Annotated in this window: 52 protein-coding genes and 1 pseudogene (1 of these 53 running past the window's edge); 32 read left to right on the forward strand and 21 right to left on the reverse strand. The window is 73.3% G+C overall.

The annotated features are described in order from the left end of the window. Together ACIQFU_RS26485 and ACIQFU_RS26490 are read left to right on the forward strand one after the other, a co-directional pair. On the forward strand, positions 1-110 hold the 3' portion of the coding sequence (locus ACIQFU_RS26485; RefSeq protein WP_179235596.1) for a hypothetical protein. 76 nt of this gene lie to the left of the window's left edge; the window shows 110 of its 186 coding nt (coding positions 77-186); its start codon lies beyond the left edge, outside the window; the stop codon is at positions 108-110. 99 nt (positions 111-209) lie between these two features. Beyond that, positions 210-587, forward strand: coding sequence for a hypothetical protein (locus tag ACIQFU_RS26490; RefSeq protein ID WP_402554670.1), 378 nt, complete (start codon positions 210-212; stop codon positions 585-587). Between the two features lie 16 nt (positions 588-603). Here the strand turns inward: ACIQFU_RS26490 and ACIQFU_RS26495 are convergent, their stop codons facing one another. After that, on the reverse strand, positions 604-2,250 hold the full coding sequence (locus ACIQFU_RS26495) for a DNA repair helicase XPB (RefSeq protein WP_402554671.1): 1,647 nt from the start codon (positions 2,248-2,250) through the stop codon (positions 604-606). 297 nt (positions 2,251-2,547) lie between these two features. After that, positions 2,548-5,136 carry a helicase-associated domain-containing protein gene (locus ACIQFU_RS26500; protein ID WP_402554672.1) on the reverse strand — a complete coding sequence of 863 codons (2,589 nt, stop codon included), beginning with the start codon at positions 5,134-5,136 and terminating at the stop codon, positions 2,548-2,550. A gap of 139 nt (positions 5,137-5,275) precedes the next feature. On the opposite strand from ACIQFU_RS26500, the gene ACIQFU_RS26505 reads away from it, so the two are divergent. Both ACIQFU_RS26505 and ACIQFU_RS26510 read left to right on the forward strand, forming a co-directional pair. Beyond that, a complete protein-coding gene (locus tag ACIQFU_RS26505) occupies positions 5,276-6,283 on the forward strand; it encodes a hypothetical protein (RefSeq protein ID WP_402554673.1) in 1,008 nt (335 codons plus the stop codon). Between the two features lie 97 nt (positions 6,284-6,380). Next, positions 6,381-7,043: an HAD family hydrolase gene (locus ACIQFU_RS26510; protein WP_402554674.1), complete on the forward strand. Its 663-nt coding sequence runs from the start codon at positions 6,381-6,383 to the stop codon at positions 7,041-7,043. On the opposite strand, the gene ACIQFU_RS26515 is transcribed toward ACIQFU_RS26510, so the two are convergent. Further along, positions 6,992-7,270 carry a hypothetical protein gene (locus ACIQFU_RS26515; RefSeq protein ID WP_402554675.1) on the reverse strand — a complete coding sequence of 93 codons (279 nt, stop codon included), beginning with the start codon at positions 7,268-7,270 and terminating at the stop codon, positions 6,992-6,994. The genes ACIQFU_RS26510 and ACIQFU_RS26515 overlap by 52 nt on opposite strands. Positions 7,271-7,433: 163 nt before the next feature. On the opposite strand from ACIQFU_RS26515, the gene ACIQFU_RS26520 reads away from it, so the two are divergent. Next, positions 7,434-7,817: a cold-shock protein gene (locus tag ACIQFU_RS26520; protein ID WP_003974650.1), complete on the forward strand. Its 384-nt coding sequence runs from the start codon at positions 7,434-7,436 to the stop codon at positions 7,815-7,817. A gap of 19 nt (positions 7,818-7,836) precedes the next feature. On the opposite strand, the gene ACIQFU_RS26525 is transcribed toward ACIQFU_RS26520, so the two are convergent. The 4 genes from ACIQFU_RS26525 to ACIQFU_RS26540 are packed head-to-tail and all read right to left on the reverse strand — an operon-like array spanning position 7,837 to position 11,357. Then, the gene (locus tag ACIQFU_RS26525) at positions 7,837-8,685 is read right to left on the reverse strand and encodes a 1,4-dihydroxy-6-naphthoate synthase (RefSeq protein ID WP_402554676.1); all 849 of its coding nucleotides are present in this window, start codon (positions 8,683-8,685) and stop codon (positions 7,837-7,839) included. Next, positions 8,675-9,382: a futalosine hydrolase gene (locus ACIQFU_RS26530; protein WP_402554677.1), complete on the reverse strand. Its 708-nt coding sequence runs from the start codon at positions 9,380-9,382 to the stop codon at positions 8,675-8,677. Before ACIQFU_RS26530 ends, ACIQFU_RS26525 begins: the two co-directional genes overlap by 11 nt. Before the next feature lie 15 nt (positions 9,383-9,397). After that, the gene (locus tag ACIQFU_RS26535; protein ID WP_402554678.1) at positions 9,398-9,907 is read right to left on the reverse strand and encodes a DUF2771 domain-containing protein; all 510 of its coding nucleotides are present in this window, start codon (positions 9,905-9,907) and stop codon (positions 9,398-9,400) included. 58 nt (positions 9,908-9,965) lie between these two features. Beyond that, on the reverse strand, positions 9,966-11,357 hold the full coding sequence (locus ACIQFU_RS26540) for an MFS transporter (RefSeq protein ID WP_402554679.1): 1,392 nt from the start codon (positions 11,355-11,357) through the stop codon (positions 9,966-9,968). A 344-nt stretch (positions 11,358-11,701) separates the two neighbouring features. Here ACIQFU_RS26540 and ACIQFU_RS26545 point away from each other — a divergent pair, with 344 nt between their 5' ends. Together ACIQFU_RS26545 and ACIQFU_RS26550 are read left to right on the forward strand one after the other, a co-directional pair. Then, complete coding sequence (locus ACIQFU_RS26545) at positions 11,702-12,628, forward strand: DUF3027 domain-containing protein (protein ID WP_402554680.1); 927 nt, start codon at positions 11,702-11,704, stop codon at positions 12,626-12,628. A gap of 175 nt (positions 12,629-12,803) precedes the next feature. Continuing rightward, positions 12,804-15,932, forward strand: a complete 3,129-nt coding sequence (locus tag ACIQFU_RS26550) for a sacsin N-terminal ATP-binding-like domain-containing protein (protein ID WP_402554681.1) — start codon at positions 12,804-12,806, stop codon at positions 15,930-15,932. Between the two features lie 16 nt (positions 15,933-15,948). Here ACIQFU_RS26550 and nhaA read toward each other — a convergent pair whose 3' ends face one another. The 3 genes from nhaA to ACIQFU_RS26565 form a co-directional block, all read right to left on the reverse strand. Further along, the gene (gene nhaA / locus ACIQFU_RS26555; protein ID WP_402554682.1) at positions 15,949-17,850 is read right to left on the reverse strand and encodes a Na+/H+ antiporter NhaA; all 1,902 of its coding nucleotides are present in this window, start codon (positions 17,848-17,850) and stop codon (positions 15,949-15,951) included. An 88-nt stretch (positions 17,851-17,938) separates the two neighbouring features. Beyond that, the gene (locus ACIQFU_RS26560; RefSeq protein ID WP_402554683.1) at positions 17,939-20,347 is read right to left on the reverse strand and encodes a cation-translocating P-type ATPase; all 2,409 of its coding nucleotides are present in this window, start codon (positions 20,345-20,347) and stop codon (positions 17,939-17,941) included. A 118-nt stretch (positions 20,348-20,465) separates the two neighbouring features. Next, a complete protein-coding gene (locus ACIQFU_RS26565) occupies positions 20,466-20,762 on the reverse strand; it encodes a DUF2530 domain-containing protein (RefSeq protein WP_402554684.1) in 297 nt (98 codons plus the stop codon). A gap of 203 nt (positions 20,763-20,965) precedes the next feature. Here ACIQFU_RS26565 and ACIQFU_RS26570 point away from each other — a divergent pair, with 203 nt between their 5' ends. Further along, a complete protein-coding gene (locus tag ACIQFU_RS26570) occupies positions 20,966-22,423 on the forward strand; it encodes an NCS2 family permease (RefSeq protein WP_402554776.1) in 1,458 nt (485 codons plus the stop codon). Positions 22,424-22,433: 10 nt separating this feature from the next. Here ACIQFU_RS26570 and ACIQFU_RS26575 read toward each other — a convergent pair whose 3' ends face one another. Next, on the reverse strand, positions 22,434-22,622 hold the full coding sequence (locus ACIQFU_RS26575; RefSeq protein ID WP_102929817.1) for a ribbon-helix-helix protein, CopG family: 189 nt from the start codon (positions 22,620-22,622) through the stop codon (positions 22,434-22,436). Between the two features lie 150 nt (positions 22,623-22,772). Here ACIQFU_RS26575 and ACIQFU_RS26580 point away from each other — a divergent pair, with 150 nt between their 5' ends. Genes ACIQFU_RS26580 through thpR form a run of 3 tightly spaced genes read left to right on the forward strand, consistent with a single transcriptional unit; the run spans position 22,773 to position 25,235 of the window. Next, positions 22,773-23,210, forward strand: coding sequence for a MarR family winged helix-turn-helix transcriptional regulator (locus ACIQFU_RS26580; RefSeq protein WP_003974639.1), 438 nt, complete (start codon positions 22,773-22,775; stop codon positions 23,208-23,210). Between the two features lie 27 nt (positions 23,211-23,237). Beyond that, the gene (locus ACIQFU_RS26585) at positions 23,238-24,611 is read left to right on the forward strand and encodes an MFS transporter (RefSeq protein ID WP_402554685.1); all 1,374 of its coding nucleotides are present in this window, start codon (positions 23,238-23,240) and stop codon (positions 24,609-24,611) included. A 51-nt stretch (positions 24,612-24,662) separates the two neighbouring features. Beyond that, complete coding sequence (thpR, locus tag ACIQFU_RS26590) at positions 24,663-25,235, forward strand: RNA 2',3'-cyclic phosphodiesterase (RefSeq protein WP_402554686.1); 573 nt, start codon at positions 24,663-24,665, stop codon at positions 25,233-25,235. A gap of 136 nt (positions 25,236-25,371) precedes the next feature. On the opposite strand, the gene ACIQFU_RS26595 is transcribed toward thpR, so the two are convergent. The 3 genes from ACIQFU_RS26595 to ACIQFU_RS26605 form a co-directional block, all read right to left on the reverse strand. After that, entirely contained in the window at positions 25,372-26,364 is a 993-nt protein-coding gene (locus tag ACIQFU_RS26595) for an aldo/keto reductase (protein ID WP_402554687.1), read from the reverse strand. 52 nt (positions 26,365-26,416) lie between these two features. Beyond that, positions 26,417-27,010: a Uma2 family endonuclease gene (locus ACIQFU_RS26600; RefSeq protein ID WP_402554688.1), complete on the reverse strand. Its 594-nt coding sequence runs from the start codon at positions 27,008-27,010 to the stop codon at positions 26,417-26,419. A gap of 108 nt (positions 27,011-27,118) precedes the next feature. Continuing rightward, complete coding sequence (locus tag ACIQFU_RS26605) at positions 27,119-27,799, reverse strand: GDSL-type esterase/lipase family protein (RefSeq protein ID WP_402554689.1); 681 nt, start codon at positions 27,797-27,799, stop codon at positions 27,119-27,121. A gap of 100 nt (positions 27,800-27,899) precedes the next feature. On the opposite strand from ACIQFU_RS26605, the gene ACIQFU_RS26610 reads away from it, so the two are divergent. The 3 genes and pseudogenes from ACIQFU_RS26610 (at position 27,900) to ACIQFU_RS26620 (ending at position 30,161) form a co-directional block, all read left to right on the forward strand. After that, on the forward strand, positions 27,900-28,889 hold the full coding sequence (locus tag ACIQFU_RS26610) for a WD40 repeat domain-containing protein (protein ID WP_402554690.1): 990 nt from the start codon (positions 27,900-27,902) through the stop codon (positions 28,887-28,889). A gap of 88 nt (positions 28,890-28,977) precedes the next feature. Beyond that, positions 28,978-29,091 (forward strand): annotated as a pseudogene (locus ACIQFU_RS26615) (LuxR C-terminal-related transcriptional regulator); the annotation flags it as partial. Positions 29,092-29,234: 143 nt separating this feature from the next. Beyond that, positions 29,235-30,161, forward strand: a complete 927-nt coding sequence (locus tag ACIQFU_RS26620; protein WP_402554691.1) for a hypothetical protein — start codon at positions 29,235-29,237, stop codon at positions 30,159-30,161. A 76-nt stretch (positions 30,162-30,237) separates the two neighbouring features. Here ACIQFU_RS26620 and serC read toward each other — a convergent pair whose 3' ends face one another. After that, entirely contained in the window at positions 30,238-31,356 is a 1,119-nt protein-coding gene (gene serC, locus ACIQFU_RS26625; protein ID WP_402554692.1) for a phosphoserine transaminase, read from the reverse strand. Positions 31,357-31,466: 110 nt separating this feature from the next. On the opposite strand from serC, the gene ACIQFU_RS26630 reads away from it, so the two are divergent. Then, positions 31,467-34,319 carry an FAD-binding and (Fe-S)-binding domain-containing protein gene (locus tag ACIQFU_RS26630; protein ID WP_402554693.1) on the forward strand — a complete coding sequence of 951 codons (2,853 nt, stop codon included), beginning with the start codon at positions 31,467-31,469 and terminating at the stop codon, positions 34,317-34,319. 85 nt (positions 34,320-34,404) lie between these two features. Here the strand turns inward: ACIQFU_RS26630 and ACIQFU_RS26635 are convergent, their stop codons facing one another. Together ACIQFU_RS26635 and ACIQFU_RS26640 are read right to left on the reverse strand one after the other, a co-directional pair. Beyond that, complete coding sequence (locus tag ACIQFU_RS26635; RefSeq protein WP_402554694.1) at positions 34,405-34,689, reverse strand: hypothetical protein; 285 nt, start codon at positions 34,687-34,689, stop codon at positions 34,405-34,407. Continuing rightward, positions 34,686-34,895, reverse strand: coding sequence for a hypothetical protein (locus ACIQFU_RS26640; protein WP_402554695.1), 210 nt, complete (start codon positions 34,893-34,895; stop codon positions 34,686-34,688). Before ACIQFU_RS26640 ends, ACIQFU_RS26635 begins: the two co-directional genes overlap by 4 nt. A gap of 184 nt (positions 34,896-35,079) precedes the next feature. Between ACIQFU_RS26640 and ACIQFU_RS26645 the strand changes: the two genes are divergently transcribed. Continuing rightward, the gene (locus tag ACIQFU_RS26645; protein ID WP_402554696.1) at positions 35,080-35,352 is read left to right on the forward strand and encodes a GntR family transcriptional regulator; all 273 of its coding nucleotides are present in this window, start codon (positions 35,080-35,082) and stop codon (positions 35,350-35,352) included. A 68-nt stretch (positions 35,353-35,420) separates the two neighbouring features. Next, positions 35,421-36,956 (forward strand): FG-GAP repeat protein, encoded by a 1,536-nt coding sequence (locus tag ACIQFU_RS26650; protein WP_402554697.1) that lies wholly within the window; start codon positions 35,421-35,423, stop codon positions 36,954-36,956. A gap of 82 nt (positions 36,957-37,038) precedes the next feature. On the opposite strand, the gene ACIQFU_RS26655 is transcribed toward ACIQFU_RS26650, so the two are convergent. Next, a complete protein-coding gene (locus tag ACIQFU_RS26655; protein ID WP_402554698.1) occupies positions 37,039-37,683 on the reverse strand; it encodes a dihydrofolate reductase family protein in 645 nt (214 codons plus the stop codon). A 246-nt stretch (positions 37,684-37,929) separates the two neighbouring features. Between ACIQFU_RS26655 and ACIQFU_RS26660 the strand changes: the two genes are divergently transcribed. After that, positions 37,930-38,457, forward strand: coding sequence for a DinB family protein (locus tag ACIQFU_RS26660; protein WP_402554699.1), 528 nt, complete (start codon positions 37,930-37,932; stop codon positions 38,455-38,457). Positions 38,458-38,480: 23 nt separating this feature from the next. Here ACIQFU_RS26660 and ACIQFU_RS26665 read toward each other — a convergent pair whose 3' ends face one another. Both ACIQFU_RS26665 and ACIQFU_RS26670 read right to left on the reverse strand, forming a co-directional pair. After that, positions 38,481-39,095, reverse strand: coding sequence for a dihydrofolate reductase family protein (locus tag ACIQFU_RS26665; RefSeq protein WP_402554700.1), 615 nt, complete (start codon positions 39,093-39,095; stop codon positions 38,481-38,483). A gap of 101 nt (positions 39,096-39,196) precedes the next feature. Continuing rightward, positions 39,197-39,649, reverse strand: coding sequence for an NUDIX hydrolase (locus tag ACIQFU_RS26670; protein ID WP_402554701.1), 453 nt, complete (start codon positions 39,647-39,649; stop codon positions 39,197-39,199). Positions 39,650-39,844: 195 nt separating this feature from the next. On the opposite strand from ACIQFU_RS26670, the gene ACIQFU_RS26675 reads away from it, so the two are divergent. The 13 genes from ACIQFU_RS26675 (at position 39,845) to ACIQFU_RS26735 (ending at position 54,601) form a co-directional block, all read left to right on the forward strand. Beyond that, positions 39,845-40,825, forward strand: coding sequence for an EamA family transporter (locus ACIQFU_RS26675; protein WP_402554702.1), 981 nt, complete (start codon positions 39,845-39,847; stop codon positions 40,823-40,825). Between the two features lie 124 nt (positions 40,826-40,949). Next, positions 40,950-41,444, forward strand: coding sequence for a MarR family winged helix-turn-helix transcriptional regulator (locus tag ACIQFU_RS26680; RefSeq protein ID WP_402554703.1), 495 nt, complete (start codon positions 40,950-40,952; stop codon positions 41,442-41,444). Beyond that, positions 41,441-41,917, forward strand: a complete 477-nt coding sequence (locus ACIQFU_RS26685) for a hypothetical protein (RefSeq protein ID WP_402554704.1) — start codon at positions 41,441-41,443, stop codon at positions 41,915-41,917. Before ACIQFU_RS26680 ends, ACIQFU_RS26685 begins: the two co-directional genes overlap by 4 nt. Before the next feature lie 100 nt (positions 41,918-42,017). Continuing rightward, complete coding sequence (locus ACIQFU_RS26690; protein ID WP_402554705.1) at positions 42,018-43,760, forward strand: serine/threonine-protein kinase; 1,743 nt, start codon at positions 42,018-42,020, stop codon at positions 43,758-43,760. A 129-nt stretch (positions 43,761-43,889) separates the two neighbouring features. Next, positions 43,890-44,702 carry a TIGR03084 family metal-binding protein gene (locus ACIQFU_RS26695; RefSeq protein ID WP_402554706.1) on the forward strand — a complete coding sequence of 271 codons (813 nt, stop codon included), beginning with the start codon at positions 43,890-43,892 and terminating at the stop codon, positions 44,700-44,702. Then, a complete protein-coding gene (locus tag ACIQFU_RS26700; RefSeq protein WP_402554707.1) occupies positions 44,699-46,369 on the forward strand; it encodes an acyclic terpene utilization AtuA family protein in 1,671 nt (556 codons plus the stop codon). Before ACIQFU_RS26695 ends, ACIQFU_RS26700 begins: the two co-directional genes overlap by 4 nt. Before the next feature lie 31 nt (positions 46,370-46,400). After that, positions 46,401-47,999, forward strand: coding sequence for an acyl-CoA carboxylase subunit beta (locus ACIQFU_RS26705; RefSeq protein WP_402554708.1), 1,599 nt, complete (start codon positions 46,401-46,403; stop codon positions 47,997-47,999). A gap of 8 nt (positions 48,000-48,007) precedes the next feature. Beyond that, positions 48,008-49,852: an acetyl/propionyl/methylcrotonyl-CoA carboxylase subunit alpha gene (locus ACIQFU_RS26710; protein WP_402554709.1), complete on the forward strand. Its 1,845-nt coding sequence runs from the start codon at positions 48,008-48,010 to the stop codon at positions 49,850-49,852. A gap of 70 nt (positions 49,853-49,922) precedes the next feature. Beyond that, positions 49,923-51,071: an acyl-CoA dehydrogenase family protein gene (locus tag ACIQFU_RS26715; RefSeq protein WP_402554710.1), complete on the forward strand. Its 1,149-nt coding sequence runs from the start codon at positions 49,923-49,925 to the stop codon at positions 51,069-51,071. A 39-nt stretch (positions 51,072-51,110) separates the two neighbouring features. Further along, positions 51,111-52,679, forward strand: coding sequence for a 4-coumarate--CoA ligase family protein (locus ACIQFU_RS26720; protein ID WP_402554711.1), 1,569 nt, complete (start codon positions 51,111-51,113; stop codon positions 52,677-52,679). After that, complete coding sequence (locus ACIQFU_RS26725; protein WP_402554712.1) at positions 52,676-53,410, forward strand: enoyl-CoA hydratase family protein; 735 nt, start codon at positions 52,676-52,678, stop codon at positions 53,408-53,410. Before ACIQFU_RS26720 ends, ACIQFU_RS26725 begins: the two co-directional genes overlap by 4 nt. Further along, positions 53,398-54,036 carry a TetR/AcrR family transcriptional regulator gene (locus ACIQFU_RS26730; protein ID WP_402554713.1) on the forward strand — a complete coding sequence of 213 codons (639 nt, stop codon included), beginning with the start codon at positions 53,398-53,400 and terminating at the stop codon, positions 54,034-54,036. Before ACIQFU_RS26725 ends, ACIQFU_RS26730 begins: the two co-directional genes overlap by 13 nt. 4 nt (positions 54,037-54,040) lie before the next feature. Beyond that, positions 54,041-54,601, forward strand: a complete 561-nt coding sequence (locus tag ACIQFU_RS26735; protein WP_402554714.1) for a hypothetical protein — start codon at positions 54,041-54,043, stop codon at positions 54,599-54,601. Positions 54,602-54,619: 18 nt separating this feature from the next. Here ACIQFU_RS26735 and pdxH read toward each other — a convergent pair whose 3' ends face one another. Next, the gene (gene pdxH, locus ACIQFU_RS26740; protein WP_402554715.1) at positions 54,620-55,324 is read right to left on the reverse strand and encodes a pyridoxamine 5'-phosphate oxidase; all 705 of its coding nucleotides are present in this window, start codon (positions 55,322-55,324) and stop codon (positions 54,620-54,622) included. Positions 55,325-55,564: 240 nt separating this feature from the next. Between pdxH and ACIQFU_RS26745 the strand changes: the two genes are divergently transcribed. Further along, a complete protein-coding gene (locus ACIQFU_RS26745) occupies positions 55,565-56,665 on the forward strand; it encodes a citrate synthase 2 (protein WP_402554716.1) in 1,101 nt (366 codons plus the stop codon). Positions 56,666-56,958: the final 293 nt, after the last annotated feature.

The following is a 56,958-nucleotide window of genomic DNA, read 5'->3' on the forward strand; positions in this document are numbered from 1 at the left end:
GGCACCGGCTCGGTGACACCCTGCGCGCCGTCAGGGTGTTCGCGGGCGCCGCCTTCGACGTGGTCGTCCTCGGCGAGTACGGCGAGGAGGCCGGCGTCCGGCGCCGGTGACCCTCGCGCCCGCCCGGCGCCCGGTCTGAGTAGCCGGCCGGCACCGGTTGAGTACCCGCACCGGTGTGCGAGCACCGGCCGCGCGGCTTGACTGGCCGCATGACCCCGCAGCCCCCTGCCACGAAGCGGCCCCGGCCCGCCCCGACCGACCGGGACCGGCGCGCCTGGGTGGCGCCGACGGCCGCCACGGCGGCCCTGGTGCTCCTCGCACCGCCGGCACTCATCTTCGGCATGCTGTCGCCGATGGCCACCGACGCTTGCGGGCCCGACCACTGCTCCAAGACGCTGACGACCTCGCTCGCCCTGATCATGGTCTTCCTGATCCCCGGCGGGTTCGTCGCCTTCGTCAGCTGGTGCACCGCCTGGCTGCTCCCGAGGATCCGGCGCTGGTCAGTGCTGCGCGCCCTGCTGGCGGCCGTCTCGGTGCTGCCGCCGCTGTGCGTGCTGCTGCTGGTGTTCACGCTCCCCGGGGGATGACCGGTGTCCGCCCGGCTCAGCTTCCCTCCGCCAGGACCTCGTCCGCGTCCATGATCCGGTAGGCGTAGCCCTGTTCCGCCAGGAAGCGCTGGCGGTGGGCGGCGAAGTCCTGGTCCAGGGTGTCGCGGGCGACGACCGAGTAGAAGTGCGCCTGGTGGCCGTCGGCCTTCGGACGCAGCACCCGGCCCAGGCGCTGGGCCTCCTCCTGCCGCGAGCCGAAGGTGCCCGACACCTGGATCGCGACCGTCGCCTCCGGCAGGTCGATCGAGAAGTTCGCGACCTTCGACACCACCAGCACACTGATCTCGCCCTGCCGGAAGGACTCGAAGAGCTTCTCCCGCTGGGCGTTGGACGTCTCGCCCTTGATGACCGGCGCGCCCAGGTGCTCGCCCAACTCGTCGAGCTGGTCGATGTACTGGCCGATGACGAGGATCTGCTGCCCGGCGAAGCGCCGCACGATCGCCTCCGTCACCTTGCGCTTGGTGTCGGTCGTCGCGCAGAAGCGGTACTTCTCCTCCGTCTCGGCGGTGGCGTACGCGAGCCGCTCGGAGTCGGTGAGATTGACCCGGACCTCGACGCAGTCGGCGGGCGCGATGTAGCCCTGCGCCTCGATCTCCTTCCACGGCGCGTCGAAACGCTTCGGCCCGATCAGCGAGAACACGTCCGACTCGCGGCCGTCCTCCCGGACCAGCGTCGCGGTCAGACCGAGCCGCCGCCGCGCCTGGAGGTCGGCGGTGAACTTGAAGACCGGCGCGGGCAGCAGGTGCACCTCGTCGTAGACGATCAGGCCCCAGTCCCGGGAGTCGAACAGCTCCAGGTGCGGGTAGACGCCCTTCCGCCGGGTCGTCAGCACCTGGTACGTGGCGATGGTGACCGGCCGGATCTCCTTGCGGGTGCCGCTGTACTCGCCGATCTCGTCCTCGGTCAGCGACGTGCGCCTGACCAGCTCGTGCTTCCACTGCCGGGCGGAGACGGTGTTGGTGACCAGGATCAGCGTCGTCGACCTGGCCTGCGCCATGGCGCCCGCGCCGACCAGTGTCTTGCCCGCGCCGCAGGGGAGTACGACGACCCCGCTGCCGCCGTGCCAGAAGTTCTCCACCGCCTGCTTCTGGTACGGGCGCAGCGTCCAGCCGTCCTCGGCCAGCTCGATCGGGTGCGCCTCGCCGTCGACGTACCCGGCGAGGTCCTCGGCCGGCCAGCCGAGCTTCAGCAGCGTCTGCTTGATCTGCCCCCGCTCGGAGGGGTGCACCGCCACCGTGTCGGGGTCGATGCGGGTACCGACCAGCGGCGCGATCCGCTTCGACTTCAGCACCTCCTCCAGCACCGGCCGGTCGGTGGTCGTCAGGACCAGTCCGTGCGCCGGGTGCTTGGAGAGGGTGAGGCGGCCGTAGCGGTCCATCGTCTCGGCGATGTCGACCAGCAGCGCGTGCGGCACGGGGTAGCGGCTGTACTCGACGAGCGCGTCCACGACCTGCTCGGCGTCGTGGCCCGCCGCCCGCGCGTTCCACAGGCCCAGCGGGGTCACCCGGTAGGTGTGGATGTGCTCCGGGGCCCGCTCCAGTTCGGCGAAGGGCGCGATGGCCCGACGGCACGCGCCGGCCTGCTCGTGGTCGACTTCGAGGAGCAGGGTTTTGTCGGACTGGACGATCAGCGGACCACTCACGGGCGGCACCCTTTCGCGTGCGTACGGCCGGACGGCGGCTCGGCCAAACGTCCAGTGTGCCTGATCGCGGGGCGGGGCCCGCCGGAAACCGACGCCGATGCCGTCGACGAGCGGCCCTCCAGCGCGGTGGCCCCCGGGGCGAGAGCGCCGGACGGTGCCGTCGCGGTGGACGTCCGGACGGTGGCGGCACGGCGAACGGCGGTACGCGTCGGGTTCTCCCCTCCGGTCGGTACGCGGGGCACCCGGTGGCTGTCCCACCGCCTGCGAACCACCCGGCGTGACGCGTCCTCGGCCGGTTCAGCCCGCCTCGTCCGCCAGCTCCGCCACACCCGTGACCCGGTGCAGCGGATAGGTGCGCACCTCGTCCGCCGTGTGGTCGTACGCCGTGACGAAGCCGCCCTCGACCCGGATCGGCGCGATCACGCGCTGGCTGGCGGCGCCCTCGGCGTTCACGTAGCCGATCCACAGCGCCTCGCCGGTCAGGACGGCCGCCTGCATCGTGGCCAGCGTCTCGGCGGCGCCCGTACGGGGCAGTTCGCCGCCCGGCGCACCGCCCTCGCCGCCGCCGTCCCCGGGGCCCGGTCTGCGCGGAGCCGTCGAGGCCAGGTCACCGGCGCGCACGGCCCGGACCGCCGCCGCAAGCAGTGTGTCGTCGGGAGCCGGCGGACCGTCCGGGACCGGCTCCGGCGCCGCCCGCGGCGGGGTGCGGTGGGAGTCCGCGCGGGCGATCAGCACATCACCCGCGGCGGACTCGGCGGCCGGCGCGAACCCGATCGCGCGCAGTCCCTCCAGCAGCGCCGCCGGGTCGGCCTGCGCGGCCAGCACGGTGGGCGCCAGACGGCGCAGGCCCAGGCCGGCGGCCCGCCTGTCGGCGAGGATCTCGTCCAGCGTCGCGTCGTCGTCGCAGCGCACGTACGCCGAGGCGGCGCCCACCCGCAGCCGCCCGTGCCGCCGGGCCACGTCGTCGATCAGGTACGTCAGGGGCTGCGGCACCGGCGTACGGGAGTGCCGGGCGAGGAACGCGTGCAGGTCGGCGGCGCTCTGCCCGGCGTCCAGGGCGCGGCGCACCGACCCCGGCGTGAACCGGTAGACGGTCGCCCCGCCCTTGGACTCCACGTCCGCGAGCACCCCCAGCACGTCGGCCAGCCCGCGCTCCAGCGGCCCCGGCGCCACCGCCGTCAGGTCGGCCTGGAGCAGCACGTGGTCCAGCGGCTCCGGGAAGAGCGGTGCCAGCAGCCGGGCGGCGGTCGCGGTGGCGGCGGCCCGTTCGGCGGCGGTCGGGGGAGCGGCCACCGGGGGCGTGCGGTGGTGGTGGACGGGGAGTTTGTCGCCCGGACCCTCGGGTTCCGCCTCCGCCGCCGGACGGGGTGCTTCGGGGGCGCCGATCAGGGCCCGCCCCGGCGCCGCCAGCGCACCGCGCCCGGTGACGCCCAGCAGCTCGGCCTCGGACAGCGTCCACCGGGCGATCCGGCTGCGCAGGTCGTCGTCGCGGGCCTGTCCCGTCTCCCGCGTCCGTCCGCCCTGCGGACCCCGCAGGGGGCGCTCCCAGCGCAGCCGGGCCAGCACCGACTCCTCGACGGGCGACGCCCCCTCCGGCAGCCCCGCCAGCAGGGCAAGCACCCGGTGCCGCACCTCCGGCGCCGCCGAACGGTCCAGGTTCGGCCCCAGCGCCGACAGCGTGCGGTCCTTCGCGTCCCGCCCGCCGACCACACCCGGCGTCCGGGTGGCCGTCAGCCACGCCCCCACCAGCCGCGCCCAGCGCTCGGCCGGCGGCAGCTCGCGCCACTCGTCGTACGCCGGGGTCGCCGCGTACCGCTCGTCGGCCTCGCCGTCCGAGGCGATCAGCCCGGCCCCGTAGGCCAGTTCGACCCAGAACGCGGCGACCGGCTCGGGCACGTCCAGGGCGACCGCGGTCCGCTTCAGGTCGCGCACGCTCAGACCGCCCGCCCGCAGCACCGCCGGGCCGCCCTCGTCCCACTCCTTCAGCAGCTCGTCGACCGTCGCCAGCGCCGCGAGGGCCTGCCCGGCCGCGGTGGCGTCCACAACCTGTGGACGGTGCGACGCGGCGGTCTCCACCGGCGGCGGCACCGGCTCCGGCGCCCGGTGCGCCCGGCCCGCGCGCAGGTGCAGGGCGACCTCGCGGGGCAGCACGACCGTGCCGGGCGCCGTCGGCAGCAGCAGGCCCCGGTCGAGCAGGGCGCGCAGGTGCGCCGCGGGATCGTGGGTGACCTGGCCGTACGGCGGCCCCCACACCAGCCGGGCCAGCACCTCCCGCGACTCCTCGGACAGCTCGGCGAGGAGCGCGGCCATCCGCCGCCGGTCGGAGAACAGGGCGCCGAGCGCGGACACAGCGGAGACCGAGTCGTGGGTCGAGGGCAGACCGACGGCGCCGAGGATCTCCTGGATCCGGCCCGGCGACATCCCCGCCGTCGCCTCCCGCACCGTCGGGCCCAGCCCCGTCGGGGACGGGTGCTGCGCGGAGGGCGCCAGCAGCTCACGGGCGGTGCGCACCAGCCGCAGCCGGTCGTCGGCGCCCCACACCAGCGCCTGTTCGCGCAGCAGGGCCGCGGCCCTGGGCAGCGCCGCCGCGACGGCCGGGTCCTGCTCGTCGCCGCCCATCAGGGCCAGCAGCTCGCCGTACGACGCCGGGTCCGGCGCCACGGCCAGCGCCTCCGCCGTCTGCAGCGCGAACCGGTCCAGCCGCTCCAGCGCCCGTACGACCGAGGCGCGGGTACCGGCGCGGGTGGCGAGCTGGGTCAGGTCGGTCGGCACGGGAGTGATGAGGTCGGGACGGCTGCGCAGGAGGGCGGCCAGCGAGACGTCGTCCCGCACGCGGAGCGCCTCCGCGAGGGACCGGGGGGCCGCGGACTTCTCCTCGGTGCTCATCCCGCTCACGTTAGCGGGTGGGTGCGACGGCGGAGGTGTGTGTGCGCGGGCGCGGTGCCGTCGGCCGGACGGGGAAGATTCGGTACCTTCGTCCGACGGGGTACGACGGATACCGCAACGCACCGCCCCGGAGGGGAACGTGGGGATCGAGAGCGACCAGGTCGTCTTCGAGTATCTGAGCCGTGTCGGCGACGTGGCCCAGCAGCGGCAGCTGCCGTCGGCCACCCGCATGCGGCTGGTGTCGGAGCTGCGCAACGAGATCGACCGGCACCGTGCGAAGACCACCGTGGACAGCCCCGCCGCCGTCCGCCGCATCCTGGACCGGCTCGGCGACCCCGACGACGTCGTCACCGCGGCGGGCGGCACGGGCGGCGTACCGGCCCGGGCGCCGGCCCCGACGGCGGTGCCCGAGCAGCGGGACCCCGAGCCCCGCGACACCGGGCGGCGCAAAGACCGGCGGCGCCCCGCCGCCGAGCCCCCGGCCGGGCCTCCCGCTCCCGCTCCTCCCCACCTGGCGGGTGCACGGGAAGCGGGCGCCGCCGGCGACGGGCATCCGGACTGGTGGCGGGTCGACGACGGCCCCTTCGCCGGTACGGGCCTCGGCGACAGCGTCCCCGGGTTCGTCGGCGGCGTCGAGATCCCGGAACTGCTCAGGAAGCCGCCGCTCGCGGAGGACGGGGCGGGGAGGGAGGACGCGCCCGCCGCGAAGCCCCCCGGGGCCGCGGCGCTGGTGGAGGCCGACGACCCGGCAGCCGGGACGGCGCCGGGGACCGGGAACCGCCGCCTGCCCCGCCTGTGGCCCGAGGGCGGCTGGAACAACCCCCTGCTGCTGATCGCCGCGGCCCTGCTGATCGCCGGCGCCGTGCTCGGCAGCCTCGTCCCGCTCGGCCTTGGCTGGCTGATCGCCTACCTCTCCCGCCGGCTGACCCCGGCCCAGTCGAAGTGGGCGGTCCTGGGCCTGCCCGGCACGGTCGCCGCGGCCGGTGCCGTCTGGCTGTGGGGCCGTACCGAGGGCCGCTGGGGCGACCCCGTCACCGAGGGCCACCTGAACGAGGCCGTCGCCGACACCTGGCCCTGGGTCCTGCGCACCGCCGCCGTGGCCACGGCCCTCTACCTCCTGTGGCGAGCCCGCCGCCCCCGCACCTGACCGTGCCTGCACCTGTCCGGCCCTGTGCCTGACCGGGGTCCGCCCGACCGGCCCCGTGCACGACCCGCTCCGCCGAGGGCCCGGCACAATGGGAGCCATGTCCACCTCGACCCGCCCCGCGCCCACCGTCGGTTTCGATCTCGACATGACGCTGATCGACTCACGGCCCGGCATCCGCGCCTGCTACCTGGAGCTGAGCGCGCGCACGGGGACGTACGTCGACGCCGACCTGGCCGTCACCCGGCTGGGGCCGCCACTGGCCGAGGAGCTGGCCCACTGGTTCCCCGCCGGGGAGATCGAGGCCGTCGCCGACCTGTACCGGGAGATGTACCCGGTGTACGCGATCGAGCCCACGCTCGCGCTGCCCGGCGCCCGCGAGGCCGTCGCCGCCGTGCGCGAGGCCGGCGGGCGGGCGGTCGTCGTCACCGCCAAGTACGAGCCGAACGCGAAGCTGCACCTGGCGCACCTCGGCATCGAGCCCGACGCCGTCGTCGGCGGCCTGTGGGCCGAGCAGAAGGCCGTCGCGCTGCGCGAGCACGACGCGGACGTCTACGTCGGCGACCACGTCGGCGACGTACGCGGAGCCCGCGCCGCGGGCGCCCGCTCGGTGGCCGTGGCCAGCGGGCCGTGCGACGCGGCGGAGCTGCGCGCGGCCGGCGCGGACGTGGTCCTCGCCGGTCTCACGGACTTCCCGCGGTGGCTCGCGGCCTACCGGGACGGCGAGGGCGACGCTGGGGGACTCGACGCGGCCCGCGCCTGACGCCGCCCGGCGGCGACCGACCGGAGCACCCCGGCACCGGCGACCAGGAAGCCCACCCCCATCAGCATGCTCAGCCCGAACATGTAGGTGGGGAAGGGCGTCGTGCCCAGCAGCATCGGGGCCACCGTGACCAGAGTGGCCACGGCGCCGGCGAAGAAGACGATCGCACCGGCGCGGATCAGCCGGTCACCGGGCGCGGCGGAATTCGTTTGGGTTTGTTCACGCACCCGACCAGGGTAGTTCCCAGGTCTGGAGAACAGCCGGGGGACGTCTTGTCACCCGCCCGATCACCATTAGCCTGGGTACCGGCGGGTCAGGACGACCCGCCCGAGTGCTATCAAGAGCCGTTTCCGAGCAGTTTTCCCGACGAGCACGAGGACGAGGACAGACGTGCCTACCGGCAAGGTCAAGTGGTTCAACAGTGAGAAGGGCTTCGGCTTTCTCTCCCGTGACGACGGCGGTGACGTCTTCGTCCATTCCTCGGTCCTCCCCGCCGGAGTCGAGAGCCTGAAGCCCGGGCAGCGCGTCGAGTTCGGTGTCGTCGCCGGACAGCGTGGCGACCAGGCGCTGTCGCTCGCCCTGCTCGACCCGGCCCCCTCGGTCGCGGCCGCGCAGCGCAAGAAGCCGGACGAGCTGGCCTCCATCGTGCAGGACCTGACGACCCTCCTGGAGAACATCACGCCGATGCTGGAGCGCGGCCGCTACCCCGAGAAGACGGCCGGCAAGAAGATCGCCGGGCTGCTCCGCGCGGTCGCGGACCAGCTCGACGTCTGATCCTTCCGCCCCGGTCGTCCTAGGGGAACGCCAGCGCGTCCGGGCCGAGGGCGGGTACGAGTCCCTCGGCCGCCGCGCGGGTCAGCAGGCCGCGGATCGCCGCGTAGCCGTCCTCGCCGAGGTCGGCGGTGAACTCGTTGACGTACAGCCCGATGTGCTGGTCGGCGACGGCCGGGTCCATCTCCTGCGCGTGCTCCATGACGTACGGCCGGGACGCCTCCGGGTCGTCCCAGGCCGCGCGGACGGAGGCGCGGACGGCGTCGGCGAGGCGCGTCAGCGTCTCGGCGCCCAGCGAGCGCTTCGCGACGATCGCGCCGAGCGGGATCGGCAGCCCGGTGGTGTGCTCCCAGTGCTCGCCCATGTCGGCGAGCTTGTGCAGCCCGTAGTTCTGGTACGTGAAGCGCGCCTCGTGGATCACCAGGCCCGCGTCGACCTTGCCGTCCCGCACGGCCGGCATGATCTCGTGGAAGGGCATGACCACGATCTCGCCGACCCCCCCGGGCACCGTGTCCGCCGCCCACAGGCGAAAGAGCAGATAGGCGGTGGAGGTCTCGCTGGGCACCGCGACCGTGCGGCCCCGCAGGTCGGCGTCGGCGTCCCGGGTCAGCACCAGCGGGCCGCAGCCCCGGCCCAGCGCGCCGCCGCAGGGCAGCAGGGCCCAGTCGTCCAGGACGTAGGGCAGCACGGCGTAGGACACCTTCAGTACGTCGTACTCGCCGCGCTCGGCCATGCCGTTGGTGACGTCGATGTCCGCGAACGTCACGTCGAGGGCGGGGGCGTCCGGGACGCGGCCGTGGGCCAGGGCGTCGAAGACGAAGGTGTCGTTCGGGCAGGGGGAGTACGCGATCCGCAAAGTGTCAGCGCTCATGTGGGTTCCAACTCGTGAGGACGGGGGCGAGCTTCCCGAAGGCGTCCGTCAGTGCCGCGAGGGCCTCGCCGATGCGCCAGGCGGCGCGGTCGCGCGGGCCGACCGGGTTGGAGACCGCGCGCAGTTCCAGCACCGGTACGCCGTGCGCGGCGGCGGCCTCGGCGACGCCGAAGCCCTCCATCGCCTCGGCCAGCACGCCCGGGTGGCGTTCGCGCAGCAGCGCGGCGCGTTCCGCGGTGCCGGTGACGGTGGACCCGGTCAGGACGGTGCCGGGGCGGGCGCCGGTCGCGCCGGCGACGGCGGCGACGAGGCCGGCGGGCGGGTGGTGGGTGACGGTGCCGAAGCCGAGGTCGGTGACCGGCAGGAAGCCGTCGGCGGTCTCGGCGCCCAGGTCGGCCGCGGTGATCGTGTCGGCGACGACGAGCGAGCCGACGGGCGCGTGCGGGGCGAAGCCGCCGCCGATGCCGGCCGAGACGACCAGGTCGTAGGGTGCGGCGTCGAGGGCCGCGGCGGTCAGGGCGGCGGCCGCGGAGGCGGCGGCGCGGGCCGGACCGACGCCGGCGGCCAGCAGGTCCCAGCCGTCGGGCAGCCGGTGCAGGGCGATCCCGGGACGGGACACCTCGGTTCCCGGCGCCGGGAACGCCCGGGCCACCGCGTCCCGTTCGGCGGGGACCGCGGTGGCCACGAGGAGGTGCACGGAGGACGTGGGCGGTCAGTCCTTCTTCAGTTCGAAGACCCACACACCGGTGATGTTCTGGCTCTCGTCCTTGCCGTCCCGGGCCGCGACGGCGACGTTCGTCGAGTCGCCCTGGGCGCCGTACTGGGCGTTGAAGAACACGCTGCCGGGCACGGTGCGGTAGGTCTTGTCGCTGTCCTCGACCAGCTGCTGACCGTTCATCAGGATCGTCCAGTGCTTGTCGGCGATGTCCGGGTCGACGCCGAACCGGACGGTCTCGTCCTGGTCGACGGTGATGGACTTCGCGTCCTTGTCCTTCAGGCACTTGGTGATCTCGTCGGGCGAAAGAGTCTTGCCCTCTCCGCCGCAGGTGGCCTCGGAGCTGACCGAGTCACTGCCGACCGTGATCGTCGAGATCGGGGTCGGGTCGTCACAGGCGGACAGCAGGAGAAGTCCGGCGGACACGGCGCCTGCGGCGGCGACGGCGCGGCGGCGTCGCACAACGCGGTGTCCGAGAGCGGCGGTGCCGCGGGGCAACGTGGTCATGGCGGAAGGCTATACGGCGCTCCCGTCCCGCCCCCCACCTGGGTACGGCGTGGCGTGGTCACGCCACTCTCGGCCGAGTCCTGCCTCCGTGCCGCGCCGAGTCGAGCAGTCCCCGTACGGTCGTCAGCCACCCGGCGGCGATGATCGCGGCGGCCACCGAAAGGCCCAGCGTGCCGTTGAGCGGCAGGACGATGCCGACGGCGCCGCCGAGCACCCAGGAGACCTGGAGCAGCGTCTCCGAGCGCGCGAACGCCGATGTGCGCACCGGCTCCGGCACGTCCCGCTGGATCAGCGCGTCCAGCGACAGCTTGGCCAGGGCCTGCGCGAACCCGGCCACCGCCGCCAGGCACGCCACCAGGAAGGCGCTGAAGAACACCGCGGCCACCACCGCCGTGCCGAGCACGATCACGACGACCGTCACGATGATGATCTCCGGTGCCCGGGAGCGCAGCCAGGCGCCGACCGCCGTGCCCAGCGCGTTGCCCGCGCCGGCCGCGACGCCCACTGTCCCGAGCGAGACGGCCGCGCTCTGGCCGGTCATCGGGTGCACCCGCAGCAGGAACGCCAGGAAGAAGATCAGGAAGCCGGTCAGGCAGCGGATGGCCGCGTTGGCGGCGAGCGCGTGGGTCACCGCCGGGCCCACCGTGCGCAGCCCGGGACGCCTGCCCCGCTTGCGCAGCGGCCCCGGCAGGTGTCCCTCGTCGGCGGCGAGCAGGGCCCGGTCCTCGCCGCGCGCCGAGTCCACCTTGCGCGGCAGCGTGAAGGACAGCACGGTGCCCGCCACGAAGATCACGAAGGCGCCGTACAGCGGCCAGCGGGGCCCCACCTGCTGGAGCCCCGCGCCGATCGGCGCCGCGACACCGGTGGCCAGCAGTCCGCAGAGCGTGACCCGCGAGTTCGCCTTGACCAGGGAGACCTTGGGCGGCAGCAGCCGCGGCACCACGGCGCTTCTGACCACGCCGTACGCCTTGGAGGCGACCAGGACGCCCAGCGCGGCCGGGTACAGCTCGATGCCGCCGGTGACGACCGCGCCGGACAGCACCAGCGCGAGCACCGCGCGGGCGCCCATCGCGGTCGCCATCGCCGCGCGGCGGCCGTGCGGCAGCCGGTCCAGGAGCGGGCCGATCACCGGTGCGAGGAGCGTGAACGGCGCCATGGTGATGGCGAGGTACAGCGCGACCCGCCCGCGCGCCTCGTCGGTGGGCACGGAGAAGAAGACGGTGGAGGCGAGCGCGACGGTGATCATCACGTCGCCGGCGCCGTTCACCCCGTGCAGCTCGATCAGCTTGCCGAGGCCCGACTCGCCGGCGCCGTGCGCGTGCGTCGCCCGGCGGATGCCGCGCGCGGCCCCGGTCACCGGCAGGCGCAGCACCCGGCCGACCGCACGGAACCGGGAGCCGGGGCCGCGCCCACGGCTCCCGCGCTTGAACTCCGTCCGTGCGGCTGCCACCCCGTCATAGTGCCCCGTGAACGGCGGCTGTAGCGTCGATACGGCACGTATGGCGGTGATCGGGTCGGGTGACACCGGCCACGGCACCACCCGGGAACGCCGGACCGTACCCCGCCGAAACTCCCGTCGGTGTAGGCCCAGCGCACATGAACAGGTAGCGTGCGTAGCGCGCCGTGGCGAACGTTCTCGGCCGCGCGCCTTACGGCCATCCCGCAGAATGGATGACGTAGGTGCGCCCGAGCGCGATCGGGCGCGGACGTCGACGCGGTCCACAGGTCCGCTCCGTCCGCCCCTCGCAGGCAGCGGCGCACTCGTGAGACGGCGTATGGAGAGAAGCGATACCTGTGAGCGCAGCGACAACGCGAAGCCGCACCCCTGACCGTCTGTGCGCCGAGGCCGTCGACCTCGCCCGCGCCGCAGCCGAGGAGGCCGCCGCACCCGGCGTCGTCGGCGAGCACGAGGGCATGGTCTCGGAGGGCGACCGGGTCGTCACGCACTTCTTCGCCTCCAAGGAGATGGGCTATCGGGGCTGGCGCTGGGCCGTGACGGTGGCCCGTGCCTCCCGCGCGAAGATCGTCACGGTGGACGAGGCGGTGCTGCTGCCCGGCCCCGACGCGCTGCTGGCCCCCGAGTGGGTGCCGTGGAGCGAGCGGCTGCGCCCCGGCGACATGGGGCCGGGCGATCTGCTGCCCACCGACGCGGAGGACCTGCGCCTGGAGCCCGGCTGGACCGGCGAGGACGAGCCGCCGCCGAACTCGGCCGTCTCCCACGAGATGGCCGACCTGGTCGAGGCCGAGGACGCGGAGGTGACCGCCGGGCCGCCCGCCGAGCTGTCCACCGTCCCGGCGCGCGGCACGATCTCGGCGGTCGCCGAGGAGCTGGGCCTGCGCCGTACCCGGGTGCTGTCCCGGTACGGGCTGCACGTGGCCGCGGACCGCTGGGAGGAGGGCTACGGCCCGAAGACCGCGATGGCCCAGGCGGCGCCCGCCTCCTGCGTCAGCTGCGGCTTCCTCGCCCGCATCGGAGGCTCGCTCGGACAGGCCTTCGGGGTGTGCGCCAACGAGTTCTCCCCGGCCGACGGCCACGTGGTGTCGCTGGCCTACGGGTGCGGCGGGCACTCCGAGGCGGCGGTCATGCCGAAGCCGCCGCGGGTGGCTCCGCCGGTGATCGACGAGACGCGGGTGGATCCGTTTCCGCTGCGGCCGGCGTCGGACTCCGGGTCGGTTCCGGTGGCGGAGGACCAGGCGTCGGCGGAGCTGGGGCATTCGTAGGGTGCGGGTGCGTGGTGGCTCGCCTCCCCGGGGGCTGTGCCCCCGGACCCCCCTTCGGCCTTGACGGCCTCGTCCTCGAACGCCGGACGGGCCGGATGATGCCGGCCGGGGCCACACAGCATCGGACGGGCTGAGTGGGCGGTACCTTCGTGGTCCGTCGATGAGGAGAGTCACCGTGAGCATGTTCGTACGGCCTGCCGCCGAGGACGCGGACCCGTTCGGTACGGCACGTCTGCGGCGCGGGGTGCTGGACGCCTGGGCGACGAGCCCGGCCCGGTTCCGTGAGGACGCCAACGCGGAGGAGGACCTCGTCCTCGGCGGCTACCGCGACCGGCTGGTCGTCGAGCTCGCGCAGAACGCCGCCGACGCCGCCGCGCGCGCCGGTGTGCCCGGCCGGCTCCGGCTGACCCTGCGCGACGGTGTCCTCGTCGCGGCCAACACCGGTGCGCCGCTGGACGCGGCCGGCGTCGAGTCGCTGTCCACGCTGCGCGCCTCCGCCAAGCGGGACGCGGTGGACGGCTCGGTCGGCCGGTTCGGGGTCGGCTTCGCCGCCGTCCTGGCCGTCACCGACGAGCCCGCCGTCGTCGGCCGGCACGGCGGGGTGCGCTGGTCGCTGGCCGAGGCCCGCGACCTGGCCGCCGACACCGCCCGGCACAGCCCCGGCCTGGGTGACGAGATCCGGCGGCGCGACGGACACGTCCCGCTGCTGCGGCTGCCGTTCCCCGCCGAGGGCAGCGCCCCCGACCCGTACGACACGGCCGTCATCCTCCCGCTGCGCGACACGGCCGCCGCCGACCTCGCTGAACGGCTCCTGCACGCGGTGGACGACGCCCTGCTCCTCGCCCTGCCGGGCCTGGAGGAGGTGGTGATCGAGGCCGGGGACGAGGCACGCACCCTCTCCCGCCGTACCGAGGACGCCCTGACCGTGGTGGAGGACTCCGCGCACGGCGTCACCCGCTGGCGCACCGCCGCCGCGCACGGCCCCCTCACCCCCGACCTTCTCGCCGACCGGCCGGTGGAGGAGCGGCTGCGCCCGCACTGGTCGGTGACCTGGGCGGTGCCCGTGGACGCCGACGGCGCTCCCGTCCGCCCCCGCACCAGCCCCGTGGTCCACGCGCCCACCCCCAGCGACGAGCCGCTCGGCGTGCCCGCGCTGCTCATCGCGTCCTTCCCGCTGGACGCCACCCGCCGGCACACCGCGCCGGGACCGCTGACCGACTTTCTGACGGAACGGGCCGCCGACGCCTACGCCGGGCTGCTCGCCGACTGGCGGCCGGTCGGCGCCGGTCTCATCGACCTGGTGCCCGGCGCGCTGGGCCGGGGCGAACTGGACGGCGCGCTGCGGCAGGCGGTCCTCGGCCGGCTGCCCCGCACCTCCTTCCTGCCGCCCGCGCTTCCCTCCGGCGGCCGGGACGAGGAGGACGACCTCCCGGAGTCCCTGCGCCCCCGTGACGCCGAGGTGGTGGAGGGCGCGGGCGCCGACACCGTGCGGGTGCTGGCCGAGGTGCTGCCGACGCTGCTGCCCGCCGGTCTCGAACGCCGCGCCGAACTGCGCACGCTGGGCGTGGCCCGGGTGCCGCTGACGGACGCGATCGACCGGCTGGCGGGCCTGGAGAAGGCCCCCGCCTGGTGGCGCGGTCTCTACGACAGCCTCGCCGGGGTCGACCCCGACCGGCTCTCCGGACTGCCGGTGCCGCTGGCCGACGGCCGTACGACCATCGGTCCCCGGCAGGTGCTGCTGCCCTCCCCGGAGGCCGCCTCCCTCGACCCGGAGGTCCTGACCCGCCTCGGCCTCAAGGTCGCCCACCCGGACGCCGCGCATCCGCTCCTGGAGAAGCTGGGCGCCCTCCCGGCCACCCCGCGCGCCGTGCTCACCACCCCGCAGGTCCGGGCCGCCGTCGCCGCCTCACTGGACGACGAGGGCGCCGCCAACTGGGAGGACGACGCTCTCGACGCCGAGGAACTGGCCGACACCGTCCTCGGCCTGGTCCGCGACGCCGGACTCGACCCCGGCGACGAGCCCTGGCTGGGCGCCCTCGCCCTGCCCGACGAGGACGGCGAACTCTCCCCGGCGGGCGAGCTGGTCTTCCCCGGCGGGCCGTTCGCCCAGGTCATGCGCGAGGACGAACTCGCCGCCGTGGACACCGAACTCGCCGAGAAGTGGGGGTCCGAGCCGCTGGCCGCCTGCGGGGTGCTCGTCACCTTCGCCCTCGTCCGGGCCACCGACGTCGTCCTCGACCCCGACGAACTGGAGCCCCGCGAGGGGGACTTCGCCGACCCCGATGACGCGGGACTCCTCGACGCCGTGGACGTGTGGAGCGAGGACGTCCTCGACCGCTTCCCGGACAGTCCCGTCCCGCCGGTCGCCACCGAGATCGTCGCCGTGCGCGACCTCGACCTCGTGGACGACGACCGCTGGCCCGAGGCGCTCGCCCTGCTGTCCCGGCCGCCCCTGCGCGACGCGCTGGTCCAGCCGGTGCGGATCCTGCTGCACGACGGCACCCACGAGGTCGTACGGCCGTACACCGCGTGGTGGCTGCGCGGGCACCCTGTGCTCGGCGGACGCCGCCCGGCCGGTCTGCGCGCGGCGGGCGGCGACCCGCTGCTGCGGGGCCTGTACGAGGAGGCCGACGCGACCGGCTTCGAGGACGAACAGGTGCTGCGGGCCCTCGGCGTGCGCACCTCGGTCGCCGCCCTCCTCGGCGAGCCCGGCGGCGCGGCCGAACTCCTCGACCGCCTCGCCGATCCCGACCGCCCGGTCACCGCCGCCCAACTGCACGCCCTGTACGGCGCGCTGGCCGACCTGGACCCGGATCAGGTCACCCTGCCGGACGAGGTACGGGCCGTGGTCGACGGGCGGGTGGCGGTGGTGGACGCCGCCGACGCCGTGGTGGTCGACTCGCCCGACCTGCTGCCCTTCACCTCCGGCGTCCCGCTGCTGCCGGTCCGCCCGGCCCGCGCCGCCGAACTGGCGGAACTCTTCCAGGTGCGGCGGCTGAGCGAGTCCGTCACCGGCCGCGTCGACTCCGAGGGCACGGAGCACGGCGTACCGGAGCCGGTACGGGTGCTGCTCGGGTCGCGGACCCCCGCGTCGTACGTGGAGCACGAGGAGCTGGTCGTCGACGGCGTGGAGATCGACTGGCGGCTGACCGACGACGGTGTGCTCCACGCGGCCACGCTGGAGGGCGTGGCCGCGGGTCTCGCCTGGGCGGCGGGGCAGTGGCCGCGCCGCTTCGAGGTGGCGGCGCTCCTGGAGGACGAGTCGCGCACCGACGAACTGGCCCGGGACCGCTGGTTCGACTGACCCGGGCCGCGGCCGGTCAGCCCGAGGACTCCCGCGTGGCCCCGGAGGGCGCGTCGGTGAGCGCCTCCAGTTCGCGGGCGAGGGACTGCGCGTCGTAGGGGCCGGTGTGTCTGCGGTCGCCGACGAAGAACGTCGGTGCGCCGCGGACACCGCTCGCCTCGGCGCCGGCGGCGTCCTCGCGGACCCGGACGGCCGTCTCCTCGGCGGCGAGGTCGCGCAGGAACCGCTCGACGTCGAGCCCGAGGTCGGCGGCGTAACCGGCGGTGTCCTCGTACTCGAGTTCGTCCTGGTGCTGGTAGAGCAGGTCGTGCATCTCCCAGAAGCGCCCCTGGGCCTCGGCGGCGACGGCGGCCCGTGCGGCGAGTTCGGCGTGCGGGTGGACGTCGGTCAGCGGCAGGTGGCGGAACACGTAGCGGAACCGGTCGCCGAAGCGCTGCCGCAGTTCCTTGGTGACGCCGGTGGCGTGCGCGCAGAAGGGGCACTCGAAGTCGCCGTACTCCACCAGGGTCAGGGGTGCGTCGGCGGGACCGAGGATGTGGTCCCGCTTCGGATCCACCGGGCGGTCCAGGTACCGGGGCAGGTCGGCGTCGGTCTGGCCCTTCAGCCTGGCGGCCAGACGGAACACCACCCAGCCGGCGAGGGTCGCGAACACCGCCGCGAGCAGTACGCCGACGGTCGCCCGGGCGCGGGCGTCCGGGTCCTGGAAGGCGAGCCCGACGATCAGCAGGGACACGGTGAACCCGAGTCCGGACAGCGCGCCACCGCCCAGGACGTGACCCGGCGCCACCCCGGTCGGAAGCCTGCCGATGCCGAACCTGGTGCCGAGGGCGGCGCCGCCCCAGATGCCGAGGAGCTTGCCGCCGACGAGACCGACGACCACCGCCCAGGTGAGGGAGGAGCCCAGCGCGTCGGTCAGGACGCCGTCGCGCAGGTCGACTCCGGCGTTGGCCAGGGCGAACACGGGGACGATGAGATAGCTGGACCAGGGGTGGAGGACCGTCTGGAGCCGTTCGTTGACGGAGACGGCCTGCTGGAGTCCCCTGCGTGCCGTCTTGCCGACGTCGGCGAGGGGCGACTGGCGGAAGGCGCGGAAGAGCCGTGCCGCCTGCTCCACCCCCTCCCGGGAGGGCTTGCGGGCGGGGATGAGGAGACCGCCGAGCATGCCGGCGATGGAGGCGTGCAGGCCGGCGTGGAGGGTGGCCAGCCACATGACGAGGACGATCAGCACGTACGGGGCCGCCCGCCAGACGCCGAAGCGGGTCAGCGCCGACAGGACGACGCCGAGGACGAGCGCGGCGATCAGCTCCGGCACGTTGATGCTGCCGGAGTAGACCACGCCGATCACCGTGACGGCCACGATGTCGTCGATGACGGTGATGGCGAGCAGGAAGACCCGCAACTGGGTGACGAACCGCGGGCCCACCACGGCGAGCGCGCCCAGCATGAACGCCGTGTCGGTGCCGATGACGACGCCCCAGGCCCGCGCGGCCTCGCCCCCGGGTGCGATCGCCAGGTACAGCACGACGGGGACGAGCATGCCGCCGATGCCCGCCAGGCCCGGGATCACGATCCGGCGCCGGTCGTTCAGCGAGCCCACGGAGACCTCGTAGCGCACCTCCAGACCGATGACGAAGAAGAACAGGGCCATCAGTCCGTCGTTGACCCAGTGGCTCAGGTCCATCGACAGCCGGGCGTCGCCGACGGTGACGGACGCGTCCGTTCCCCAGAGGGCGGTGTACGCCTCCGACCAGGGAGAGTTCGCCCATACCAGGGCAACCGCCACGGCGGCGAGGAGCAGTCCGGCGCTGCCCGCCTCGGTCGCCATGAAGGCCCGCACCGGAGCCGACAACTGGGCCGCCAGCTCTCCTTTGCGTGACTGTGACTGCGAGTCGGCGGTCTTCTTTCCGCGAAGGTTCATCAGGAGCATGTCTCCGATCACATGGGTCGGCGGACTCCATACTCCTTGAATTCCGAACGAAACCACGAATGACCGGCCGGCTCCGGCGTCACACCGGAAGCCTCCGGTCCACCCACCGCCACGCCAGCTCCAGCACGCCCGCACCGGCCACCGCGATGCCGACGGCAGTCCACGGCATCGTCACCCCCACCAGCTTCAGTGCGAAGAAGTTCTGCAGCCACGGCACCGCCAGGACCACCACGAAGGCCAGGCCCATCGCCGCGACCAGGGCCACGCGCCACCACGTGTAGGGGCGGGCGATGATCGCCAGGACCCACATCGAGATCAGGAACAGGGTCAGCGTCGCCGCGCTGGTCTCCGCGTCCAGCGCGTCCGGGCCGGTGTAGTGCTGCCGGGCGACGAGGTAGGTCACGAAGGTCGCCGCCCCGGCCACCACCCCGCCCGGGATCGCGTACCGCATCACGCGCCGTACGAAGTGGGGCCTGGCCCGCTCCTTGTTCGGGGCGAGGGCCAGGAAGAAGGCGGGGACGCCGATGGTGAGCGTCGAGAGCAGGGTGAGGTGGCGGGGCAGGAACGGATACTCGACCTGCGAGCAGACCACCAGGATCGCGAGGAGCACCGAGTACACGGTCTTCACCAGGAACAGGGTCGCCACGCGCGTGATGTTGCCGATGACGCGGCGGCCCTCGGCCACCACCGACGGCAGCGTGGCGAAGCTGTTGTCGAGCAGCACGATCTGCGCGACCGCGCGGGTCGCCTCCGAGCCGGATCCCATCGCCACGCCGATGTCGGCGTCCTTGAGCGCGAGGACGTCGTTGACACCGTCGCCGGTCATGGCGACCGTGTGGCCCCGTGACTGGAGGGCGCCGACCATGTCCCGCTTCTGCTGCGGGGTGACCCGGCCGAACACCGTGGCCTCGTCCAGGGCGCCCGCCATCTCCTCCCGCTCGGCGGGCAGCCGGCGCGCGTCGACGGCGGACCCGGACAGCCCGAGCTTCGCGGCCACCGCGCCGACCGACACCGCGTTGTCGCCGGAGATGACCTTGGCGCTCACGTCCTGGTCGGCGAAGTAGCGCAGGGTGTCGGCGGCGTCCGGGCGCAGCCGCTGCTCCAGGACGACCAGGGCGGTGGGCTCGGCCCCCTCGGCGGCCCCGGACTCGTCCAGTGCGCGTCCGGCGCGGGCCAGCAGCAGGACGCGCAGGCCCTGCTCGTTGAGCCGTCCGGTCTCGGCCAGCGCCGGGTCGTCCTCGGCCAGCAGCACGTCCGGGGCGCCCAGCAGCCACGTGCTGGACGTGCCCTCGCCCTCGTCGAACGTGGCGCCGCTGTACTTGCGGGCGGAGGAGAAGGGCAGCGAGCCCGTGCACCGCCAGGTACCGGCGGAATCGGCCACCGGATAGGCGTCGACGATCGCCTGGAGGGAGGCGTTGGGCCGCGGGTCGGACTGGCCGAGGGCGCCCAGCACGGTGCGGACGTACGCCTCGTCGGCGCCGCCGAGCAGGCGCAGGCCGGTGACGTCCATGCCGCCCTCGGTGAGGGTGCCGGTCTTGTCCAGGCAGACGGTGTCGACGCGGGCCAGTCCCTCGATGGCGGGCAGCTCCTGGACGAGGCACTGCTTGCGGCCCAGGCGGACGACGCCGATCGCGAAGGCGACGGAGGTGAGCAGGACCAGGCCCTCGGGGACCATGGGCACGATGCCGCCGACGGTGCGCGCGACCGAGTCGTCCAGCTCGTTGTCCTTGGCGAGCAGCTGGCTGAGTATCAGGCCGATCGCGGTCGGGACCATCATCCACGTGACGTACTTGAGGATCGTGGAGATGCCCGAGCGCAGCTCGGACTGGACCAGTGTGAAGCGGGAGGCCTCCTCGGCGAGCTGGGCGGCGTAGGCCTCGCGGCCGACCTTGGTGGCCCGGAAGGCGCCGCCGCCCGCGACCACGAAGCTGCCGGACATCACCTGGTCGCCGGGCTGCTTGACCACCGGGTCCGCCTCGCCGGTCAGCAGGGACTCGTCGATCTCCAGCCCGTCCGCCTCGACGCACACCCCGTCGACGACGGCCTTGTCGCCGGGCCCGATCTCGATGACGTCGTCCAGCACGATCTCGGAGGTGGAGACCTCGGCGGGCTTCCCGTCCCGGCGCACCGTCGGCCGGACCTCGCCGATCAGGGCCAGCGAGTCGAGGGTCTTCTTGGCCCGCCACTCCTGGACGATGCCGATGCCGGTGTTGGCGAGGATCACGAAACCGAACAGGCTGTCCTGGATCGGCGCGACGAACAGCATGATCACCCAGAGCACGCCGATGATCGCGTTGAACCGGGTGAAGACGTTGGCGCGGACGATCTCGGCCAGGGAGCGGCTGCTGCGCACCGGCACGTCGTTGACCTGGCCGCGCGCGATCCGTTCGGCGACCCCGGCCGCCGTGAGGCCGGTCACGGGCGAAGACGTGTCAACGGCGTGCGCGGGGTGCGCGGGGTCGCGTCTGTCCGCGTCGAGGTGCGTCATGCATTCGACGGTACGTGCGGTTTTACGGCTTCACCCATCGAGTGCGGAGAAGATCCACCCTGGGTACGAGGCGTACCGGCGCGGTGTGCTGCCCTGGTACTACTTCCGGCTCCAGGCGCTATGCGGTGGGCCGGTCCGCCTGCGCGCCCTCGGCGTCCCGCGGTCCCTGTGCGGTGGCGTCCCTTTTGATCGCGGCGTCGCGCCCCCGGACGTACCAGATGCCGATCAGGCCGAGGCCGGCCCCGGCCAGGCAGGTCCACACCCACCAGGTGTGCCCGTGGTCGTCGAACCAGCCGTAGAAGGGCAGCTGCACCAGGAAGAGGACGAACCAGAGGATGGTGCCGCCGACGATGGTCGGAACCACGGGGCCCTCCAGGGGCTCCGGCGCCTCGTGCGTGGGTGTCCACTTCGTCATGCGTACAGCTTACGAGGAGCGTGCGAACGGGTTGACGGCGCGGCGCCACACTGCGGCTGCGCGGGTCTACGCGCGGAGATAGCGATCAGTGGCTCATACGTTCATACTGAACCCGTTTGTCTCTGACCGCTTTCATTCGTAGAAAACACCAATAGGAACACCGACAAGGCCGTGGGGGAACCTGTTGGTGCATGAGGTCCCGCATGTCCACCTCGGCCACCGCCAAGGTCCCCCCGTCCCCCGAGCCGCCGGAGGACCGGCGGCCCCCGCAGAACGGCCTCGACCGTTACTTCAAGATCTCCGAGCGCGGCAGCACCCTGCCCCGTGAGATCCGCGGCGGCTTCGCCACCTTCTTCGCGATGGCCTACATCATCGTGCTGAACCCGATCATCCTGGGCAGCGCGAAGGACATGTACGGCAACCAGCTGGACAACGGTCAGCTGGTCACCGCGACCGCGCTGACGGCCGCGTTCACCACCCTGCTGATGGGCGTCATCGGCAATGTCCCGATCGCGCTCGCCGCCGGCCTCGGCGTGAACTCCGTCGTCGCCCTCCAGCTCGCCCCGCGGATGTCCTGGCCGGACGCCATGGGCATGGTGGTGCTGGCCGGTTTCGTCGTCATGCTGCTGGTCGCCACCGGTCTGCGGGAGCGCGTGATGAACGCCGTGCCCTACAGCCTGCGCAAGGCCATCGCGATCGGTATCGGCCTCTTCATCATGATCATCGGGCTCGTCGACTCCGGCTTCATCACCCGGATTCCGGACGCCGCCCAGACCACGGTCCCGATCCAGCTCGGCACCGGCGGGCACCTGCACGGCTGGCCCGTCCTGGTCTTCGTGCTCGGCGTGCTGCTGACCCTCGCGCTGATCGTCCGCAAGACCCCGGGCGCCATCCTCATCTCCATCGTGGTGATGACCGGCGTCGCGATGATCATCAACGCCGTCACCGACATCCCGTCCTGGGGCCTGACCACCCCCGAGTGGCCTGGCAACCCGGTCGCCACGCCCGACTTCGGGCTGGTGGGCGAGGTCAGCCTGTTCGGCGGGTTCGGCAAGGTCGGCGTGCTGACCGGCGTGCTGTTCGTCTTCACCGTGCTGCTGTCGTGCTTCTTCGACGCGATGGGCACGATCATGGGCGTCAGCGACGAGGCGAAGCTGACCGACGGCGAGGGCCAGATGCCCGGCATCAACAGGGTCCTGTTCGTCGACGGCGTCGCGGTCGCCGCGGGCGGTGCCAGCTCCGCCTCCGCCACCACCTGCTTCGTGGAGTCCACGGCCGGCGTCGGCGAGGGCGCCCGCACCGGCTTCGCCAACATCGTCACCGGCACGCTGTTCGCCCTGGCGCTGTTCCTCACGCCGGTCGCCACCATGGTCCCGTCCCAGGCGGCCACCCCCGCGCTGATCGCGGTCGGCTTCCTGATCCTGGCCGGGTCGATCAGGGAGATCGACTGGTCGGACTTCACGGTCGCCATCCCGGCCTTCGTGACGATGCTGATGATGCCGTTCACCTACTCGATCACCAACGGCATCGGCATGGGCTTCATCACCTTCTCGGTGCTGCGCCTGGCGGCCGGACGCGGCCGCGAGGTGCCGGTGGCGATGCACGTGGTGTCGGTGGTCTTCGCCTTCTACTACCTGATGCCGGCCCTCGGCCTGACCTGATCCCGCGGGGTCAGGGCACCCCGTAGAACCGTTCCGTCTCCTCCACGGCGGACTGGAACCGCTCGTCGAAGTCATCCCGAATGAGCGTCCGGACGACATAGTCCTGGACGCTCATTCCTCTTTTCGCCGCATGGTCCCGGAGCCGGTCGAGCAGCTCCCTGTCCATCCGCAGGCTGAGCACGCTGGTCCCCATGAGCACGAGGGTCGCCCCGGTCCGCCGGGTGATGCTCCGATTTCCGGAATCGACTCACTCGTACGGGTGAACTGTGGGTTTCAGTGGCGGGCGTCACGGGCAAACGGGCGGTTGAGCGGTGGTATTTCGCGAGACTAATGAGTTACGCTAAGGAACATGCCGGACCTCAAGCATGGCGACGACGCCGCCGCCGTGAACTCCCTGCGCTCCGCCGTGATGCGGTTGTCCCGTCGGCTCAAGCACCAGCGGGTCGACGAGTCGCTCAGCCCGACCGAGATGTCGGTGCTGGGCACCCTGTCCAACTGCGGCAGCGCGACCCCGGGCGAGCTGGCCCGCAAGGAACACGTCCAGCCGCCCTCGATGACCCGCATCGTGGCGCTGCTCGAGGCCAAGGGTCTGGTCCGGCTGGAGCCGCACCCCGAGGACCGGCGCCAGAAGGTCGTGACGCAGACCGAGCAGGCCGTGGTGATGCTCGAGGAGAGCCGCCGCAAGCGGAACGCTTTCCTGGCCACGCTGGTCGAGGGCCTCGACGAGGACGAGTGGGCGAAACTGCGCGCCGCCGCCCCCGTGCTGGAGAAGCTCGCACACAAGTAGGCAGTTCTCGCGAGGAGGCGAACCTTTTTGAGTACGGGATCCGGAGCAGCTTCCGCCCCCGCACCTGACGGCCAGGACGACCCGACCACCCGCACGCCCGACGCCTCTCGCGCGACCAAGGGCTCGATGTTCTCCTCCCTGAGGGTCAGGAACTACCGCCTGTTCTTCCTGGGCCAGGTCGTCTCCAACATCGGCACCTGGATGCAGCGCATCGCCCAGGACTGGCTGGTGCTCAGCCTCACCGGCTCCTCGGCCGCCGTCGGCATCACCACCGCCCTGCAGTTCCTGCCGATGCTGCTCTTCGGCCTCTACGGCGGCGTCCTCGTCGACCGCTGGCGCAAGCGGACCACGCTGCTGTTCACCCAGTCCGCGATGGCCCTGTCCGCGCTCGCCCTCGCCGTCCTCACCCTCAGCGGCCAGGTCCAGGTCTGGCACGTCTACGTCGCCGCCTTCGCGATGGGCCTGGCCACCGTGCTCGACAATCCGGCCCGTCAGTCCTTCGTCTCCGAGCTGGTCGGCCGGGACCAGCTGCAGAACGCGGTCAGTCTGAACTCGGCCAACTTCCAGTCCGCCCGCCTGGTCGGTCCCGCCGTCGCCGGTGTGATGATCACCGGCGTGGGCACCGGCTGGGCATTCCTCGCCAACGGCCTGTCCTTCGTCGCGCCGCTCAGCTGCCTGCTGCTGATGCGCGCCCGCGAGCTGCACGTCGTGCGGCGCACCCCGCGCGGCAAGGGCCAGCTGCGCGAGGGCCTGCACTACGTCGCCGGCCGCCCCGAGCTGATCTGGACCATCGTGCTGGTCGGTTTCATCGGCACCTTCGGCTTCAACTTCCCGGTCTTCCTGTCCGCCTTCGCCGACGACGTCTTCGACGCGGGCGCCGGGGCGTACAGCCTCTTCAACACCCTCATGGCCGTCGGCTCGCTGGCCGGCGCCCTGCTCGCCGCCCGCCGCGGCACGGCCCGGCTGCGCGTGCTGATCGCGGCGGCGCTCGGTTTCGGCGCCCTGGAGATCGTGGCGTCGGCCGCGCCCGAGCTGTGGCTCTTCGCGCTGCTGATGGTCCCGATCGGTGTCTTCAGCATGACGGTCAACGTCACCGCCAACACCAGCATCCAGATGTCCACCGACCCGGCCATGCGGGGCCGCGTGATGGCGCTGTACATGATGGTCTTCCTCGGCGGCTCCCCCGTGGGCGCCCCGATCGTCGGCTGGGTCACCGACACCTACGGCGCCCGGGCGGGCTTCGCCGCGGGCGGCGCGGTGGCGGCGAGCGCCGCACTCGTCATCGGCCTGGTCCTGGCCCGGGTCGGCAACCTGCGCCTGTCCGTCGGCTGGCACCGCGGCCACCCGCAGGTCCGGTTCGTGCCGCGCAAGCGGCAGGAGGCGCTGGCACCGGTGGCTTAGGGGCTCGGGAATCCCGCGGCCCGGGCGGCGGGGCTCTGCGAGGCTGGCGGCATGAGACTGTTCGCCGCCGTGCTGCCGCCCGAGGACGTCACCGCCGCGCTCGCCGACGAGGTGGCCGCGCTGCGCCGGCTGCCCGGCGCGGACGGACTGCGCTGGACCGGCCGCCCGGGATGGCACCTCACCCTCGCCTTCTACGGCGAGGTCGACGACGACCTCGTACCCGGCCTGTCGGCCCGGCTGGAGCGGGCGGCCCACCGCACCCCGCCCTTCGAGCTGGCGCTGCGCGGCGGCGGCCAGTTCGGGCGGGGCCGGGCGCTGTGGGCGGGCGCGGAGGGCGGCCTGGCGACCCTGCGGCTGCTGGCCGAGCGCGCCGAGTCGGCGGGGCGCAGGGCGGGCGTCGCGACGGGGGAGCACCGGCGCTACAAGCCGCACCTGACACTGGCCCGCAGCAGGCAGCCCTTCGACGTACGCCCCTGCGTCGAGGCGCTGGCCGGCTTCACCGGCCCCACCTGGACCGTGACCGACCTGGCACTGGTGCGCAGCACCCTGCCGGACTCCGGCGTGCCGGGCGAGCAGCCCCGCTACGAGGCGGTCGCCCGCAGTCCGCTCGGCGCCTCCGGTTAGGCTCGGGGGCGTGGACCCGAAGACCCGAAACCGGATCATGGCCGGTGTGCTCGTGCTGATGCTCGTGGTGGTGGCGTTGGCGGCGGCCCTCGGCTGACCCGCCTGCGGGCGGCCGCCCCCGCTCACCCCACCGCCGCTACCAGGCGAAGGCCTCCGGCGAGGGCCCCGGGCCCGGGAAGATTTCGTCGAGCCCGGCCAGCAGCTCCTGCGACAGCTCCAGCTCCACGGCCCGCAGCGCCGACGCGAGCTGTTCGGCGGTGCGCGGACCCACGATCGGACCCGTCACGCCGGGCCGGGTCAGCAGCCAGGCCAGCGCGGCCTCGCCGGGCTCCACCCCGTGCTTGTCGAGCAGGTCCTCGTACGCCTGGATCTGCGCCCGCTTCGCCGGGTCGGCCAGGGTGTCGGCCGCGCGCCCCGAGGCCCGGCGCCCGCCCTGGACCTCCTTCCTGATGATCCCGCCGAGCACCCCGCCGTGCAGCGGCGACCACGGGATGACGCCCAGTCCGTAGTCCCGCGCGGCCGGGATCACCTCCATCTCGGCGCGGCGCTCGGCCAGGTTGTACAGGCACTGCTCGCTGACCAGCCCGATGGTCCCGCCGCGCCGGGCGGCGGTCTCGTTGGCCTGCGCGATCTTGTACCCGGGGAAGTTGGACGACCCGGCGTAGAGCACCTTGCCCTGCTGGACCAGTGTGTCGATCGCCTGCCAGATCTCGTCGAAGCCGGTGGCACGGTCGATGTGGTGGAACTGGTACAGGTCGATGTGGTCGGTCCGCAGCCGCTTCAGGCTGGCGTCCACCGCCCGCCGGATGTTCACCGCGGACAGCTTGTCGTGGTTGGGCCACGCCTCGCCGTCGGCGCCCATGTTGCCGTACACCTTGGTGGCGACGACGGTCCGGTCGCGCCGGTCGCCGCCCTGGGCGAACCAGTTGCCGATGATCTCCTCGGTACGGCCCTTGTTCTCGCCCCAGCCGTACACGTTGGCGGTGTCGAAGAGGTTGATGCCGGCGTCCAGCGCCGCGTCCATGATCGCGTGGCTGTCGGCCTCGTCCGTCTGCGGACCGAAGTTCATCGTCCCGAGGACGAGCCGGCCGACCTTGAGTCCTGTGCGTCCCAGCTGCGTGTACTTCATGGTCCCCAAGCCAACGACTTGGAGTGCGCTCCAGGCAAGCGGGCGCGGGCGGTCAGTCGCGGGGGAAGTCGGCTGTCTCGAGAGTGAGTCCCAGGTACGTGTTTGTCATGTCTACGACTCCGCCGTACTCGATGGAGGTGTCGGTCACGTAGGTGCCGTCCTTGGGCTCGGTGAACAGGCGGCACCTGCGTGCATAAGGGTCGGCGATGAGATAGACCGGTACCTCCGCGAGGGCGTAGGCGGTCTTCTTGGCTTCGTAGTCGTTCCGCGCCGTGCCTCTGGAAATGACCTCGGCCACGAACTCGACATCCTCGTAGCGCCACTTGCCGTTGTCGTCCTTCTTCGCCCCAGCTTTGATCTTGGCGACGTCCGGACAGAACCCGTTCTCGTGGCCGGGGAAGTCGATGCGGACGTCCGAGAAGATCCTCGCCTGCCGCCGTCCGAAGTGATCTACCAGAGCCCAAAGGATTTCGCGGATGGTTTCCCAGTGGATGTCCCGCTGCGGTGCCATGTAGACAACCCCCCCGACGATCTCGACCTTGTAACCCTCGGGGACGGGCATCCTCTCGAGTCGCTCGAACATCTCGTCGAGTCGACGCGTGTTGTCGCTCTCGGCCATCGCGATCCTGTCGTCAAGGACGGTCATCGTGGCGCTCCTCCCGGACGCCCCAACGACGAGTACAGCCGCGCGGTACAACGATACGCACGGCGACCGGGACACGGGAGGACGCGCATATGCCAGAGGTGCGGGCTCCTACGAGGAGGCGGTGTACGGCCCGCCCAGCCCCCACTCCTCGTCCATCGCCGTCGCGAACGCGCCCGCGATCCGGTGCTCGCCGCTCTCGTTGGGATGCGTGCCGTCGTAGGTGTCCGTGTGGAAGTCCCACGGCACCGGCGGCGGCACGAGCAGCAGCGGGGAGCGCGGGTCGTCGAGGTCGGTGACGGTCTTCGCGAGGAGTGCGTTGAAGTCGGTGACCTGCTCGGCGAAGGAGTCGTCGGCCTCCACCCGGATGTTGTGCAGCACCGGCATCACGGCCACGCGGACGCGCGGGTTCGCCGAGCGGGCGTTCGCCACGAAGGCGCGGGCGTTGGCGGCGGTCTGTTCGGCGTTGGTGTAGAAGCCGAGGTCGATCAGGCCGAGGGAGACCAGGAGCACGTCCGCGCGGCAGGACCGTACCGTCCCGGCGATCAGCGGGGTCATGTGGTGCCAGCCCTCGCCCCAGCCGGCCAGGTGGGCGCGGGGGAAGCCGGGTTCGGCGTAGGCGTACGAGGTGGGGGCGTCCGTCACCTGGTCGTGGAGGGTCTCGCGCGGGCCGACGAAGGTGAAGGGGCGGCCGTAGGAGTCGCGCAGGTGCTGCCACAGCCGGTAGCGCCACGTGTGTTCGCCGGCGCTCCCGATCGTCATGGAGTCACCGACGAACATGAACCTGAGCATCCGCTCATCATGGACGATCGGCCTGGCCGGCGCGATGTGAGCCCGACCACGCAGGGTGACCGCCGACGTGAACGCCCGCGCGGGATGGCAGGCTTGGCGCATGCGCCGACCCTTCGCCCTCCTCGCCTCGGCCCTCCTCGTGGGGGCGTTCGCCGTGCCCGCCTCAGCGGCGGACGGGGAGGACGGGCCTGCGGGCAGCGACGGGTTCACGATCAAGGACCCGCGCATCACCGAGTCCAGCGGCCTCGCCGCCTCCCGCCAGCACCCCGGCATCTACTGGACGCACAACGACCAGGACACCGGCCCGTACATCTACGCCGTGGACGGCGCGACCGGCGAGACCGTCGCCCGCGTCGCGCTGTCCGGCGTCGGCACGCCGCGTGACGTCGAGGCGATCGGCATCGGCCCCGGCAACAAGATCTTCGTCGGCGACATCGGCGACAACGACGGCGTCACCTGGCCGTACGTGTGGATCTACGAGCTGCCCGAGCCGAAGGAGCTGAAGGACCAGACCGTCAAGGCGACGCAGTACGTCGTGAAGTACTCCGACGGTTCCCGCGACGCGGAGTCGATGCTGGTCCACCCGAAGACCGGGCGGGTCTACATCATCGACAAGCACGAGGACGGCGGGCACCTGTACGAGGGCCCGGCGAAGCTGTCGTCCTCCGGCACCAACGTCTTCAGGCCCACCGTCCCCGTGGACCTCTGGGCCACGGACGCGGCGTTCTCCCCGGACGGCGAGCAGTTCGCCGTGCGCGGCTACCTCGGGGGCATCTGGTACGACTGGAACGGCGGGAAGATCAAGCGCGAGGGGCGGATCAGCGTGCCCCTGGGGCAGGGCGAGTCCGCCACCTACACGACCGACGGCAGGAAGCTGCTGCTCGGCATGGAGGGGGCCAACAGCCCCGTCAAGGCCGAGGACGTGCCCGGCAGCGGTGGCGACTCGGGCGGCGGATCGGGTTCCGGTTCCCACGCCTCGGGTGCGGACGCCGACGGACCGGGCGGGAACACGCTCAAGGTCGGAGCGGTCGGGCTGCTCGTCGCGCTCGCCGCCCTGTTCGGCCTACGCCGGGTCTTCCGGCGCCGCTGACCCGTTCGCCGCGGCCGGGGCCTCCGCCGCGCGGCGTGCGGCCACCAGCACCTCCAGCCCGTCCAGGATGCGCTGGAGCCCGAACTCGCTCTTCACCAGCGAGGCCACGGTCAAGACGCACATCGACAACCTGTTCGCCAAAGCGCACATCCGCGACCGGGCAGCCGCAGTACGCCGTGCCATCGGGGCGGGGCTGGTCTGATCCCGCAGGGCCCAGGGCAGGGTGTGTCGTGCTTCCGACCAGACGGCCGGGCAGGGCATAGGCCACTGGCATGTTCACTCGTACGGCTGAGGCCGATCTGAATCCCCCGCGCCTGATGTGCTCATCCGATTACGTTCCGTCGCGTGGTCAGTTCACCGCATGAAGCCCTGCACCGGATCTTCCGGGTGGATCCGGGGCTGTTCGCCCGGCTGTTGCCGCGGGCGGGCGTCGTGTTTCCGGAGCACACCGCCATCGAGCCCCTGGACACCGATCTCACCGAGATCAGGCCGCTTGAGCGCCGAGTGGACAGCGTGTTCCGGGTGCGGGTGCCCGGCGAGGAGGGCGGCTTCGTGCTCGCCGTCGAGTCGCAGGGCAAGCCGGACCCGGACAAGCACAGCAGTTGGACCTACTACTTGGCCCACATGTACGCCAAGTACCGGTTGCCGCCGTTCCTCCTGGTGGTGTGCAAGGACAAGGCGACCGCGGCCTGGGCGGCCGAACCGATCCGTGTCGGTCGCGGTTTCCACACGAGCATGGTCGTCTTCCCGCTGGTACTGGGGCCAGGCGTCCTGCCCGTGATCACTGAGGCGGATGAGGCGGCCAAGGACTTGGGCGTCGCTGTCTTCTCCGCGCTCGCCCACGCCAAGGATCCGGGACTGACTGCGATACTGGACGCGCTGGCGTCAGGAGTGGCGGACGATGCCGAGAAGTCCGGATCCAGGGGCACCGGAGAGACGGACGAAGGCGGGGACGTGGACCGTGTGGACTGGGCGGAGATCGTCGAAATCGGTCTGGGCGAGGGCCCGGGTCGTGACTATTGGAGGCATCTGATGGCCACTTACACCCCGAACTTTCCGGGCAGCAACACGATCGTCGAGGAGTCCTGGCTTGAAGGCCGGGCCAAAGGTAAGGCGGAGGACATTCTGCGCATTCTCGAGGTGCGGGGTGTCGAGGTGTCCGACTCTGTTCGGGAGCGGGTCACCGACTGTACCGATCTCGACGTGCTGGGGACCTGGCTCGACCGCTCCCTGAGCGCGGTGCGCGCCGAGGAGCTGTTCGACGGGGAGTAGAGACTCCACGGATGCGCGGAGGGCGCCCGGCGGATGATCCGTCGGGCGCCCTCCGTCGTCGTACGGCGAGGTGTGACTACAGCTTCTCGATGACGTAGTCGACGCACTTGGTCAGCGCCTCGACGTCCGACGGGTCGATCGCCGGGAACATCGCGACGCGGAGCTGGTTGCGGCCGAGCTTGCGGTAGGGCTCGGTGTCGACGACGCCGTTGGCGCGCAGCACCTTGGCGACGGCGGCGGCGTCGATGTCGTCGGAGAAGTCGATCGTGCCGATGACCTGCGAGCGCTTGGCCGGGTCGGAGACGAACGGGGTGGCGTACTTCGACTCGTCGGCCCACGTGTACAGGCGGGTCGAGGAGTCCTTGGTGCGGCCGGTGGTGAAGTCCAGGCCGCCCTGGCCGTTCATCCAGTCCAGCTGCTCGCCGAGGAGGAAGAGCGTGGCGAGGGCCGGGGTGTTGTACGTCTGGTTCTTGCGGGAGTTGTCGATCGCCGTCGGCAGCGAGAAGAACTCCGGGACGTGGCGGCCGGACGCGTGCACCCGCTCGGCGCGCTCGATCGCGGCCGGGGAGAAGACGCCGATCCACAGGCCGCCGTCGGAGGCGAAGGACTTCTGCGGGGCGAAGTAGTAGACGTCGGTCTCGGCGATGTCCACCGGGAGGCCGCCCGCGCCGGACGTCGCGTCGACCAGCACGAGGGCGCCCTCGTCGGCACCGGCCACGCGCTTGATCGGCATGGCGACACCGGTGGAGGTCTCGTTGTGCGTGAGGCCGTACACGTCCACGCCGGCCTCGGCGCGCGCCTCGGGGTGCGTGCCCGGGTCGGAGGAGACGACGGTCGGCTCGGCCAGCCACGGGGCGAGCTTCGCGGCCTTGGCGAACTTGGAGGAGAACTCGCCGAAGCTCAGGTGCTGCGACTTGTTCTCGATCAGTCCGTGCGTCGCGACGTCCCAGAACGCGGTGGAGCCGCCGTTGCCGAGGACCACCTCGTAGCCGTCGGGGAGCCGGAACAGGTCGGAGATGCCCTCACGGACCTTGCCGACCAGGTTCTTGACGGGGGCCTGGCGGTGAGAGGTGCCGAGCAGAGACGTACCGGTGGCGGCCAGGGCGTCCAGCGCCTGAACCCGCACCTTGGAGGGACCCGCGCCGAATCGACCGTCGGCGGGCTTCATGTCAGCAGGAATCTGGATCTCAGCCACGTGCCGGAGGGTATCCCGTCGGCCAAACCGGGCGAAGCCATGTCCGTCCGATGAGACGAGATCTCCGTCCGGCGGACCTGTGCGGAGCTACGAGAGCCCATGCTGGAGGCATGACCGATCTGGAGGCAGCACTGCGCAGGGCCGTCCGCGGCGAGGTCGGGTTCGACGTCACCTCCCGGGCGTTGACCACCATGGACGCCTCGAACTACCGGCGGGTCCCGCTCGGGGTGGTGGCGCCGAGGGACGCCGACGACGTGGCGGCCGTGCTGGAGGTGTGCCGGGAGCGCGGGGTGCCGGTCGTGGCGCGGGGCGGCGGCACGTCGATCGCCGGGCAGGCGACGGGCACGGGCGTGGTGCTGGACTTCACGCGGCACATGAACCGGCTGGTCGGTCTCGACCCGGAGGCGCGTACGGCCGTCGTCCAGCCGGGGCTCGTCCTCGACCGCCTCCAGGAGGCCGCCGCGCCGCACGGGCTGCGTTTCGGGCCCGACCCCTCGACCCACGCCCGCTGCACGCTCGGCGGCATGATCGGCAACAACTCCTGCGGCTCGCACTCGGTGGCCTGGGGCACGACGGCCGACAGCGTGCGTGAGCTGTCCGTGCTCACCGCGCGCGGGCGGCGGCTGCGGCTCGGGCGGGAGTGGGCCGGGGCGCCGGAGGGGCTGCGTGAGCTGGTGGACGGTGACTTGGCGCGCCTGCGCACCGGGTTCCCCGATCTCCCGCGCCGCATCTCCGGCTACGCGCTGGACGCCCTGCTGCCGGAGCGGGGCGCGGACGTGGCCCGCTCCTTCTGCGGCTCGGAGGGCACGCTCGGCGTACTGACCGAGGCGGTGGTACGGCTGGTCGAGCCGCCGCGCGCGCGTGCGCTGGCGGTGCTGGGCTACGCCGACGAGGCGGGGGCGGCGGAGGCGGCGGCCGGGTTGCTGCCCCTCGGGCCGCTGACGGTGGAGGGCATGGCGGTGGACCTGGTGCCGTCCACGGAGGGGCTGCCGAGGGGCGGGGCCTGGCTGTTCGTGGAGACGGGCGGCGACACGGAGGGGGAGGCACGGGCGCGGGCGGAGGCGGTCGTGCGGGCGGCGGACGTCGTGGACGCCCTCGTCGTCACCGACCCGGCCGGGCAGCGGACGCTGTGGCGGGTCCGGGAGGACGCGAGCGGTACGGCGACGCGGATGCCGGACGGGGCGGAGGCGTGGCCGGGGTGGGAGGACTGCGCGGTGCCCCCGGCCCGGCTCGGCGCCTACCTGCGCGACTTCCGGCGCCTGCTCACCGCCCACGAGCTGCGCGGCACGCCGTACGGGCACTTCGGCGACGGCTGCATCCACGTACGCATCGACTTCGACCTGCTGACGGACGCGGGGATCGCGCGTTTCCGCCGCTTCTCGGAGGAGCTGGCGGACGTGGTCGTGGCACACGGGGGTTCGTTGTCCGGGGAGCACGGGGACGGGCAGGCGCGGGCGGAGCTGCTGCCGAGGATGTACGGGGAGGAGACGGTCGCGCTGTTCGAGCGCGCGAAGGCGGTCTGGGACCCGGACGACCTCCTCAACCCCGGCATGCTGGTCCGCCCGGCCCCGCTGGACGCGAACCTGCGCTTCTCCGTCCTGCCGCGCGAACCGGTGGACGTGGAGTTCGGCTACCCGTCCGACGGCGGGGACTTCTCGGCGGCGGTGCGGCGCTGCGTGGGTGTCGCCAAGTGCCGTACGACGTCGGTGTCCGGGTCGGGCGTGATGTGTCCGTCGTTCCGCGCGACGGGGGACGAGGCGCACTCCACGCGCGGACGGGCCCGCCTGCTGCACGAGATGCTCGCCGGGGAGCTGGTGACGGACGGCTGGCGGTCCGCGGAGGTCCGGGACGCCCTGGACCTGTGCCTGTCCTGCAAGGGCTGCCGCTCCGACTGCCCGGTCGAGGTCGACATGGCCACGTACAAGGCGGAGTTCCTGCACCACCACTACGCGGGGCGCCGCCGTCCGGCCGCCCACTACGCGATGGGGTGGCTGCCGGTGTGGCTGCGCTGGGCGTCGCGGGCGCGGGTGGCCCCGGTCGTCAACGCCCTCGCTTCCGTCCGGCCGTTGGCCGCGGTGGCGAAACGGCTGGGCGGGATCGCGGGGGAGCGGGAGGTGCCGCGGCTGGCGGGGGAGACGTTCAGCAGGTGGTGGCGGGGGCGGCGCCGGGGAGCGCTCGGTGACGGCGACCTGGTCGTCCTGTGGCCCGACACCTTCACCGAGCACCTCTCGCCCTCCGTCGGCCGGGCGGCCGTACGGGTGCTGGAGGCGGCGGGGCTGCGGGTGGCGCTGCCGCCGACGCTGCGGGGGCGGGCCGTGGTCGGGGACGGTACGTCGAGGTCGGCTCTGACGCTGCTGACGGCCCGCCGGGGACGGGTCTGCTGCGGTCTGACCTACGTCTCCACGGGCCAACTGGACCGCGCCCGCACGGTGATGCGCCGCACGCTCGACCTGATGGCCCCGGTGCTGGAGACGCCCGCCCCGGTCGTCGTCCTGGAGCCGAGCTGTGCCGCCGCCCTGCGCACGGACCTGCCCGAGCTGCTGCACGACGACCCGCGCGCGGCCCGGCTCGCGGCGCGTGTGCTGACCTTCGCGGAGGCGTTGGAGCGCCATGCCCCGGACTGGACGCCGCCCGCGCTCGACCGTCCGGTCACCGGCCAGACCCACTGCCACCAGCACGCGGTCCTGGGCGACGCGGCCGACCGCCGGCTGCGCGAGGCTGCGGGCCTGACCGGTGAGCTGAGCGGCGGCTGCTGCGGCCTCGCGGGCAACTTCGGCTTCGAGGACGGCCACTACGAGGTGTCGGCCGCCTGCGCGGAGGACCAGCTGCTCCCGGCGGTGCGCGAGGCACCGGACGGGGCGGTGGTCCTGGCGGACGGCTTCTCGTGCCGGACGCAGTTGGAGCAGCTGGCGGGGGTGCGGGGGCGGCATCTGGCGGAGGTGCTGGCGGAGGGGCTGGAGTGAGGAGTTGGCGGAGGCGTCGGCCCGGCGGGACGGGGGGCGGTTCTGAGAAGCGCTCACAGAACCGCCCCGGGTGTCCCCGGGCCGCTCAATTGAGCCCGTTCAGTCTCCGGCCCCGGCTCTCGGCCACCCGTAGCGCGTCCGCGAGGGCCTCGGTGAGGCGCTCGGCGAGGTAGCGGAGTTCGCCGTGCGGGGCGCGGGGGAGGAGGTCGTGGGCGTGGGCGAGCAGCTCTGCGCCCATGCCGAGTTGGGTGACCTCGGTCGTGTCGGCCAGCCGGGAGACGGGTCCGCCCTTGTCGTCCGTGACCAGGTAGCAGGGCTTGCCCTCGGGGCCGGACCAGGGGAGCAGGCGTGGCTCGCGGGGTGTCGTCATGCCACCGCCTCCAGCTCGTACAGCGCGCTCGCGAGGAGGTACGGGCGGACGGCCACGGTCTCGGTGCCGTCGAGGACGGTGGGCAGGCCGTAGGGGCTGCGGTGGGAGGGGAGGGGGATCGTGCCGGTGGCGGACGGAGGAGGCGTTGCGGTGCGGGCGTCCGGGCGTGGGCCGGTGCGGCGGTGGGTGCCTCGGGGTTTGGGCAACAGGCTCACCCATGTGATGAGGCGATCGATAGGCTCGGGCATGTCATCAGCTCCGTTGGGTTTGGCTGGTGGCCATGCCCCCGGACGGCTCCACCCGTCGCGGGGGTCTTCAGCCTGGAGGTTCTCGGTCTACCGCAGTCTACCGCGGTCGCGCGGTCTACCGCAGGGTTTTAGCGTCCACCGCATGACTTCCGAGCTCGATCGCACCCGGCCCGTCTGGCGGCAGGTCGCCGCTGCCATTGAGGCGCGTATCGCGGACGGTACCTATCCGGTTGATGCCCGGGTTCCGTCGGTGGTCGAGTTGTCGGCCGAATTCGCCATTGCGGCGTCGACCGCTCAGAAGGCGTTGGCCCACCTGAAAAGGGAAGGGCTGATCCGCGCGGAAGTCGGCCTCGGCTCTTTCGTTGCCCCTCGGCCGCAAGCGACGGAAGACGGCGCCCCGGCCTCGGGTGCCTGATCGGAACCGTGTGGCGCCGTCGTCGCGTGATCGTTCTTATGGACGGTTCGGGTGATCGGGCAGCAGAAGTGGCGCGGCGACGGGTCCACAAGCGGCCCTGGGTGATCGGGGGCGGTGCGGCCGTCGTCGCGCTGGCGGTCGCGGTGGGCATGGTGATCGCCGACGACGGGGTGGCGGACATCGCCGCGCCGTACGGCTGCGGGACCGGCGGCGCCCGCGGCACCGCGGCGCCGGCATCCGACCGGGCCGCTGCGGAAGGCGCCGCCGACTTCGACGGGGACGGGAATCCCGACCTGGCCCTCGGGTCGGGAGGAAGCGTGGCGGGCGGGGCCGGCGGGGGGAGTGTCGAGGTCGCGTACGGGGCGGGGGACGGGACGGGGATCGCCCGGTGCCAGTACCTGACGCAGGACGACGCCGGGATACCGGGCAGCAACCGCGACGAGGCCTTCTTCGGGAGCGACGTCGTGGCCCGCGACCTCGACGGGGACGGGTACACCGACCTCGCCGCCTCCGTCTTCGACTGGAAGCCGAGCGTGATCATCGTGTGGGGGTCCGAGGACGGGCTGAAGCGCGCCGCCCGGGTACCCGGCACGGACGTCAGCCACGTCGCCTGGGACAACGACCCGATCCTGGACGAGCAGCTCGTCGCCGGAGACTTCGACGGGGACGGCCACCCCGACCTGGTCTTCGGGCTCGGCTCCGACAAGGGGCTGCTCAAGGGACCCTTCGGGCGCGACGGCACGCCCGCCGGGACCGGCCGCGTCCCCGCCCCGCGCCGGCCCGCCCCCGACGTCGGCAACGCGAACTACGGCGACCTCGTCGCCGGGGACCTCGACGGCGACGGCGCCGACGACCTGGTGAGCTTCCACGAGGCCGACCCGGACCCCGAGGCGCCCTGGGCCGACCTGAACCGGCCGGTGAGTTACCTGCGCGGCGGCCGGGACGGCTTCACGCAGCCCGAGGGCACGCGGCTCCCCGACGCGGGCGAGGGAGCGATCGGCGACGTGGACGGGGACGGCGTCGACGACCTGGTCCTCAGCCCGCGGGGCGGTGACGCGAGCCGCAGTTCGGTGACGGTGGTCTACGGGTCGAAGGCCGGGCCGGGGAAGCGCCGGGCGACGACGACCGTCGACCGGGACACCCCCGGCGTGCCCGGCGAGGAGCCCCAGGACGAGGACGCCGTCTTCGGCGCCCTGGACACCGGGGACGTCGACGGAGACGGGTACGCGGACGTGGTCGCCGGGGCTGCCCGGTGGGACGTGTACGGGCAGTCGGGGCCCGAGCAGGTGCTGTTCCTGGCGGGTGGGCCGGACGGGCTCAGCGGCGAGGGCGCCCGGTTGTTCGACGGGGACGACCTCGGCGCCGCCCCGGGCGGTGACGCCGACTTCGGCGCCGCCGTGGGCCTCACCGACCTGGACGGCGACGGCCGCGCCGACCTGGTGGTGACCGCGCCGGGCAGCGACACGGTCGACGGCGTCGCGTACGTCCTGCGGGGCACCGCCGACGGCCCCTCCACCGCGGGTGTCACCCGGCTGTCCGGAGACACCTTCGACGACACCGAGGGGCTGGGGCTGCTGATGGGCGGTGGGGAGATCGCCCACTAGCCCCGTGCTCCGCGCGTCGCCGATCCGGCCGGAGCGCCGCGGGCGCCGGTGGCGGAAGCCGCGTGGGCCGGCCGGTCCGGCCTCACTTCCGCCAGAACAGGTGGTGCGTCACACCGCTCGGGCTGGGCACGACCTCCCGGTGGAACCCGTCGAGCAGCTCGTCGGGGGACTCCCAGAGCCGGGCCCCGGAGCCGAGCTTCGTCGGCGCGACCGCCACGTGCAGGGTGTCGACCAGGCCGGCGTCGAGGAACTGCCGGATGACCGTGGCCCCACCGCCGAGCCGCACGTCCCGGCCCCGCGCCGACTCCTTCGCCCGTGCGAGCACCGCGGCCGGGTCGCCGTCGACGAAGTGGAACGTGGTGTCGGAGAGCGTGAACGAAGGGCGCTTGTGGTGCGTCATGACGAACACCGGCGTGTGGAACGGGGGCTCGTCACCCCACCACCCCTGCCACTCGTGATCCTGCCAGGGCCCGCGCTGCGGCCCGAACTTGTTGCGGCCCATGATCTCGGCACCGATGTTGCGGCCGTAGTCCCGTGTGAAGTAGTCGTCCAGCCCGCGGCTGCCCGCCCCGGAGCGGCCGACGGGCGGGTGGTCGGTGGCGAAGGCCCAGGCGAGCAGTTTCCCGGGGTCGGCGTGGCCGAACGGCTTCTCAAGGCTCTGGCCCTCCCCGGCGCCGAAACCGTCGCTCGAAACAGTGAAGTTCTGGACCCGCAGCAATTGGCTCATGTCGTTCCTTCTGCCTCGCGCTTTCTGATCACTTGACGAGCGGTGGACCGGCCGGGCGGGAGCACGCACTCCACACGGACGCCGCCGGGCCCGTTCTTCGGCCGCTTCGTGGGCTTCAGCCACTTCGGCCGCCTCATCCCTTCCCGGCCGTTTCCGGAAGGGCGGCGATCTAGGACATGCCTTGACCCAGATGACTCCTAGCGTGGTCCTCGACCGACGGAGCAGGAGCCCCGGAAGGCGGAGACCATGACCACCACCGAGCCGATCACCGGCGAGCGCGCCGACCTGTTGGAGATGCTGGCCAAGCACCGGCACTTCCTGCGCTTCACCACCCGTGACCTCACCGACGAGCAGGCCGGGCTCCGGACCACCGTCAGCGAGCTATGTCTGGGCGGCCTGATCAAGCACACGGCCGCGGCCGAGCGGAACTGGACCGGCTTCATCGTGAACGGCCCCTCCGCGATGGGCGACTTCACGGCCATGACCGAGTCGGACTGGGCCCGTCGGGCCGACGAGTTCAAGATGCTGCCCGGCGAGACGCTGGCCGGCGTGCTGGAGGACTACGCCGAGGTGGCCCGCCGGACCGAGGAGCTGATCGCCACCCTGCCCGACCTGGGGGCTGCGCAGCCGCTGCCGAAGGCGCCGTGGTTCGAGGCCGGCGCCGAGTGGTCGGCGCGCCGGGTGCTGCTGCACATCATCGCCGAGACGGCCCAGCACGCCGGTCACGCCGACATCATCCGGGAGTCCCTGGACGGCGCGAAGAGCATGGGCTGACCGACCGGCGGCGTCCGGCCGGGTCACTTCGCGAAGCGGTACTTCAGGTGGGTGGCCAGGGGTGTCCGGACGACCCCGACCTGTTCGAGGTCGCGCCGGCCCGCCCCCGCCCCCTCGAAGAGCCGCAGCCCGTCCCCGAGCAGCACGGGCACCACGTGCAGCTGCAGCTCGTCGACGAGTCCCGCCGCGAGGTACTGCCGTACGGTGCTCGCGCCGCCCCCGATGTCCACGTTCCGGTCCCCGGCCGCGGCCTTCGCCTGCTCCAGGGCGCTGTGGATGCCGTCGGTGACGAACGTGAAACTGGTGCCGCCCTCCTTCACCAGGGTGGGGCGGGGGCGGCTGGTCAGGACGAAGACCGGGGTGCGGAAGGGCGGGTCGTCGCCCCAGAACTCCTCGCCCGTGTCGTACATCATCCGGCCCATGACGACCGCGCCGGTGGCGTCGAACCACTCCCGGACCAGCTCCGAGTCGCGGTTCTCGTCCCCGCCGGTCAGGCCCTGGCGCTCCCGCCAGCTCGCCAGGGTGTGGATCCAGTCGAAGATCGGCTCGCCGCCGTCGCCGCCCGGGTTGTCCAGGGTGACGTTCGGGCCGGCGACGCAGCCGTCGAGAGTGATGGCCATGTCGGCGGTGACGGTCATGAGGGACTCCCGGGGGTCGTGGGTGCAGGGGTCGTCGTCCTGCCTTCACTTCCACGTCGATCGGGGGCCCGCGTTTTCGACACCCTCCTCCTGATCGCCGCTCAGGGCGTCGTCTCGCCCCGCACCAGCGGCCGGCACACCGGCTGGACCTCCTCGGGGAGGTCGTCCGGGCGGCACCAGCGGGCCTCCAGGATCTCGAAGGGGTCCAGGCGCAGCTCGCCGCCCAGCAGGCGGGCCTCGAACGCCACCTCCAGGCGGGTGCGCAGGCCGCTGTTCAGCATGACCAGCCGGCCCACCTCCACGTCGAGGCCGGTCTCCTCCCTGACCTCGCGGACCACGGTCTGCCGGAAGTCCTCGCCCTTGTGCGCGAAACCGCTCGGCAGGCCCCACTGGCGGCCCGGGGCCCACATCCGGTGCTTCAGCATCAGGACCCGCCCCTCGTCGTCCCGCACGACGCCGGTCACGCCGACCACGAACTTGGCGTTCACCAGCCACATCACGCGGCTCTGCACGGGGCGCAGCAGGCGCCAGAGGCGGGTCAGGAGTCGTCTCACACGGCGGACGGTACCCGGTCGCTCCCCGGCCGGGGACGGGCGGTCCCGCTCGCCTGGCGGACGTGCGTTGACAGGCGAGCGCCCCGGCCCCGACAGTTGCGTAAAAGAGTTACGTGCCTGACAGAGTCCATTACTCTGGACTGCGCAGTGCAGCGTACTGAACGACGTCCATCCGCACCCCGTCCCGGAGCCTCCGTGAGCACCCCCAGCGCCAACCCCGGCACCCCGTCCCCGGCCGTCGCCGCACCCGCGGACGTACCAGCGGCAGCAGCCGTGGCCACCTCCGACGCCGTGCGGGGCGACGGCCGGTGGGGCTCGCTCGGGCCGGTCGGTCTGGTCCTCGCCGGTGGGATCTCCGTGCAGTTCGGTGCCGCGCTGGCGGTGAGTCTGATGCCGCGGGCCGGGGCGCTCGGAGTGGTGACCCTGCGGCTGGCCGTGGCCGCCGTCGTCATGCTCCTGGTCTGCCGGCCCCGGCTGCGCGGCCACTCCCGGGCCGACTGGGGCACGGTCGTCGTCTTCGGTATCGCCATGGCCGGTATGAACGGCCTCTTCTACCAGGCCGTCGACCGCATCCCGCTCGGTCCCGCCGTCACCCTGGAGGTGCTCGGCCCGCTCGCCCTGTCCGTGTTCGCCTCCCGCCGCGCGGTCAACCTGGTCTGGGCCGCGCTCGCCCTGGCCGGCGTCTTCCTGCTGAGCGGCGGCGGCTTCGAGGGCCTGGACCCGGCCGGTGCCGGCTTCGCCCTGGCGGCGGGCGCGATGTGGGCGGCGTACATCGTCTTCAGCGCCCGCACCGGACGCCGCTTCCCGCAGGCCGACGGGCTGGCCCTGGCGATGGCGGTCGGGGCGCTGCTGTTCCTGCCGCTGGGCGTCGTCGAGTCGGGGGCGAAGCTGGTCGACCCGGTGACGCTCGGGCTGGGTGCCGGGGTCGCCCTGCTCTCCTCGGTCCTGCCCTACACCCTTGAGCTCCTCGCCCTGCGCCGCCTGCCCGCGCCGACCTTCGCCGTCCTGATGAGCCTGGAGCCCGCCATCGCCGCGGCGGCCGGTTTCCTCATCCTCGACCAGGCCCTGTCCGCCACCCAGTCCGCCGCCATCGCCCTGGTCGTCGCGGCGAGCATGGGCGCGGTGCGGACCCAGGTGGGGCGGCGGCGGGCGAAGGCGCTTCCCGAGCCGTCCTAGGCGTCGACCGTCGACGGAGGCGTGGGTGCCGCCCACCGTCCGTCGACGGGTCCGGCGCGGTCGCCGTTCCCCTCCGGCTGGCAATTTAGTAGCCATGTACATAGTAGCCATGTACGGTATTTCCATGAGCAAGGCTTCACGGCACGCGACCCCCGGCTTCCTCGTGTGGCGGCTCGCCAACAAATGGCGGGTCGCGGTCGATCGCGCGGTGGCTCCCCTGGGCCTCACCCACGCCCAGTACTCGGTGGTCGCCTCGCTGTACGGCATGCAGCGCGCCGGTGAGCGGCCCAGCCAGCGCCGGCTCGCCGACCACACGGGCCTGGAGGCGCTGTACGTCTCGAAGCTGGCGCGGGCGCTGGAGGCGGCCGGGCTGATCGAGCGCACCCGGGACCCCCGCGACCCGCGGGCCGTGCAGCTCGCCCTCACCGAACGGGGCGAGTCCGTCACGCGGGAGGCCGTCACGGTGGTCCGGGAGCTGCTCCAGCAGCTGCTGGAACCGCTCGGCGGCCTCGACGCCGCACGGACGCGTGCCTTCACCGACGAGCTGACGACCCTGCTCGACGCACCTCTCGCTCCACCCGTACCGCACGACGAGAGCACCCGGAGGACAACGCCATGACCACCACCACGCCGACCACCACCACAGCGGCCACGGACGCACCGGCGGCGGACTCCCGCGCCCTCGGCCTGGCCCACTACGCCGCCCGCGGCGTGCTGGAGCAGATCCTGGCCCGGCACGGCGTCAGCTTCCGGCAGCACGTGGTCCTGCGCGCCGCCGCCACCGCCCAGACCCCGCCGACGGCGGACCGCCTCGTCGCCGAGGTGCGCGGCACCCTCAAGGCCGACCCGGCCGGCATCCGGACCGTCGTCGACGGACTGCTGGCCAAGGGGCTGCTCGTCGCCGACGGCGCACACCTGCCCGCCACGGACGCCGGACGCGAACTGCTCGCCGCCGTCGGTGCGGCGGTCGCGCCCGTCAGCGCCCGCATCTGGGGCGGGATACCCGCCGAGGACCTGGCCGCCGCCGGACGCGTCCTCGCCCTCGTCACCGAGCGCGCCGACGCCGAGTTCGCCGCACTGACCGGCGGGTGACCGCGCGGCCGCGCGGGAGCGGCCCCCCGACGCCCGGTGACGGCCCCAACACATAGGCTGCGTACCTGGTCAGCTCATCGGGATCATGGGGAGGGAACCGATGAATCACACGGCCGAGGTCTTCCAGCCCTTGCAGGACGACGATCCGCGCACGGTGGCCGGCTACCGCCTCGCGGCCCGGCTCGGCGCGGGCGGCATGGGCCGGGTCTATCTGTCCCACACCCGGGGCGGCCGGCCCGTGGCCCTGAAGGTCGTACGGTCGGAGCTGGCCGACGACCCGGCCTTCCGGCGGCGTTTCGGCCGGGAGATCAAGGCGGCCCGGAAGGTGAAGGGCGCCTACACCGCCGAACTGATCGACGCCGACCCGGACGCCGCCCCGCCCTGGCTGGCCACGCTGTACGTGCCGGGCCCCTCCCTGTCGGAAGCCGTCGCCCGCGGCGGGCCGCTGCCGGTGCCCGCGGTGCTGTGGCTGATGGCGGGGGTCGCCGAGGCGCTGCAGGCCGTCCACGGCGCGGGGATCGTGCACCGCGACCTCAAGCCGGCGAACGTCCTGCTGGCCCCCGACGGACCGCGCGTCATCGACTTCGGCATCTCGCTGGCCGCCGACGGCACCGCGCACACCGCCACGGGCACCACCATCGGCACGCCCCAGTACATGGCCCCCGAGCAGGCCTCCGGGGGCGAGGCCACGGCGGCGAGCGACGTCTTCTCGCTCGGGCAGACGGCCGCGTTCGCGGCACTGGGCAGGCCGCTGTACGGCGACGGTCCGGCGGCCACCGTGCTGTACCGGATCGTCCACTCGGAGCCCGACCTGTCCGAGCTGCCCGAGCGCCTGCGCGGACTGTTCGTCCGGTGCCTGGCCGCCGACCCCGGGGACCGGGCCACCCCGGCGGAGATCGTCGAGTGGTGCCGCCGGGAGCTGGGCCGGGACGCCGGGGAGGACGCCGGGCCCGCTGTGTGGCGGGAGATCGCCGGGCCACCGGTGACGGTCCCGCCGCCGGTCGCGGCCACGGGAGCGGCGACCGCCGCGGCCCCGGTCGCGGTCCCGGGCCCGACCGCGCCGCACACGGCGCCGTGGACCGCCCCGATGCCCTGGCAGGCCGCCGCCGGACCGGGAGGACCGGTCGCGCCGCAGCAGCGGCCGGCCGGACCGGAAGAGCGCAGGCGCCGCAGGAGGAACGCCGTGCTGATCTCGGCCGCCGCGGTCGTCGCGTGCGGCCTGGTGATCGCGGCGGGGTCGGCGCTCCTGGACGCGGCGGGGCGGGGCATCGACCGGGCCCGGGACGCGGCCGCGTCGGCGGCGGCCGACCGCGCGTCAGGCAGGCCCCGTCCGGTGGCGGAAGGGTCCGCGGCGGCCGGGGAGAGCGCGTCGCCGGCCGCGGGGCCCGACTCGTCGGCCGGAGGGCAGGACGGAGGGCCGGACGGAGGGTCCGACGGGTCCGCCGCCGGGACGGCGCCGCCACGGGCCCGGGCCTACGGCGCCCTGCTGGTGAACGGCGACAACTCGATCAACCTCACCAAAGGCACCATGCGGGAGGACCGCAAGGGGGACATCCGCTTCGAGTGCGTGAACGCGCTGTGCGCCCTGGAGAGTGACACCAGCGTCTTCACGATGCTGTTCGGCGACCCGGGCGCCACGTACGAGGAGTGCAGCCAGATGACCACCGGTGAGAACGTCTTCCGCCGTCTCCCACTGGCCGCCGCCTCCGCCGGCCAGGAGATCTGCGTCAGGCGGAGCAACGGGGACATCGCGCTGCTCGTCGTCCGGGTGAAGTCGACCGCCGTGCCGGAATCCGCCTTCATCACCATGGACACGACCGTCTGGCCGGCGGAGAAGGCCTGAGCCGACCCGCGCCGGCCCGCCGTCGAGTTGCCGCCGAAAATCATGCAAGCGTGCTTGATTGTTAATCGCCGCCCTGCCATGCTCCTCACCACACCGCGCCGCACGCCACCGTGCCCGAGGGGAGCGACCGTGTCCGACCCGACACCCGTGATCGACGACCTGCGCGAGGAGAGCGAGGAACTCGACGCGCTGGTAGCCGCGTTGAGCCCCGAGGAGTGGCGGCTGGCCACCCCGGCGCCCGGCTGGACGATCGCCCACCAGATCGCACACCTGTACTGGACCGACCGGGCCGCCCTGGTCGCCGTCACCGACGCGGACGGCTTCGGGGCACTGGTCGAGCAGGCCCTCGCCGCACCCGACCGGTACATCGACGACGCCGCCGAGCAGGGCGCCGGGCAGCCCCCCGCCGAGCTGCTGGCCGCCTGGCGGGAGAGCCGCGCCGCCCTCGACAAGGCACTGCGCGGCGCCGCGCCCGGGGCGCGCTTCCCCTGGTACGGCCCGCCCATGGCCACCGCATCCATGGCCACCGCCCGCCTGATGGAGACCTGGGCCCACGGCCTGGACGTCGCGGCGACCCTCGGCGTGTCCCGCCCGCCCACCGACCGCCTGCGACACGTCGCCCGCATCGGCGTCCGCGCCCGGGACTTCGCCCACGCCGCCCACGGACTCACCCCGCCCGCCGAGCCGTTCCGCGTCGAACTCACCGGCCCCGGCGGCGACCTGTGGACGTACGGCCCCGAGGACGCCCCGCAGCGCGTCACCGGCCCGGCGCTCGACTTCTGCCTGCTCGCCACCCAGCGCGCCCACCGCGCCGACCTCGCCCTCACCGCCGAGGGCGAGGACGCCGACCGCTGGCTGGACATCGCCCAGGCCTTCGCCGGACCGCCGGGAGCGGGACGCCCGCCGGGAGCCGGCCGCCCGGCGAATGGGGAGCCCCGGTGAGCGTGCTCCGCGTCGGCAACGCCTCCGGCTTCTACGGCGACCGCTTCGACGCCATGCGCGAGATGCTCACCGGCGGCGAACTGGACGTCCTCACCGGCGACTACCTCGCCGAGCTGACCATGCTCATCCTGGGCCGGGACCGGCTGAAGGACCCCGGCGCCGGATACGCCCGCACCTTCCTGCGCCAACTGGAGGAGTGTCTCGGCCTCGCCCACCAGCGGGGCGTGCGCATCGTCGCCAACGCCGGGGGGCTCAACCCCGCGGGACTCGCCGACGCCGTACGCGCCCTGGCCGACCGCCTCGGCATCCCCGTCCGCGTCGCGCACGTCGAGGGCGACGACCTCACCGCCGCCCACCCGGGCGCCCTGGCCGCGCACGCCTACCTCGGCGGCTTCGGCATCGCCGAGTGCCTGCGGGCCGGCGCGGCCGTCGTCGTCACGGGCCGCGTCACCGACGCCGCGCTGGTCACCGGGCCCGCCGCCGCGCACTTCGGCTGGGGGCCGACGGAGTACGACCGGCTCGCGGGCGCGGTCGTCGCCGGGCACCTGCTGGAGTGCGGGGCGCAGGCCACCGGCGGCAACTACGCCTTCTTCCGGGACGGCGACGTACGGCGCCCCGGCTTCCCGCTCGCCGAACTGCACGCCGACGGCACCTCGGTCGTCACCAAGCACGACGGAACCGGCGGCTTCGTCGACGTCGGAACCGTCACCGCGCAACTGCTGTACGAGACGGGCGGCGCCCGGTACGCCGGGCCCGACGTCACCGCCCGGCTCGACACCGTACGGCTCACCCAGGACGGACCCGACCGCGTCCGCGTCGAGGGCGTGCGCGGCGAGGCACCGCCGCCCACCCTCAAGGTCGGCCTCAACCGGCTCGGCGGCTTCCGCAACGAGGTCGCCTTCGTGCTCACCGGCCTCGACGTCGAGGCCAAGGCCGCGCTGGTACGGGACCAGATGGAGCCGGTGCTGGGCAAGGTCTCCGACGTCCGCTGGGACCTGGTCCGCACCGACCGGCCCGACGCCCCCACCGAGGAGACGGCCGGCGCCCTGCTGCGGCTCGTCGTCCGGGACGCCGACCAGCAGGCCGTCGGGCGGGCGCTGAGCGGCGCCGCGATCGAGCTGGCCCTCGCCTCCTACCCCGGCTTCCACGTGCTCGCGCCACCGGGGAAGGGGGCGCCCTACGGCGTGTTCGAGGCCGCCCACGTCCCCCAGGACAGCGTCGACCACGTCGCCGTCCTCCCCGACGGGCAGCGGACGGCCGTGGCGCCGGCCCGGGACACCGCCGTACTCCACGCCGTACCCGAACCGCCCCTGCCCGAGCCGCTGCCGCCCGGACCCGTGGCCCGCGCCCCCCTCGGCCTGGTCGCCGGTGCCCGCAGCGGTGACAAGGGCGGCGACGCCAACGTCGGCGTGTGGGCGCGCACCGACGACGCCTGGCGCTGGCTCGCCCACGAACTGACCGCCGACCGGTTCCGCGAGCTGATCCCCGAGGCCCGCGGCCTGCCCGTCACCCGGCACCAGCTCCCCAACCTGCGCGCCCTCAACTTCGTCGTCGAGGGCATCCTCGGCGAGGGCGTCGCCGCGCAGGCCCGCTTCGACCCGCAGGCCAAGGCGCTCGGCGAATGGCTGCGCGCCCGGCACCTGGACATCCCGGAGGGCCTGCTGTGACCGTCCCGCCGTACACCCCGGAGGCCCTGCCGTGACCGTCCTGCCCTCCGCCCTGGACCCGGCCGCCCCCGACCACCGGGCCAACCGCGAGGCCATGCTCGCCAGACTCGCCGACCTGGACGCCGAACACGCCAAGGCCCTCGCGGGCGGCGGCGAGAAGTACGTCGCCCGGCACCGGAAGCGCGGCAAGCTGCTGGCCCGCGAGCGCATCGAGCTGCTCCTCGACCCCGACACGCCCTTCCTGGAGCTGTCGCCGCTCGCCGCCTGGGGGAGTGAGTACGCCGTGGGCGCGTCCCTCGTCACCGGCATCGGCGTCGTCGAGGGCGTCGAGTGCCTGATCACCGCCAACGACCCGACCGTGCGCGGCGGCGCCAGCAACCCCTGGTCGCTGAAGAAGGCCCTGCGCGCCAACGACATCGCCCTCGCCAACCGGCTGCCCTGCATCAGCCTCGTCGAGTCCGGCGGCGCCGACCTGCCCTCGCAGAAGGAGATCTTCATCCCGGGCGGGGCGATCTTCCGCGACCTGACCCGGCTCTCGGCTGCCGGAATCCCCACCATCGCCGTCGTGTTCGGCAACTCGACGGCCGGGGGCGCCTACATCCCCGGCATGTCCGACCACACCATCATGGTCAAGGAGCGCGCCAAGGTCTTCCTCGGCGGGCCGCCGCTGGTCAAGATGGCCACCGGCGAGGAGAGCGACGACGAGTCGCTGGGCGGCGCCGAGATGCACGCCCGCACCTCCGGCCTCGCCGACCACTTCGCCGTCGACGAGCCCGACGCGCTGCGCCAGGCCCGCCGGATCGTCGCCCGCCTCAACCACCGCAAGGCGTACGCCGATCCGCCGCTCGCCGAACCGCCCAAGTACGACCCCGGGGAACTCCTCGGCATCGTCCCCGGCGACCTGCGCACCCCCTTCGACCCGCGCGAGGTGATCGCCCGGATCGTCGACGCCTCCGACTTCGACGAGTTCAAGCCCCTGTACGGGACCAGCCTGACCACCGGCTGGGCGAGCCTGCACGGCTACCCGGTCGGCGTCCTCGCCAACGCCCAAGGGGTCCTGTTCAGCGAGGAGTCGCAGAAGGCCGCCCAGTTCATCCAGCTCGCCAACCAGCGGGACATCCCGCTGCTCTTCCTGCACAACACCACCGGCTACATGGTCGGCAAGGAGTACGAACAGGGCGGCATCATCAAGCACGGCGCCATGATGATCAACGCGGTCTCCAACTCCCGCGTCCCCCACCTGTCCGTGCTCATGGGCGCCTCCTACGGCGCCGGCCACTACGGCATGTGCGGCCGCGCCTACGACCCCCGCTTCCTCTTCGCCTGGCCCAGCGCCAAGTCCGCCGTCATGGGTCCGCAGCAGCTCGCCGGCGTCCTGTCCATCGTCGCCCGCCAGTCCGCCGCCGCGAAGGGACAGCCCTACGACGACGAGGGCGACGCCGCCCTGCGCGCCATGGTGGAGCAGCAGATCGAGTCCGAGTCGCTGCCCATGTTCCTGTCCGGGCGGCTCTACGACGACGGCGTCATCGACCCGCGCGACACCCGCACCGTCCTCGGCCTGTGCCTGTCCGCCGTGCACACCGCCCCCTACGAGGGCGCGCGCGGCGGCTTCGGCGTCTTCCGGATGTGAGGAACCACGTGATTACTTCCGTACTCGTCGCCAACCGGGGCGAGATCGCCTGTCGCGTCTTCCGCACCTGCCGGGAGTGGGGGATCCGCACCGTCGCCGTGCACTCGGACGCCGACGAGAACGCCCTCCACGCGCGCGAGGCCGACGCCGCCGTACGCCTGCCGGGCGCGACCCCCGCCGACACCTACCTGCGCGGCGACCTGATCGTGAAGGCCGCCGTCGCCGCCGGAGCCGACGCCGTCCACCCCGGATACGGCTTCCTCTCCGAGAACGCCGGCTTCGCGCGCGCCGTACGGGACGCGGGCCTGGTGTGGATCGGGCCGCCGCCCGAGGCCATCGAGGCGATGGCGTCCAAGACCCGCGCCAAGGAACTCATGGGCATCGCGCCCCTCACCGACGTCACCGAGGCCGACCTGCCGGTCCTGGTGAAGGCGGCGGCGGGCGGCGGCGGACGCGGCATGCGCGTCGTACGCGACCTCGCCGACCTCGACGCCGAACTGACCGCCGCCCGCGCGGAGGCCGCGAGCGCCTTCGGCGACGGCGAGGTCTTCGTCGAGCCCTATCTGGAGAACGGCCGCCACGTCGAGGTGCAGATCCTCGCCGACACCCACGGCACCGTCTGGGCGCTCGGCACCCGCGACTGCTCCCTCCAGCGCCGCCACCAGAAGGTGATCGAAGAGGCCCCGGCACCCGGTCTGGCCCCCGGACTCACCGCCGAACTCCACGACCTCGCCGTACGCGCCGCCCGAGCCGTCGACTACGCCGGCGCCGGCACCGTCGAGTTCCTCGTCGCCGACGGCAGGGCGCACTTCCTGGAGATGAACACCCGCCTCCAGGTCGAACACCCCGTCACGGAGGCGGTCTTCGGCATCGACCTCGTCGCCCTCCAACTGCGGGTCGCGGAGGGCCACGCCCTGGAGGCCGACCCGCCACGCGCGCGTGGCCACGCCGTCGAGGCCCGCCTGTACGCCGAGGACCCGGCGAGCGGCTGGGCCCCGCAGACCGGCCGCCTGCACCGCCTCACCGTGCCCGACGGCATCCGCCTGGACACCGGCTACACCGACGGCGACGACATCGGCGTCCACTACGACCCGATGCTCGCCAAGGCGGTCGCCCACGCCCCCACGCGCGCGGAGGCCGTCCGCCGTCTCGCCGGCGCCCTGGACCGGGCCGAGATCCACGGCCCGGTCACCAACCGCGACCTGCTCGTCCGCTCCCTGCGCCACGAGGAGTTCACGTCCGGCCGGATGGACACGGGCTTCTACGACCGCCACCTCGCCGGCCTGACCCGGTCGGCTCCCGACCCCCTCGCCCCCCTGGCCGCCGCCCTGGCCGACGCGAGCACCCGCGCGGGCCGCTTCGGCGGCTGGCGCAACCTGCCCTCGCAGGCGCAGGTCAAGCGCTACGCCGGGGCGGGCGAGGAACACGAGGTCCGCTACCACCACACCCGCACCGGTCTCACCGCCGAGGGCGTCCGCGTCGTCCACGCCGGCCCCGACCGGGTCGTCCTGGAAACCGAAGGCGTACAACGCCGCTTCGCCATCGCCCGCTACGGCGACCGCATCCACGTCAACGCGACCGTACTCACCGCCCTGCCCCGCTTCCCCGACCCCACCGCCCAGCACGCCCCCGGCTCCCTCCTGGCGCCCATGCCGGGCACGGTCGTCCGCGTCGCGGAGGGCCTGACGGAGGGCACCACCGTCCAGGCGGGCCAGCCCCTCCTGTGGCTGGAGGCCATGAAGATGGAACACCGGATCACCGCCCCGGTGACGGGGAAACTGACGGTGCTCCCGGTAGGCCTCGGACGACAAGTGGAGATGGGCACCCTCTTGGCGATCGTCGAGTCCGACTGACCCAGGGGCGCGGGGAACTGCGCGACCAGCCACAACGGACCCGCACTCGTACAGCGACCGAAGGAGCCCCGTGACCACCCTCATCGAATCCGAAGAGCACAAGTCCCTCCGCGCAGCGGTATCGGCCTTCGCCCGAACCCGCCCCCACACCGCCGACCCCGAAGACAACAAACGCCTCTGGCAGGACGCGGCCAAGCTCGGCTACATAGGCGTCAACCTGCCGGAGGCATACGGCGGAGGCGGCGCCGGCATCACCGAACTCTCCCTCGTCCTCGAGGAGCTGGGCGCCGCCGGCAACCCGCTGCTCATGATGATCGTCTCCCCGGCGATCTGCGGCACCGTCATCGCCCGCTTCGGCACCGAGGAGCAGAAGCGCGAGTGGCTTCCGTCCCTCGCCGACGGCACCCGCCTCATGGCCTTCGGCATCACCGAACCCGACGCCGGCTCCAACAGCCACCGCATCACCACCACCGCCCGCCGCGACGCGGCCACCGGGGACTGGATCCTCACCGGCCGCAAGGTCTTCGTCTCCGGCGTCGACATCGCCGACGCCACCCTGATCGTCGGCCGCACCGAGGACGCCCGCACCGGCAAGCTCAAGCCCTGCCTGTTCATCGTCCCGCGCGACGCCCCCGGCTTCGAGCGCCGCGCCATCGACATGGAACTCGACGCGGTGGACCGGCAGTTCGAGCTCACTCTCGACGACGTACGGCTGCCCGCCGACGCCCTGGTCGGCGACGAGGACGCGGGTCTGCTCCAGCTCTTCGCGGGCCTCAACCCCGAGCGCGTCATGACCGCCGCCTTCGGCATCGGCATGGGCCGCCACGCCCTCTCCCGCGCCCTCGACTACGCCCGCGAGCGCACCGTCTGGAAGACGCCCATCGGCGCCCACCAGGCCATCGCGCACCCCCTCGCCCAGGCGCACATCGACCTGGAACTCGCCCGCCTGATGATGCAGAAGGCCGCCCACCTCTACGACGCGGGCGACGACGTGGGCGCCGGCGAGGCCGCCAACATGGCGAAGTACGCCGCCGGGGAGGCCTGCGTGAAGGCCGTCGACCAGGCCGTGCACACCCTCGGCGGCAACGGCCTCACCCGCGAGTACGGGCTCGGCCGGCTGATCACGGCGTCCCGTGTCGCCCGTATCGCCCCCGTGAGCCGGGAGATGATCCTCAACTACGTCTCCCACCAGACCCTGGGCCTGCCCAAGTCGTACTAGGCCAGTACTAGGCCGTGTCCAAGCGGCGTTGGAGGAACCGTGTTCCGCAGCGAGTACGCAGACGTCCCGCCCGTCGACCTGCCCATCCACGACGCGGTGCTCGGCGGGGCCGCCGCCTTCGGGGACACCCCGGCGCTCATCGACGGCACCGACGGCACCACCCTCACCTACGAGCAGGTGGACCGGTTCCACCGGCGCGTCGCCGCCGCCCTCGCCGGGACCGGCGTGCGCAAGGGCGACGTCCTCGCCCTGCACAGCCCCAACACCGTCGCCTTCCCGCTCGCCTTCTACGCCGCCACCCGCGCGGGCGCCTCCGTCACCACGGTGCACCCGCTCGCCACGGCCGAGGAGTTCGCCAAACAGCTGCGGGACTGCGCCGCCCGCTGGATCGTCACCGTCGCACCGCTCCTGGACACCGCCCGACGGGCCGCCGAACTCGCGGGCGGCGTCCAGGAGATCCTGGTCTGCGACAGCGCGCCCGGCCACCGCTCGCTGATCGACATGCTGGCCTCCACCGCGCCCGAACCGTCCGTCCCGATCGACCCGGCCGAGGACGTCGCCGCCCTGCCCTACTCCTCGGGCACCACCGGCACACCCAAGGGCGTCATGCTCACCCACCGGCAGATCGCCACCAACCTCGCCCAGCTCGAACCGTCGATGCCGTCCGCGCCCGGCGACCGCGTCCTGGCCGTCCTGCCGTTCTTCCACATCTACGGGCTGACGGCCCTCATGAACGCCCCGCTGCGGCTCGGCGCCACCGTCGTCGTCCTGCCCCGCTTCGACCTGGAGCAGTTCCTCGCCGCCATCCAGAACCACCGCATCACCAGCCTCTACGTCGCCCCGCCGATCGTCCTGGCCCTCGCCAAACACCCCCTGGTCGCCGACTACGACCTCTCCTCGCTGAAGTACATCGTCAGCGCCGCCGCCCCCCTGGACGCGCGCCTCGCCGCCGCCTGCTCCCAGCGGCTCGGCCTGCCGCCCGTCGGCCAGGCCTACGGCATGACGGAACTGTCCCCGGGCACCCACGTCGTCCCCCTGGACGCCATGGCCGACGCGCCACCCGGCACCGTCGGCAGACTCATCGCCGGCACCGAGATGCGCATCGTCTCCCTCACCGACCCCGGCAAGGACCTCCCCGCCGGGGAATCCGGCGAAATCCTCATCCGCGGCCCCCAGATCATGAAGGGCTACCTCAACCGCCCCGACGCCACCGCCGCGATGATCGACGAGGAGGGCTGGCTGCACACCGGCGACGTCGGACACACCGACACCGACGGCTGGCTCTTCGTCGTCGACCGCGTCAAGGAACTCATCAAGTACAAGGGCTTCCAGGTGGCCCCCGCCGAACTCGAGGCCCTCCTGCTCACCCACCCCCGCATCGCCGACGCCGCCGTCATCGGCGAGTACGACGACGACGGCAACGAGGTACCGCACGCCTTCGTCGTACGCCAGCCGGCCGCACCCGGCCTCGCGGAGGGCGAGATCATGATGTACGTCGCCGAACGCGTCGCCCCCTACAAACGCGTCCGCAAGGTCACCTTCACCGACGCCGTCCCCCGCGCCGCGTCCGGCAAGATCCTGCGCCGCGAACTGAGGAAGCAGCAGTGACCACCGTCCTCCGCACCCGCACGCGGGGAGTCGAGACCCTCACCCTCGACTCCCCGCACAACCGCAACGCCCTGTCCGCCGCCCTCGTCGGCGACCTGACCGGCGCCCTCACCGCGGCGGGCGAGGACCCCGGCGTCCGCGCCGTCGTCCTCGCCCACACCGGCAACACCTTCAGCGCGGGCGCCGACCTGCGCGACCCGCCCGACCCGGACGCCCTGGTCGGCCTGTTCCGGCGGATCGCCGAGGTGCCGAAACCGGTGATCGCCCGGGTCGCCGGGCACGTCCGCGCGGGCGGCCTCGGTCTGGTCGCCGCCTGCGACATCGCGGCGGCGTCCACGGAGTCGACCTTCGCCTTCACCGAGGTCCGCATCGGCGTCGCGCCCGCCGTCATCTCCCTGACCCTGCTGCCCCGCACCGACCCGCGCGCCCTCGCCCGCTACTACCTCACCGGCGAACGCTTCGACGCCGCCGAGGCCGCCCGCACCGGCCTGGTCACGGCGGCGGGCGACGACGTGGACGCCGTACTCGCACCCGTCCTCGACGGTGTGCGCCGTGCCTCACCGCAGGGCCTGGCCGAGACGAAACGGCTGCTCACGGCTAGGGTGCTGGAGGCCTTCGACCGGGACGCGGCCGGCCTGACCGCGCTCTCGGCCCGGCTGTTCGCCTCCCCGCAGGCCCGCGAGGGGATGACGGCCTTCCTCGAACGACGGGATCCGGAATGGGTGGTGTGAGCGGCGCCGCGAACACGGCGGACCGCACGGAGCGCGTACCCAAGCAGGACCGCAGCCGGGCCACCCGGCAGCGGCTCCTCGAAGCCGCCGTGGCCTGCCTCGCCGAACGCGGCTGGGCCGGGTCCACGGTCTCCGTCGTCGCCGAACACGCCGGCGTCTCCCGCGGCGCCGCCCAGCACCACTTCCCCACCCGCGAGGACCTCTTCACCGCGGCCGTGGAGTACGTCGCCGAGGAACGCTCCGTCGCGCTGCGCCACCTGTTCCCCGGGGGCGCGGCCGCCGGTGACCGGCGCGCGGTGGTCGCCGCGCTCGTCGACCTCTACACCGGCCCGCTCTTCCGCGCCGCCCTGCACCTGTGGGTGGCCGCCTCCAACGAGGAGCAGCTGCGCGGCCGGGTCACCGAACTGGAGGCCCGCGTCGGCCGCGAGAGCCACCGCATCGCCGTCGACCTCCTCGGCGCCGACGAGTCCCGCCCCGGCGCCCGCGAAACCGTCCAGGGCCTCCTGGACATGGCCCGCGGCCTGGGCCTCGCCAACCTCCTCACCGACGACGCGGCCCGGCGGGAACGGGTGGTGGAGCAGTGGGCGCGGCTGCTGGACGCGGCGCTGACGCGGGAGGTGGGGTGACGCCGTGGGGGACCGGTTCCAGGTGATCGTCGACCTCGACGCGGACGACGGCGACGCCGAGCCGCTCGCCCGGCGCGTGCGGGAGTGGCTCGTGGTCGAGGGCGTCGTCCTCGCCGAGCGCACCCCCTGCGTTCCCGGCCGGCCCCTGGGGCACCCGCCCGGCCCGCACTGGGAGCGGGCGGTGACCGACGACTGGGACTTCCCGCCCTCGGACGGCCTCGCCGTCCACACCCGGCGCACCGGCTTCACCAGCGGCGCGGACATGCCGGGCGCGGCCCTGTGCCCCCGGTGTGCGGCGGCCGTCGTCCTCGACGACGCAGCCGCCTGGCAGACCTTCAGCACCGCGATGCGGACCTGGCACGACACGGGCGCGGCGGCGGTGGACTGCCCGGCCTGCGCCGCGCCGGTCCCCGTCCAGGACTGGACCTGGGACGAGGCTCCACTCGCTCTCGGGCACCTCGGCTTCGAGTTCTGGAACTGGCCCGACCTCACCGACGACTTCCGGGCCCGCGTCGCCGCCCACCTCGACGGCCACCGCACCTCGTACCTGTGGGGCAAGTTCTAGACGCGGCGCCAAAACCCGTCACGGACTCAGCCGCTCCACCCGCCAGCCCCCGCCGCCCTCCGCCACGTACCGCAACCGGTCGTGCAGCCGGTTCTCCCGGCCCTGCCAGAACTCCACCGCCTCCGGCACCACCCGAAACCCGCCCCAGTGCGGCGGCACCGGCACCTGCTCGCCCTCCGGATAGCGCGCCGCCAGCTCGGCGTACGCCGCGTCCAGGGCACGGCGGTCCGCCACCACCGAGGACTGGACGCTCGCCCAGGCACCCAGCTGCGACCCGTGCGGCCGGGTCCGGAAGTACCCGGCGGTCTCGTCCCGCCCGGTGCGGCACGCCACGCCCGTCACCACGACCTGCCGGGCCATCGGATGCCACGGGAACAGCAGCGAGACGTAACGGTTCGCGTCCAGCTCGCGCGCCTTGCGGGAGTCGTAGTTGGTGTAGAAGACGAACCCCCGCTCGTCGAAGTGCTTCAGCAGCACCGTGCGGGAGCTGGGCCGCCCCTCGGCGTCCGCCGTGGAGACCACCATGGCGTTCGGCTCGAACAGCCCGCCGTCCGTCGCCGCCTGCTTGAACCAGCGCGCGAACTGCTCGACGGGCGTCGCCGCCAGCTCGGTCTCGGACAGCCCCTCGGCCCGGTACTGCTTGCGCATCGACGCGAGATCGAAGGGAACCTGGGCGGCGGCGGGGACGGCGGAATCGGCTTCGCGATCGGTCACGCCGCCCATCCTGCCGTATCCGCTCCGCCCCCCGGCCGGGGTGGCACCGAGTGCCGCACCCACTCCCCAAGCACGGCACTCGGGGATATGGTTCTTGGTCCCGCTCCGGCCGGATGACCGACGGCCGCACGGGGCATCACAGGGGTGACCGGCAGGACCGCGAGTCGGGGACACGACCGCGGATCCATGGAGGCGGCGCACCGCCTCCGCCCAGGTCGCCGCAGACCACTGATCACGAGGAGCCGCCTGATGTCCGACTTCGTACCCGGGCTAGAGGGAGTCGTCGCCTTCGAGACGGAGATCGCCGAACCCGACAAGGAGGGCGGCGCCCTCCGCTACCGCGGCGTCGACATCGAGGACCTGGTCGGCCACGTCTCCTTCGGCAACGTGTGGGGACTGCTCGTCGACGGGGCCTTCAACCCCGGCCTGCCGCCCGCCGAGCCCTTCCCCATCCCCGTGCACTCCGGCGACATCCGGGTCGACGTCCAGTCCGCCCTGGCCATGCTCGCCCCCGCCTGGGGCCTCAAACCCCTCCTGGACATCGACGCCGCGCAGGCCCGCGACGACCTCGCCCGCGCCGCCGTCATGGCCCTGTCCTACGTCGCCCAGTCGGCGCGCGGCCAGAGCCTGCCCATGGTCCCGCAGCGCGAGATCGACAAGGCCAACTCGGTGGTCGAACGCTTCATGATCCGCTGGCGCGGCGAACCCGACCCCAAGCACGTCGCCGCCGTCGACGCCTACTGGACCTCCGCCGCCGAGCACGGCATGAACGCCTCCACCTTCACCGCCCGCGTCATCGCCTCCACCGGCGCCGACGTGGCCGCCGCCCTCTCCGGAGCCGTCGGCGCCATGTCCGGCCCACTGCACGGCGGCGCCCCCTCCCGCGTCCTGCACATGATCGAGGAGATCGAGCGCACCGGCGACGCCGAGGCCTACGTCAAGAAGACCCTCGACGCGGGCGAACGCCTCATGGGCTTCGGCCACCGCGTCTACCGCGCCGAGGACCCGCGCGCCCGCGTCCTGCGCCGCACCGCCCGCGAACTGGGCGCCCCGCGCTACGAGGTCGCCGAGGCCCTGGAGAAGGCCGCCCTCGCCGAGCTCCACGCCCGCCGCCCCGACCGGGTGCTGGCCACCAACGTCGAGTTCTGGGCCGCCATCATGCTGGACTTCGCGGAGGTCCCGGCGCCCATGTTCACCTCGATGTTCACCTGCGCCCGCACCGCCGGCTGGTCCGCCCACATCCTGGAGCAGAAGCGCACCGGCCGCCTGGTCCGTCCCTCCGCCCGCTACACGGGCCCGGGCACCCGCGACCCGCGTGAGATCGAGGGCTACGCCGACATCGCCGACTGATCCCCCTGAAACGCAGGCGACCCGCGAGTCTGGTTCCTCCGTGGAGGAGCCGGCCGGACGTACCGGCGACTCGCGGGTCGGGTGACTGCTCTGGGATTGGGCCGGCTGCACGCGTCTTTCACGCGCTGGTCCGGCGCCGCACTCCGTGTGGTGCCGGGCCGCTAGCCCGCAGCCACCTCACGCGTCCGGATGTCATACATCTGCCGAACCACCTCCCTTCTCGTGTACGGACCACCCTAAGAACGGGGCGGCCGTCGATTCAATCGATTTTCCGGATCGATTCGTTGCCGATC

It is taken from the genome of Streptomyces sp. NPDC093065 (assembly GCF_044754585.1).
Classification (GTDB): Bacteria; Actinomycetota; Actinomycetes; order Streptomycetales; family Streptomycetaceae; genus Streptomyces.

Coding starts and splice junctions, on each gene's coding strand:
- ACIQFU_RS26490 (WP_402554670.1), top strand. CDS start 210: ATGACCCCGCAGCCCCCTGCCACGAAGCGGCCCCGGCCCGCCCCGACC.
- ACIQFU_RS26500 (WP_402554672.1), bottom strand. CDS start 5,136: ATGAGCACCGAGGAGAAGTCCGCGGCCCCCCGGTCCCTCGCGGAGGCG.
- ACIQFU_RS26510 (WP_402554674.1), top strand. CDS start 6,381: ATGTCCACCTCGACCCGCCCCGCGCCCACCGTCGGTTTCGATCTCGAC.
- ACIQFU_RS26525 (WP_402554676.1), bottom strand. CDS start 8,685: ATGAGCGCTGACACTTTGCGGATCGCGTACTCCCCCTGCCCGAACGAC.
- ACIQFU_RS26535 (WP_402554678.1), bottom strand. CDS start 9,907: ATGACCACGTTGCCCCGCGGCACCGCCGCTCTCGGACACCGCGTTGTG.
- nhaA (WP_402554682.1), bottom strand. CDS start 17,850: ATGAACCTTCGCGGAAAGAAGACCGCCGACTCGCAGTCACAGTCACGC.
- ACIQFU_RS26560 (WP_402554683.1), bottom strand. CDS start 20,347: ATGACGCACCTCGACGCGGACAGACGCGACCCCGCGCACCCCGCGCAC.
- ACIQFU_RS26565 (WP_402554684.1), bottom strand. CDS start 20,762: ATGACGAAGTGGACACCCACGCACGAGGCGCCGGAGCCCCTGGAGGGC.
- ACIQFU_RS26570 (WP_402554776.1), top strand. CDS start 20,966: ATGTCCACCTCGGCCACCGCCAAGGTCCCCCCGTCCCCCGAGCCGCCG.
- ACIQFU_RS26580 (WP_003974639.1), top strand. CDS start 22,773: ATGCCGGACCTCAAGCATGGCGACGACGCCGCCGCCGTGAACTCCCTG.
- thpR (WP_402554686.1), top strand. CDS start 24,663: ATGAGACTGTTCGCCGCCGTGCTGCCGCCCGAGGACGTCACCGCCGCG.
- ACIQFU_RS26595 (WP_402554687.1), bottom strand. CDS start 26,364: ATGAAGTACACGCAGCTGGGACGCACAGGACTCAAGGTCGGCCGGCTC.
- ACIQFU_RS26600 (WP_402554688.1), bottom strand. CDS start 27,010: ATGACCGTCCTTGACGACAGGATCGCGATGGCCGAGAGCGACAACACG.
- ACIQFU_RS26605 (WP_402554689.1), bottom strand. CDS start 27,799: ATGCTCAGGTTCATGTTCGTCGGTGACTCCATGACGATCGGGAGCGCC.
- ACIQFU_RS26610 (WP_402554690.1), top strand. CDS start 27,900: ATGCGCCGACCCTTCGCCCTCCTCGCCTCGGCCCTCCTCGTGGGGGCG.
- ACIQFU_RS26630 (WP_402554693.1), top strand. CDS start 31,467: ATGACCGATCTGGAGGCAGCACTGCGCAGGGCCGTCCGCGGCGAGGTC.
- ACIQFU_RS26635 (WP_402554694.1), bottom strand. CDS start 34,689: ATGACGACACCCCGCGAGCCACGCCTGCTCCCCTGGTCCGGCCCCGAG.
- ACIQFU_RS26645 (WP_402554696.1), top strand. CDS start 35,080: ATGACTTCCGAGCTCGATCGCACCCGGCCCGTCTGGCGGCAGGTCGCC.
- ACIQFU_RS26655 (WP_402554698.1), bottom strand. CDS start 37,683: ATGAGCCAATTGCTGCGGGTCCAGAACTTCACTGTTTCGAGCGACGGT.
- ACIQFU_RS26660 (WP_402554699.1), top strand. CDS start 37,930: ATGACCACCACCGAGCCGATCACCGGCGAGCGCGCCGACCTGTTGGAG.
- ACIQFU_RS26665 (WP_402554700.1), bottom strand. CDS start 39,095: ATGACCGTCACCGCCGACATGGCCATCACTCTCGACGGCTGCGTCGCC.
- ACIQFU_RS26680 (WP_402554703.1), top strand. CDS start 40,950: ATGAGCAAGGCTTCACGGCACGCGACCCCCGGCTTCCTCGTGTGGCGG.
- ACIQFU_RS26685 (WP_402554704.1), top strand. CDS start 41,441: ATGACCACCACCACGCCGACCACCACCACAGCGGCCACGGACGCACCG.
- ACIQFU_RS26690 (WP_402554705.1), top strand. CDS start 42,018: ATGAATCACACGGCCGAGGTCTTCCAGCCCTTGCAGGACGACGATCCG.
- ACIQFU_RS26730 (WP_402554713.1), top strand. CDS start 53,398: ATGGGTGGTGTGAGCGGCGCCGCGAACACGGCGGACCGCACGGAGCGC.
- pdxH (WP_402554715.1), bottom strand. CDS start 55,324: ATGGGCGGCGTGACCGATCGCGAAGCCGATTCCGCCGTCCCCGCCGCC.
- ACIQFU_RS26745 (WP_402554716.1), top strand. CDS start 55,565: ATGTCCGACTTCGTACCCGGGCTAGAGGGAGTCGTCGCCTTCGAGACG.